The 57671-nt window shown below is 39.9% G+C and carries 54 protein-coding genes, 3 tRNA genes, 2 rRNA genes and 5 pseudogenes (2 of these 64 running past the window's edge); 29 read left to right on the top strand and 35 right to left on the bottom strand.

The features are described 5' to 3' along the window. From WG932_RS21830 to rpmH, 9 genes are all read right to left on the bottom strand, one after another. Positions 1 to 527: ribosomal RNA gene (locus tag WG932_RS21830) — 23S ribosomal RNA — on the bottom strand (it extends 2344 nt beyond the left edge of the window). Positions 528 to 711: 184 nt separating this feature from the next. After that, a tRNA-Ala gene (locus tag WG932_RS21825) sits at positions 712 to 786 on the bottom strand. A 312-nt stretch (positions 787 to 1098) separates the two neighbouring features. Beyond that, a tRNA-Ile gene (locus tag WG932_RS21820) sits at positions 1099 to 1172 on the bottom strand. A 59-nt stretch (positions 1173 to 1231) separates the two neighbouring features. Next, positions 1232 to 2754: ribosomal RNA gene (locus WG932_RS21815) — 16S ribosomal RNA — on the bottom strand. The 16S and 23S rRNA genes sit together here with 2 tRNA genes alongside, the layout of an rRNA operon. A 430-nt stretch (positions 2755 to 3184) precedes the next feature. Continuing rightward, the gene (locus WG932_RS21810) at positions 3185 to 3697 is read right to left on the bottom strand and encodes a DUF2480 family protein (RefSeq protein WP_483085372.1); all 513 of its coding nucleotides are present in this window, start codon (positions 3695 to 3697) and stop codon (positions 3185 to 3187) included. Beyond that, positions 3694 to 4383 carry a tRNA (adenosine(37)-N6)-threonylcarbamoyltransferase complex dimerization subunit type 1 TsaB gene (gene tsaB / locus WG932_RS21805; protein ID WP_041934627.1) on the bottom strand — a complete coding sequence of 230 codons (690 nt, stop codon included), beginning with the start codon at positions 4381 to 4383 and terminating at the stop codon, positions 3694 to 3696. Before tsaB ends, WG932_RS21810 begins: the two co-directional genes overlap by 4 nt. A 210-nt stretch (positions 4384 to 4593) precedes the next feature. Continuing rightward, on the bottom strand, positions 4594 to 6255 hold the full coding sequence (locus tag WG932_RS21800) for a S41 family peptidase (protein WP_483085371.1): 1662 nt from the start codon (positions 6253 to 6255) through the stop codon (positions 4594 to 4596). 93 nt (positions 6256 to 6348) lie between these two features. Further along, entirely contained in the window at positions 6349 to 6522 is a 174-nt protein-coding gene (locus WG932_RS21795) for a ribonuclease P protein component (RefSeq protein ID WP_483088702.1), read from the bottom strand. Between the two features lie 144 nt (positions 6523 to 6666). Beyond that, a complete protein-coding gene (gene rpmH / locus WG932_RS21790) occupies positions 6667 to 6825 on the bottom strand; it encodes a 50S ribosomal protein L34 (protein ID WP_014019965.1) in 159 nt (52 codons plus the stop codon). Between the two features lie 117 nt (positions 6826 to 6942). On the opposite strand from rpmH, the gene WG932_RS21785 reads away from it, so the two are divergent. After that, the gene (locus tag WG932_RS21785; protein WP_483085370.1) at positions 6943 to 8586 is read left to right on the top strand and encodes a M61 family metallopeptidase; all 1644 of its coding nucleotides are present in this window, start codon (positions 6943 to 6945) and stop codon (positions 8584 to 8586) included. A 65-nt stretch (positions 8587 to 8651) separates the two neighbouring features. On the opposite strand, the gene WG932_RS21780 is transcribed toward WG932_RS21785, so the two are convergent. The 5 genes from WG932_RS21780 to WG932_RS21760 all read right to left on the bottom strand — a co-directional run bounded on the left by WG932_RS21780 (position 8652) and on the right by WG932_RS21760 (position 13397). Further along, positions 8652 to 9368 (bottom strand): hypothetical protein, encoded by a 717-nt coding sequence (locus tag WG932_RS21780; protein ID WP_041934626.1) that lies wholly within the window; start codon positions 9366 to 9368, stop codon positions 8652 to 8654. 17 nt (positions 9369 to 9385) lie between these two features. Further along, a complete protein-coding gene (locus WG932_RS21775) occupies positions 9386 to 11434 on the bottom strand; it encodes a M16 family metallopeptidase (protein WP_483085369.1) in 2049 nt (682 codons plus the stop codon). Between the two features lie 19 nt (positions 11435 to 11453). Continuing rightward, positions 11454 to 12788, bottom strand: a complete 1335-nt coding sequence (locus tag WG932_RS21770) for a M16 family metallopeptidase (protein ID WP_014019962.1) — start codon at positions 12786 to 12788, stop codon at positions 11454 to 11456. 163 nt (positions 12789 to 12951) lie between these two features. Beyond that, positions 12952 to 13182 (bottom strand): hypothetical protein, encoded by a 231-nt coding sequence (locus WG932_RS21765; protein WP_483085368.1) that lies wholly within the window; start codon positions 13180 to 13182, stop codon positions 12952 to 12954. After that, entirely contained in the window at positions 13182 to 13397 is a 216-nt protein-coding gene (locus WG932_RS21760; protein WP_483085367.1) for a DUF2383 domain-containing protein, read from the bottom strand. Before WG932_RS21760 ends, WG932_RS21765 begins: the two co-directional genes overlap by 1 nt. Before the next feature lie 155 nt (positions 13398 to 13552). Here WG932_RS21760 and WG932_RS21755 point away from each other — a divergent pair, with 155 nt between their 5' ends. Together WG932_RS21755 and WG932_RS21750 are read left to right on the top strand one after the other, a co-directional pair. Next, complete coding sequence (locus WG932_RS21755) at positions 13553 to 14761, top strand: CehA/McbA family metallohydrolase domain-containing protein (protein WP_014019960.1); 1209 nt, start codon at positions 13553 to 13555, stop codon at positions 14759 to 14761. 959 nt (positions 14762 to 15720) lie between these two features. Beyond that, positions 15721 to 15927: an addiction module protein gene (locus WG932_RS21750; RefSeq protein WP_483085366.1), complete on the top strand. Its 207-nt coding sequence runs from the start codon at positions 15721 to 15723 to the stop codon at positions 15925 to 15927. Between the two features lie 85 nt (positions 15928 to 16012). Here WG932_RS21750 and WG932_RS21745 read toward each other — a convergent pair whose 3' ends face one another. The 3 genes from WG932_RS21745 to WG932_RS21735 all read right to left on the bottom strand — a co-directional run bounded on the left by WG932_RS21745 (position 16013) and on the right by WG932_RS21735 (position 18305). Next, positions 16013 to 16168, bottom strand: coding sequence for a hypothetical protein (locus WG932_RS21745; RefSeq protein ID WP_483085365.1), 156 nt, complete (start codon positions 16166 to 16168; stop codon positions 16013 to 16015). 719 nt (positions 16169 to 16887) lie between these two features. After that, entirely contained in the window at positions 16888 to 17742 is an 855-nt protein-coding gene (locus tag WG932_RS21740; protein ID WP_483085364.1) for a sulfatase-like hydrolase/transferase, read from the bottom strand. Next, complete coding sequence (locus WG932_RS21735; RefSeq protein ID WP_483085363.1) at positions 17739 to 18305, bottom strand: sulfatase-like hydrolase/transferase; 567 nt, start codon at positions 18303 to 18305, stop codon at positions 17739 to 17741. Before WG932_RS21735 ends, WG932_RS21740 begins: the two co-directional genes overlap by 4 nt. A gap of 436 nt (positions 18306 to 18741) precedes the next feature. Between WG932_RS21735 and WG932_RS21730 the strand changes: the two genes are divergently transcribed. Beyond that, positions 18742 to 19878: a DUF4221 family protein gene (locus WG932_RS21730; protein ID WP_483085362.1), complete on the top strand. Its 1137-nt coding sequence runs from the start codon at positions 18742 to 18744 to the stop codon at positions 19876 to 19878. 200 nt (positions 19879 to 20078) lie between these two features. Here WG932_RS21730 and WG932_RS21725 read toward each other — a convergent pair whose 3' ends face one another. The 3 genes from WG932_RS21725 to WG932_RS21715 all read right to left on the bottom strand — a co-directional run bounded on the left by WG932_RS21725 (position 20079) and on the right by WG932_RS21715 (position 20930). After that, positions 20079 to 20204, bottom strand: a complete 126-nt coding sequence (locus tag WG932_RS21725) for a hypothetical protein (protein WP_262485330.1) — start codon at positions 20202 to 20204, stop codon at positions 20079 to 20081. A gap of 205 nt (positions 20205 to 20409) precedes the next feature. Beyond that, positions 20410 to 20712, bottom strand: coding sequence for a type II toxin-antitoxin system RelE/ParE family toxin (locus WG932_RS21720; RefSeq protein WP_014019956.1), 303 nt, complete (start codon positions 20710 to 20712; stop codon positions 20410 to 20412). Beyond that, positions 20709 to 20930, bottom strand: coding sequence for an addiction module protein (locus WG932_RS21715; protein ID WP_014019955.1), 222 nt, complete (start codon positions 20928 to 20930; stop codon positions 20709 to 20711). The genes WG932_RS21720 and WG932_RS21715 overlap by 4 nt, the downstream gene beginning before the upstream one ends. Before the next feature lie 455 nt (positions 20931 to 21385). Between WG932_RS21715 and WG932_RS21710 the strand changes: the two genes are divergently transcribed. Genes WG932_RS21710 through WG932_RS21700 form a run of 3 tightly spaced genes read left to right on the top strand, consistent with a single transcriptional unit; the run spans position 21386 to position 23739 of the window. Beyond that, on the top strand, positions 21386 to 21805 hold the full coding sequence (locus tag WG932_RS21710; RefSeq protein WP_483085361.1) for a DUF4221 family protein: 420 nt from the start codon (positions 21386 to 21388) through the stop codon (positions 21803 to 21805). Further along, positions 21802 to 22536, top strand: coding sequence for a DUF4221 family protein (locus WG932_RS21705; protein ID WP_483085360.1), 735 nt, complete (start codon positions 21802 to 21804; stop codon positions 22534 to 22536). The genes WG932_RS21710 and WG932_RS21705 overlap by 4 nt, the downstream gene beginning before the upstream one ends. Positions 22537 to 22590: 54 nt before the next feature. Continuing rightward, positions 22591 to 23739 (top strand): DUF4221 family protein, encoded by a 1149-nt coding sequence (locus WG932_RS21700; protein WP_483085359.1) that lies wholly within the window; start codon positions 22591 to 22593, stop codon positions 23737 to 23739. A gap of 260 nt (positions 23740 to 23999) precedes the next feature. Here the strand turns inward: WG932_RS21700 and WG932_RS21695 are convergent, their stop codons facing one another. Genes WG932_RS21695 through WG932_RS21680 form a run of 4 tightly spaced genes read right to left on the bottom strand, consistent with a single transcriptional unit; the run spans position 24000 to position 27644 of the window. Continuing rightward, on the bottom strand, positions 24000 to 24452 hold the full coding sequence (locus tag WG932_RS21695; RefSeq protein ID WP_483085358.1) for a RidA family protein: 453 nt from the start codon (positions 24450 to 24452) through the stop codon (positions 24000 to 24002). Beyond that, positions 24446 to 25303 (bottom strand): Rid family hydrolase, encoded by an 858-nt coding sequence (locus tag WG932_RS21690; protein ID WP_483085357.1) that lies wholly within the window; start codon positions 25301 to 25303, stop codon positions 24446 to 24448. Before WG932_RS21690 ends, WG932_RS21695 begins: the two co-directional genes overlap by 7 nt. A gap of 41 nt (positions 25304 to 25344) precedes the next feature. Next, positions 25345 to 26253, bottom strand: coding sequence for an alpha/beta hydrolase family protein (locus WG932_RS21685; RefSeq protein ID WP_483085356.1), 909 nt, complete (start codon positions 26251 to 26253; stop codon positions 25345 to 25347). 20 nt (positions 26254 to 26273) lie between these two features. Beyond that, positions 26274 to 27644: a dienelactone hydrolase family protein gene (locus WG932_RS21680; RefSeq protein WP_483085355.1), complete on the bottom strand. Its 1371-nt coding sequence runs from the start codon at positions 27642 to 27644 to the stop codon at positions 26274 to 26276. A 396-nt stretch (positions 27645 to 28040) separates the two neighbouring features. Between WG932_RS21680 and WG932_RS21675 the strand changes: the two genes are divergently transcribed. Together WG932_RS21675 and WG932_RS21670 are read left to right on the top strand one after the other, a co-directional pair. After that, entirely contained in the window at positions 28041 to 28649 is a 609-nt protein-coding gene (locus WG932_RS21675) for a DUF4140 domain-containing protein (protein WP_483085354.1), read from the top strand. 17 nt (positions 28650 to 28666) lie between these two features. Beyond that, the gene (locus WG932_RS21670; RefSeq protein WP_483085353.1) at positions 28667 to 29908 is read left to right on the top strand and encodes a DUF4139 domain-containing protein; all 1242 of its coding nucleotides are present in this window, start codon (positions 28667 to 28669) and stop codon (positions 29906 to 29908) included. A gap of 109 nt (positions 29909 to 30017) precedes the next feature. Here the strand turns inward: WG932_RS21670 and WG932_RS21665 are convergent, their stop codons facing one another. The 3 genes from WG932_RS21665 to WG932_RS21655 are packed head-to-tail and all read right to left on the bottom strand — an operon-like array spanning position 30018 to position 32295. Then, positions 30018 to 30173 carry a hypothetical protein gene (locus tag WG932_RS21665; RefSeq protein ID WP_483085352.1) on the bottom strand — a complete coding sequence of 52 codons (156 nt, stop codon included), beginning with the start codon at positions 30171 to 30173 and terminating at the stop codon, positions 30018 to 30020. 20 nt (positions 30174 to 30193) lie between these two features. Continuing rightward, a complete protein-coding gene (locus WG932_RS21660; RefSeq protein WP_483085351.1) occupies positions 30194 to 30871 on the bottom strand; it encodes a nuclear transport factor 2-like protein in 678 nt (225 codons plus the stop codon). A 5-nt stretch (positions 30872 to 30876) separates the two neighbouring features. Further along, complete coding sequence (locus WG932_RS21655; RefSeq protein WP_483085350.1) at positions 30877 to 32295, bottom strand: hypothetical protein; 1419 nt, start codon at positions 32293 to 32295, stop codon at positions 30877 to 30879. Between the two features lie 198 nt (positions 32296 to 32493). On the opposite strand from WG932_RS21655, the gene WG932_RS21650 reads away from it, so the two are divergent. Both WG932_RS21650 and WG932_RS21645 read left to right on the top strand, forming a co-directional pair. Next, entirely contained in the window at positions 32494 to 33108 is a 615-nt protein-coding gene (locus WG932_RS21650; protein ID WP_483085349.1) for a cation:proton antiporter, read from the top strand. Positions 33109 to 33263: 155 nt separating this feature from the next. Then, positions 33264 to 33716 carry a hypothetical protein gene (locus WG932_RS21645; RefSeq protein ID WP_483085348.1) on the top strand — a complete coding sequence of 151 codons (453 nt, stop codon included), beginning with the start codon at positions 33264 to 33266 and terminating at the stop codon, positions 33714 to 33716. 176 nt (positions 33717 to 33892) lie between these two features. Here WG932_RS21645 and WG932_RS21640 read toward each other — a convergent pair whose 3' ends face one another. Continuing rightward, entirely contained in the window at positions 33893 to 35113 is a 1221-nt protein-coding gene (locus WG932_RS21640) for an alanine racemase (protein WP_483085347.1), read from the bottom strand. 195 nt (positions 35114 to 35308) lie between these two features. On the opposite strand from WG932_RS21640, the gene WG932_RS21635 reads away from it, so the two are divergent. The 9 genes and pseudogenes from WG932_RS21635 to WG932_RS21595 all read left to right on the top strand — a co-directional run bounded on the left by WG932_RS21635 (position 35309) and on the right by WG932_RS21595 (position 40403). Further along, a complete protein-coding gene (locus tag WG932_RS21635) occupies positions 35309 to 35743 on the top strand; it encodes an alcohol dehydrogenase catalytic domain-containing protein (protein WP_483085346.1) in 435 nt (144 codons plus the stop codon). After that, positions 35683 to 36330: a quinone oxidoreductase family protein gene (locus WG932_RS21630; RefSeq protein ID WP_483085345.1), complete on the top strand. Its 648-nt coding sequence runs from the start codon at positions 35683 to 35685 to the stop codon at positions 36328 to 36330. Before WG932_RS21635 ends, WG932_RS21630 begins: the two co-directional genes overlap by 61 nt. Before the next feature lie 415 nt (positions 36331 to 36745). After that, a complete protein-coding gene (locus tag WG932_RS21625; RefSeq protein ID WP_014019945.1) occupies positions 36746 to 37132 on the top strand; it encodes a VOC family protein in 387 nt (128 codons plus the stop codon). Between the two features lie 11 nt (positions 37133 to 37143). Next, complete coding sequence (locus WG932_RS21620) at positions 37144 to 37350, top strand: hypothetical protein (RefSeq protein ID WP_483088764.1); 207 nt, start codon at positions 37144 to 37146, stop codon at positions 37348 to 37350. After that, entirely contained in the window at positions 37256 to 37618 is a 363-nt protein-coding gene (locus tag WG932_RS21615) for a DUF4199 domain-containing protein (protein ID WP_483085344.1), read from the top strand. The genes WG932_RS21620 and WG932_RS21615 overlap by 95 nt, the downstream gene beginning before the upstream one ends. Positions 37619 to 37826: 208 nt before the next feature. Beyond that, on the top strand, positions 37827 to 38375 hold the full coding sequence (locus tag WG932_RS21610; protein WP_483085343.1) for a DUF2254 domain-containing protein: 549 nt from the start codon (positions 37827 to 37829) through the stop codon (positions 38373 to 38375). A gap of 50 nt (positions 38376 to 38425) precedes the next feature. Continuing rightward, positions 38426 to 39124, top strand: a pseudogene (locus tag WG932_RS21605) (DUF2254 domain-containing protein). A 151-nt stretch (positions 39125 to 39275) separates the two neighbouring features. Next, entirely contained in the window at positions 39276 to 39785 is a 510-nt protein-coding gene (locus WG932_RS21600; RefSeq protein WP_483085342.1) for a hypothetical protein, read from the top strand. 9 nt (positions 39786 to 39794) lie between these two features. After that, on the top strand, positions 39795 to 40403 hold the full coding sequence (locus WG932_RS21595) for a hypothetical protein (RefSeq protein ID WP_483085341.1): 609 nt from the start codon (positions 39795 to 39797) through the stop codon (positions 40401 to 40403). 61 nt (positions 40404 to 40464) lie between these two features. Here WG932_RS21595 and WG932_RS21590 read toward each other — a convergent pair whose 3' ends face one another. Continuing rightward, positions 40465 to 41958 (bottom strand): DUF1501 domain-containing protein, encoded by a 1494-nt coding sequence (locus WG932_RS21590; protein ID WP_483085340.1) that lies wholly within the window; start codon positions 41956 to 41958, stop codon positions 40465 to 40467. Between the two features lie 6 nt (positions 41959 to 41964). Then, positions 41965 to 44975 (bottom strand): annotated as a pseudogene (locus WG932_RS21585) (DUF1553 domain-containing protein). An 810-nt stretch (positions 44976 to 45785) separates the two neighbouring features. On the opposite strand from WG932_RS21585, the gene WG932_RS21580 reads away from it, so the two are divergent. From WG932_RS21580 to WG932_RS21550, 7 genes are all read left to right on the top strand, one after another. Beyond that, complete coding sequence (locus WG932_RS21580) at positions 45786 to 46202, top strand: carboxypeptidase-like regulatory domain-containing protein (RefSeq protein ID WP_483085339.1); 417 nt, start codon at positions 45786 to 45788, stop codon at positions 46200 to 46202. Further along, a complete protein-coding gene (locus WG932_RS21575) occupies positions 46175 to 47080 on the top strand; it encodes a TonB-dependent receptor plug domain-containing protein (RefSeq protein ID WP_483088701.1) in 906 nt (301 codons plus the stop codon). Before WG932_RS21580 ends, WG932_RS21575 begins: the two co-directional genes overlap by 28 nt. Further along, positions 46983 to 48014, top strand: a complete 1032-nt coding sequence (locus WG932_RS21570; RefSeq protein ID WP_483085338.1) for a hypothetical protein — start codon at positions 46983 to 46985, stop codon at positions 48012 to 48014. The genes WG932_RS21575 and WG932_RS21570 overlap by 98 nt, the downstream gene beginning before the upstream one ends. Further along, the gene (locus WG932_RS21565; protein ID WP_483085337.1) at positions 47998 to 48933 is read left to right on the top strand and encodes a hypothetical protein; all 936 of its coding nucleotides are present in this window, start codon (positions 47998 to 48000) and stop codon (positions 48931 to 48933) included. The genes WG932_RS21570 and WG932_RS21565 overlap by 17 nt, the downstream gene beginning before the upstream one ends. 20 nt (positions 48934 to 48953) lie before the next feature. Next, positions 48954 to 50237, top strand: coding sequence for a RagB/SusD family nutrient uptake outer membrane protein (locus WG932_RS21560; RefSeq protein WP_483085336.1), 1284 nt, complete (start codon positions 48954 to 48956; stop codon positions 50235 to 50237). Between the two features lie 80 nt (positions 50238 to 50317). After that, complete coding sequence (locus tag WG932_RS21555; protein WP_483085335.1) at positions 50318 to 50731, top strand: RagB/SusD family nutrient uptake outer membrane protein; 414 nt, start codon at positions 50318 to 50320, stop codon at positions 50729 to 50731. Continuing rightward, complete coding sequence (locus WG932_RS21550; RefSeq protein ID WP_483088700.1) at positions 50706 to 50777, top strand: RagB/SusD family nutrient uptake outer membrane protein; 72 nt, start codon at positions 50706 to 50708, stop codon at positions 50775 to 50777. Before WG932_RS21555 ends, WG932_RS21550 begins: the two co-directional genes overlap by 26 nt. Positions 50778 to 51086: 309 nt before the next feature. On the opposite strand, the gene WG932_RS21545 is transcribed toward WG932_RS21550, so the two are convergent. Beyond that, positions 51087 to 51159 (bottom strand) — tRNA-Lys (locus WG932_RS21545). 111 nt (positions 51160 to 51270) lie between these two features. Between WG932_RS21545 and WG932_RS21540 the strand changes: the two genes are divergently transcribed. Continuing rightward, positions 51271 to 51996 (top strand): hypothetical protein, encoded by a 726-nt coding sequence (locus tag WG932_RS21540; protein WP_483085334.1) that lies wholly within the window; start codon positions 51271 to 51273, stop codon positions 51994 to 51996. 451 nt (positions 51997 to 52447) lie between these two features. On the opposite strand, the gene WG932_RS21535 is transcribed toward WG932_RS21540, so the two are convergent. From WG932_RS21535 to WG932_RS21520, 4 genes and pseudogenes are all read right to left on the bottom strand, one after another. After that, a complete protein-coding gene (locus tag WG932_RS21535) occupies positions 52448 to 53131 on the bottom strand; it encodes a hypothetical protein (protein ID WP_339679589.1) in 684 nt (227 codons plus the stop codon). Between the two features lie 159 nt (positions 53132 to 53290). Further along, positions 53291 to 53850, bottom strand: a pseudogene (locus WG932_RS21530) (gluconate 2-dehydrogenase subunit 3 family protein). Beyond that, positions 53843 to 55554, bottom strand: a pseudogene (locus WG932_RS21525) (GMC family oxidoreductase). The pseudogenes WG932_RS21530 and WG932_RS21525 overlap by 8 nt, the downstream one beginning before the upstream one ends. A 140-nt stretch (positions 55555 to 55694) precedes the next feature. After that, positions 55695 to 56968: pseudogene (locus WG932_RS21520) on the bottom strand (nucleoside permease). A 250-nt stretch (positions 56969 to 57218) separates the two neighbouring features. On the opposite strand from WG932_RS21520, the gene WG932_RS21515 reads away from it, so the two are divergent. Beyond that, positions 57219 to 57671, top strand: partial view of a Gfo/Idh/MocA family protein gene (locus WG932_RS21515; protein WP_014019931.1) — the 5' end (the start) only. 714 nt of this gene lie beyond the right edge of the window; 453 of the gene's 1167 nt are visible here — the first part of the coding sequence; its start codon is at positions 57219 to 57221; its stop codon lies off the right edge, out of view.

Here is a 57671-nt window from a genome sequence, read left to right as displayed (position 1 = left end):
TCACCCCGTTATTCACGGTACTTTTCACCTTTCCCTCACGGTACTCGTTCACTATCGGTCTCTCAGGGAGTATTTAGCCTTACTCGGATGGTGCCGGCAGATTCAACCGGGATTTCTCCTGTCCCGGCCTACTCAGGATACCCGCTCTCTAAATTAAAAATTCACCTTCACAGGACTCTCACCCTCTGCGGTTTGACTTCCCAGCCAATTCGAGTCTCCTAATTCTAAAATTATACAGGTCTCACAACCCCCATATATGCCGTAACATAAATGGTTTAAGACCGTCCGCTCGCCGCTACTGACGGAATCACTATTGTTTTCTCTTCCTGCGGGTACTTAGATGTTTCAGTTCCCCGCGTTTGCCTTCCTTTCGGAATATCCCCCGATAACCGGGATGGGTTCCCCATTCGGACATCTGTGGGATCAATCTGATTCGTGCCGATCCCCACAGCCTTTTCGCAGCTTGGCACGTCCTTCTTCGCCTCCTAGAGCCTAGGCATCCCCCGTACGCCCTTGTTCACTTGAACTCATCTGATGCCCTTTTGCTAGCATCAAATGTTCTTTATTCTAAATATATCAATCGCTTCCTGCTTTCAATACACTTTACATTGCATTTTCCACTCAACATGTCAAAGAACTTGTTAATACATGGCCTAACAGTAAATGTTATTCATTAAAGAATAAATTTTCAAACCCTATATGTCTGAAAGTTGCAGATAACGGATTCGAACCGTTGACCCCCTGCGTGCAAGGCAGGTGCTCTGTAGCCAGCTGAGCTAATCCCGCATTTTCTATTCGTGAATTCGTTCCGCTGACCCTCCCGACACTAGTCGAGATGCTCTAGCCAGCTGAGCTAATCCCCCAAATGGTTTTCTGCGTGGGAACTTCGATCTTGTTGACCCTCCCGACAATAGTCGGAATGTTCTAGCCAACTGAGCTAATCCCCAAGACTTCTTATGGGGTGACAGTGTATTCGCTGAAAACCCCGTTACTCTAGGCTGTTTATTGATTCACCAGATTACATCTTATCCATACCATATCACCTTAGCAATATATTGTAAAGAAAGTATCTAATCTCTATAAGAATTTGAATAAATGTGGGCCTGCGTGGACTCGAACCACGGACCTCTACATTATCAGTGTAGCGCTCTAACCACCCGAGCTACAGGCCCCCAATTGAATATTTAATTGAAGCAGAAGGTAAGATAGTAAAAAAAAAGCCTGAATCCAGAAAGGAGGTGTTCCAGCCGCACCTTCCGGTACGGCTACCTTGTTACGACTTAGCCCCAGTTACCGGTTCTACCCTAAACGGCTCCTTACGGTTACCGTCTTCAGGTCTACCCGACTTCCATGGCTTGACGGGCGGTGTGTACAAGGTCCGGGAACGTATTCACCGCGCCATGGCTGATGCGCGATTACTAGCGATTCCAGCTTCACGGGGCCGGCTGTGACCCCGATCCGAACTGAGACGCACTTTTAGAGGAGGTTGGCTTCACGTTGCCGTGTCGCTACCCGCTGTATGCGCCATTGTAGCACGTGCGGCGCCCCGGGCGTGCAAGGGCCATGATGACTGACGTCGTCCCCTCCTTCCTCCCCGCTTGCGCGGGCAGTCTTGTCAGAGTCCCAACATTACTTGATGGCAACTGACAATCAGGGTTGCGCTCGTTGCGGACTTAACCCAACACCTCACGGCACGAGCTGACGACAGCCATGCAGCACCTTGTTTCAGGTCATTGCTGACTGACACATTCTGTATCATTCCTTCACATTCTAGCCCGGGTAAGGTTCCTCGCGTATCATCGAATTAAACCACATGCTCCACCGCTTGTGCGGACCCCCGTCAATTCCTTTGAGTTTCACCGTTGCCGGCGTACTCCCCAGGTGGATCACTTAACGCTTTCGCTTGGCCTCACCACAATACGTAATGTAAAGCGAGTGATCATCGTTTACGGCGTGGACTACCAGGTGTCTAATCCTGTTCGCTACCCACGCTTTCGTGCCTCAGCGCCAGTTTATGGCCAGTACAATGCCTTCGCTATCGGTGTTCCTTATGGTATCTATGCATTTCACCGCCATACCATAAATTCCATGTACCCCTCCATAACTCAAGCTAACCAGTATCAACGGCAGTCTCTCGGTTGAGCTGAGAACTTTCACCGCTGACTTAATCAGCCGCCTACGCACCCTTTAACCCAATAAATCCGACAAAACGCTTGCACCCTCCGTATTACCGCGGCCAGCTGGCACGGAGTTAGCCGGTGCTTATTCTTCTGGTACCGGCAATTTCCCCGCAAGGGCTTTTTCTTCCCAGATAAAAGCAGTTTACAACGCAGAACGCCGTCTTCCTGCACGCGGCATGGCTGGTTCAGGCTCTCGCCCATTGACCAATATTCCCTACTGCTGCCTCCCAGGAGTCTGGCCCGTATCTCTAGTGCCAGTGTGGGGGACCTTCCTCTCAGAACCCCTAAGGATCGTCGCCTTGGTGAGCCGTTACTCTCGCCAACTAGCTAATCCTACGCATGCCCATCTGTTACCACCCGAAGGTTTTAATATAATCACCATGCAACGATTATATACTATGGAATATTAATCCGAGTTTCCCGGGCTATCTCCCTGTAACAGGTGGTGGTTGCATACGCGTTACGCACCCGTGCGCCACTTTCATTCATCCCGAAAGATGAAATCCCGTACGACTTGCATGTATTAGGCCTGCCGCTAGCGTTCATCCTGAGCCAGGATCAAACTCTCCATTGTAAAGCTTGTTGTGACTATCTAATCCCGGAAAGATTGATATGTTGTATTATTCTATATCCGAATTAAATCGAACCGTCAGGTTTTTAATTTTAACTATCTTACACTACTTCAAAGAACTTTTCTTGGACAACTTTTTGCCCATTTGCTGTGTCTCATTGTCGCTTTTTTAAAGCTTGTTTTCGAAACAGGTTTGCAAATGTAAAACAAAATTTTGATGTTTTAAAACATTTGAGAGAAAATTTTAAATAAAATTTTATTCTCTTTTTTCAAATTTCAACAAAAGTTTGTTTGCCTTTTTGCCTTTTCCCGTGAGCGTCTCTCATTTGGGAATGCAAACATAGGGCTCTTTTATGAATATGCCAAACACTTATCTAAAATTATTGATGAATATCTTTTAACACACTCAAAAACAGTCAGATATTTATTCAATTTATTTTGCCCTCGGTCTTTTATATACCGGAACAGTACTGCAAGGCTCCCCAAACATCACACTTTTTGCAACATCCATCACCTTCTTTACAATCTCACCATAGGCATAGTCAGGTATTGACAACTTTCCGCAACCCTTAATAACTACCGGCCTGTCTTTAAATTTCTTTTCATCAAGCTTGTTGATGGCACTGTTTAAAAGATGCCTCTCTAAATCCTCAATACTACCTATTATTACTTCCTTAGCAAAAGCCTGCAAATTTACGATGGCTAACATATAAGCCCATTTGGGAATTATGGCATCAGTAGAACAAGTAATCGCCACCAATTTATCTTTATATATAGTCCAGTCAAGATTTTTAAAACTTTGGCGAAATTCTTTTTCTTTAACTACCAAACCTTGATATAAAAAAGGTTCCAAATCAAAAACTACACGCTCTCCATCCAAATAGTATGTTTCCAAATCAATGGTTACTATAGGACTATTGGCTACTCTGTTGATAATTTCACTCATGTCAATAAAGGATTCTTCTTTGATTTTAAAACCATAAACTCTTTCAAGTAGTTCGGCTCAAAGTAAGCAATGTCCACAAAATCCTTCTCCACGTATTTTTGGTAAGCCAATTTACCCAAACCTGCAGCAGAGTTTAATTTGTCAATGTACCTACCGTTGGCATGGTTCAGGAAAGCTTCTGTTTTCTTATTGGCATTGCCCAAAAAATATACCAAACCTGAATTCAGTAATTCATCAAACACACCTTCTTCTAAAATTACAGGTTTTAACGGAACAAGCGTTTCTCCATTTGCATCCAGCACTTTGGCATACACCTCCATCCGCCGAGCGTCAATCATCGGCACAATGAATGAACCATTCTCAACTTGGCCAACCAACCGTGCACCAAGTCCATCCAAACTATCCAAGCCAATTAAAGGTAAATCATGGGCAAATGCCAAGCCTTTGGCCGTAGAGACACCTATGCGCAGGCCGGTATAAGAACCGGGGCCCTGAGCCACTGCTATGGCATCCAAACTCTTGGGGCTATAACCGCCTTCAGCCAACAAACTTTTAATCAGTGGTACCAATTTACTCCCATGGACATTGTCCTGATGTAATTCTGCGAGGGCAAGTAGCTCACCATTCTCATGAATCGCAACAGAACAAACAGCAATGGAGGTTTCTATTGAAAGAATTTTGCTCATATAAATATCGTATAATGCCAGCCTCATCGTCGGTAATATCAATGGATACTACCGGCTCCCTGCAATTACTTCGAGGGAAAAACAAAAGACTACTAGTGGAAAGAACAGCTGCTGCTTGCCAACAATAAGTTTGAGCACCTACTGTCTTATACGCAATAACCGTTATCAAAATTTCCGATTAATTGAAGATAGCCCTGATTTCAAGTTGAACTATTTTGAGGGGCTCAAATAGGCCGCATATTTTTCAACATCGGCGAAAACCTCCAAAGCACTTTCAATTTCCGGATCCTGATCCAAAGAGGCTTCTATTACCCCCTTCTGATAATAATACCTTGAAACAATTTCATCCTTTAAGGCCTCTTTGATTTCATCTTTAAAAGTTATCAAGTCTTGCTCCTTACTATGACTCACACTCTTTTTAAGTTTCTCAAGATCTTCTTTGATGTCATCAAAATACTTTTCTTTTTCAGCGTATTTCTCCAAGTCCTCAATGGTTTTTTCAACCCTGGTGATATAATCATATTCTTTATCTTGGAGCCAATCTACAAATGAAGCATACAACTCATCACTGACTTCAAATGCTCTAGGCGAATCTATTCCTTCATTTTCCAAAGCAAACTCACTAACAAAACTAAAAACTAAGCTTCTGGTCACTAAACTATAAGTAATCGGAGCAAAACTTCTAGTCTCTAAGGCTATATCAGGCTCTATTCCTGCACCGTCATACACGGTCCGTCCATTTTTGGTCTGAAATTCTTGCCTTAGTGAATCAGGAACATAACTTCCATTTCCTTCTTCGTCTTTTACACTGTAATCTATTGCTTGAATGCACCTGCCACTTGGAATATAGTATTTGGCTGTAGTAAGCTTAACCTGAGAATTATAGGACAAGGGAATGGTACTTTGAACCAACCCTTTACCAAAGGAAGTCCTGCCCACCAATACGGCCCTGTCATAATCCTGTAATGCCCCAGCTACAATTTCTGAGGCAGAAGCACTCCGCTCATTGATCATTACTACTAGTGGGATCTCTTTATCTATAGGTGAGGACTTGGTTTTATACTCAGACAATACTTTATCCAATTTTCCGATGGTTTTAACCACTTCTTTATTCTTAGGAATAAAAATATTGACCACGTTTACCGCTTCCATTAAAATCCCACCGGGGTTATCTCTTACATCAAGGATTAATTTTTTAGCCCCTTGGGCTTTCAAATCTTGTAAAGCCAAAGCCACATCCTGAGCAGCATTGGTTGTAAAATCACTTAGTTTAATATAGCCGGTCTCTTCCTCCACCATACCATAATAGGGTACATTACTTATCACGATCATCTTTCTAGTGAGCTTTACGGATAAAGTATCGGCTCCTCTTTTGACCACTACGTTCACTTCAGTATTGGCCGGACCTTTAAGTAATTTAGAAATTTCACTTGTATTTTTATCGATCACATCGACGGTATCTACTTTCAAAAGTTCATCCGCGACTTTCAGCCCTGAAACCTGAGCAGGGAAACCTTTGTAAGGCATCATAATCATGTTCTTCCCTAGGCGATTCCCTATCAATGCACCCACTCCTCCATATTCACCGGTGGTCAAAACCCTAAAATCATCCGACTCCTCTTCAGGGATATATTCTGTATAGGGATCAAGTTCAGCTAGCATGGCATTGATCCCAACGGTAACCAATTCAGTCGGATCAATTTCATCTACATAATAAGTATCAAGCTCCCTCACCAACGAAGCAAAAATATCCAAGTTCTTGGCCAGTTCAAAAAGCTTATCGTTTTTAGGGTAAAAGGAAAGCAATAAACCAGCTATTCCTACAACAGCAAGGCTAGTGAAAAGCCATTTATGGGAAAAATAATTTTTCATTCTTGAGATGGTTTTGCTACAGGTAATTTTTAGGGATCTTAATGACTTTTGGTTGTATGTCATGAAACCCCATCAAGTCCTTTGAAACGTAAATTAAGGCGATAAGTTTTTTGACTCCTGTGTGGCAGGTAGAAGATGCTTGTTGAGACGATAAGCTTCTTTAACTCTTCTTTTAATATAGTTTCTGTCCGTAGCATTTTTCAGCTTTCTTTTGGAAACAGATACCAGTAATTGGTTGTTAATTACCCGCGAATCATCAAGATACAATACCTTGAATGGATATAAAAAAAGAGGAACCTTTATCAAAAAGTTCCTTTATTAACTTTTTGGAATGTAATCTTTCTGCTTTTGAAAATTTACAATCCATAAAATAATGCTGAATAAATTATTCCATACAAATGCAATAGGGCATTATTTCTTAAGTGTCTTCTCAGAAGATACTGATAACTTATGTCTACCTTTAGCTCTTCTGGCTTTAAGTACTCTCCTGCCATTGGAAGTGGACATTCTCTCTCTGAAACCGTGCTTGTTTCTTCTTTTCCTGCGGGAAGGTTGAAATGTTCTTTTCATTATTGCTATATTTTAATCGCTTAATTCTCGTTTTTTAAAGGATTGCAAAGATAGAGAGGTTTTTTTTATTTACAAACCAGTGGCTTACTTTTGTTTAAGACCTTTTCAATACAATTCATGAAATATACCATAAGTACCCCCATACCCGCATCACAAATTCTAGAAATTCAGTTAGAATTATCATGTCAAAAGGAAGAATTAATTCAGCTTCAATTGCCTTCCTGGCGCCCCGGAAGATACGAAATAGCCAATTACGCCCAGTTTATTAGAAAATTGGAAGTGTCCGGACCCGATGGAAAAGTAAATGCTGAAAAACAAACAAAAGATGCTTGGACATTTTTTTCTGCAAAAATGGGAAATTATAAAATTTCTTATTCTTTTCATGCTGCACAACTGGATGCAGGCGGCTCTTGGATTGATCCTGAGAAGGTTTATATCAATTTTATCAATATTTGTTTTGCCATTTCCGGTAGGACAGATGAAAAAATTAAAGTGAACCTTGACCTTCCACCAAATTATAAGATTGCCTGTGCTTTGCCTCTAGAAGGTAAAAACACCTTAGTGGCAATCAATTATCAGGAGCTCGAAGATAGTCCGGTTTTAGCTGCAGAAAGTTTGCACCACAAAACTTATCAAGTAAAAACAACCAATTTCCATGTTTGGGTGCATGGAGAAGTCTATTTCGATTGGGACTCGGTTTTAAAGGAATTCAACCATTTTACCGAAAAACAAATCGAAGACTTTGGGGATTTTCCCACAAAAGACTATCACTTTATTATTCACATGCTCCCCTTCGCCCATTACCATGGTGTGGAACACCAATTTTCCACAGTAATCACCCTCGGGCCTGACCGGCTATTTGCCAATAAAGAAGGCTTGGACAGATTGATGGGGATTTCCTCCCATGAACTTTACCATTTTTGGAATGTGTGTAGAATTCGACCAAAATCTATACAGCCATATGATTTCTCAAGGGAAGCCTACTTAAAGGAAGGACTAATTGCTGAAGGGGTCACAACATTTATGGGAGATTTCTATTTATTAAAATCAGGTTATTATACTACAGAAAAGTATTTTGAGGTCTTAGAAAAATTGATGGAGAGAAGCTTCGAAACCCTTGGCTGGCAGAATCAATCCATTGTGGATTCAAGCTGGGATCTTTGGCTGGATGGTTACAAACCCGGCATTCCGGACAAAAAAGTCAGCATTTATACCCATGGAGCACTTCTTGTGTTAGCAATGGATATTTTGCTAATGAAAAACGGGAAACGAATGTACCAAGTCATGCGCAAGATGTGGGAATGTTATGGCAAAACAGCTATAGGTTATGAATTAAAGGATTTCGAACAGACTGTACTTGATTTTACAGCCGATCGTGAAGAAATGACAAGGTTTTTCGAACAGTATGTTTATAATACAGGAAATTTGTTTGATTTGCTGCAGAATCTTCTACCCCGAATTGGCTTAAGCCTAATTAAAAGTGCTAACGAGGCTCCTTTGCAAAGCGACTATGGAATAATAACTGACTCCAATGGTCAACTGCTAAAAATTCACCCCAAGGCTCCGGCCTTCAGTAAGCTTATGATCAAAGATAAAATATTGTCCTATGAATTAAGTAAGGAAGGACTGAAGCTAAAAGTGCGAAGATGGGGAAAAAACCTCAAAATCAATTTACCGGCCGAAAATAACCTATACTATGGCAACTATAAAGTGGATTACATTGATGATTCATCTGCCTTCGACATGTTTATCCACCTGTAAATGAAACATTTTGAGAAACCTCAAGTTGAAACTTAAATAAAAAGAAGGGCTATAACCCCTTCTTTTTACTCAAACAAAGAGTTATCAAGTGGCTCATTTACTTGAATAGAAACTACCCGAGTTTCCATAGGAACAGGGAGCATAGGGTTAGAAATGGTTACTTTCATAGGGAACATGATGCCTTCCACCTCTTCGTAATCATCAAAAATTATATCTCCGGCTACCTCAGCTACCATTTTTAATTTAAGACCGCTGGCAATGCTAAAGTATTCTTTACTTTCAAGACCTGCAGAATTGGTTACCAAAAGTGTGTAAGCTTCTTCCCCATTGATGGTAGTATTTTCTCCTCTGGTTACAGAAAATCCCATGTCCCCATAGTGCATTTCGGGAAAAGCATAAATATTGGTTTTAAGGGTTGCCAATTCGTCCTCGGATAAGGTTTTCACTTGACCCATCATGCTCATATAGCCCTCATTATCCTTAACCACTGTTTTTTGCATTACATTTCCATCTACTACCATTTGCTGCATTAACCGCAAGCCCTCCATGTCTCTATTGGTATCAATTTCAATTTTCATACCTTGGATTTCAGCTTCCATTACCAATATTATGGTCTTTACAGCCGCAATTTTCTGCTTTCCCCCAATTGCATCAATATAATCGTTAATGATTTCCTGTGGGGTTTTCTCCGGCAAAGGTTCTGTTCTAAAAGTAGTATGTGCTTGCGTACCTTGCGACACAGAAAATAGAACAAATAACAAAATAAAAATAGGCTTTCTCATTGATCGCATGGATATAATTAATTAAAGTCCTGGTCTGATACGGACAAATTCAATTCAACATTATTTACTTGAGTCTCTAGAGGTACCGGCAACATAGGGCTTTTGATAGACATTTTCACCGGCACCTGCACCCCCTCAAATTCTTGATATTCCTGATAAGATACGTCACCGGAAAGCTGATTTTCACTTTTCAGCTTCAAGCCGGAATCAATACTGTAAAAATTCACTACTTGCCCTCCGGTAGGATTTGAAACAATCACTTTGTAAGCAGATTCTCCATCCAGGTCCACAGCACCGTCCAAACTTAGGCTATAACCCATTGTTTCATAATACAATTCAGGAACAAGCCATAAAGAGGCCATCTTGACATCCTCATATTGCTCATCCGTAAGCGATTGAGACTTGCCCATTGAGCTCACTGTGGCTTTGCCATCTTTCACCAATGTCTTGGAAGCAACATTCCCCATGACCACTACTTGTTGTACCAAGCGCTGGTTTTCCATGTCGTGAATGGCCATCATTTCCAATTTTGTCCCTTGAACTTCAGCAGTCATTTCAAGTTTTGCCGTTTTGATCGCCTCCACAGCAGCTACGCCACCAATTGCTTCTAGATAATCAGAAATAACATCGGAGGCAGTTTTACTGGCATCAGACAATTGAATTTCTTGAACCTCATCCCCCTTATAATTGTACATAGAAATTTCTCCAAATTGAGCCAAGCCTTCTTTTATTGCAGCACCATTACCTACCACAGTTATGTACATATTTTCAGGCTTGAGGTATTTTGCTGCGACTTGATTTATATCTTCAACGGTTAGCGCATCCAACCTTTGCAGGTAGTTGCTGTAAAAATCTTCAGGCAAATTATACCGGTCAATGTTAATGGCAAAAGTTGCAATGGTATTGGGATTTTCCAGAGACCTTCCAAACCTACCACTAAGATTGGCTTTGGCCATTGTTAATTCCTCTTCTGTAATGCCATTTTCTTTTAGATTTCTAATTTCATAAATCATTTCATAGACCGAAGAGTCAGTAACCTCATTCCTTACAGAGGTTCCGGCAGAAAACTTGGCAATTAACTTATCTGATCCAAAGCTTGATCTGGCTCCATAAGTATAGCCCTTTGTTTCACGTAAATTCCCATTCAACCTGGAATTAAAGCCCTCACCCAAAATAAAATTCATAACTCTTGTAGCCATATAATCAGGATTGGTAAGGTGCATTTCAACAGGAAAGGCAATATTAATTACTGACTGAACAGCAGAGGATCGGTCCAAAAGGGCCACCTTATTCTCTGCCGGAAGCTCAGGTTTTTGGTAATCAAATGTGGGTACTTTTCCTTTTTCCCAAGAGGAAAAGTAATCGTTGACCAAATTTTTGGCTTCCTTGTCTGTAATATCTCCAACAATGGCCAGGTAAGCAATATTAGGTTTAAAGTAGGTCCGGTAATATTCTTTTATATCTTCAAGGTTTACATTTTCAACCGTTTCTTCGGTCATGGTTTCCCCGTAGGGATGTTCTTTACCATACACCAAAGCATTGGAAATCACCCCAGCCAGATAATCCGGATCATCTTTTGAAGAAGCCAAAGATGTGAGGGTTTGTTTTTTTAGCTTCTCAAGCTCTTCTTGAGGAAAGATGGGATTGTATAAAACATCTGTCATCAATTCTAGTACCTTTCCTTGGTGTTTTTTCAATGAAGACGCAGAAAGTGAGGTAGACCCTGCGCCCAATGAAGCACCAATAAAATCAATTTCTTCATCAAGTTCTTCTTTGGTTCTAGAGCTGGTTCCGGCCATCATCATGTCACCTACGAAACCTGTTAGTCCCGCATTGTCGCCTTCAAATAATGGATCTCTATTCAATATTAAATAAAATGCTACCCTAGGTAATTTATTGTTTGGCACAACAAATACTTTTAGGCCATTGTCCAAGGTAAAAGTGGCAGGATCTGTAAATTCAATTTTTGGAGCAGGACCGGGAGGAGGTAAAACACTCCTATCTACTTGTGCTTGTGTTCCGAAGGTAATAAATGCAGCAAAAAGAATTATATATAAAGTCTTCATTTTTCTAGCGTTAGGGTTATTATTCGTTTTGAGCCGTTTCCTGTGGTTTAGGAAGGTAATACAAAACCACTCTTCCATCTAGGGTCAAATACTTATTGGCCACACGTTGTATGTCATCCCTGCTTACTTTTCGGTATACTTCCAATTCTCTATTGATGTAATCAGTATCGCCATAAAATAAGTTTGCCTCTGCAAGGTTTTGGGCAATTCCTTCAATGGAGGAATTCTTACTGACCAGGTCATTCTCTATAATGTTCTGCAATTTCTGAAAATCCTTTTCAGAAATCCCTTCGTCCTGAACCTGTTTGATCAACACGTCGATTTCATTCTCAAGGGCCTCAGGTTCTATTCCCATATTGGCAATTCCATACATGATAAAAATGCCTCCATCTTCAAGATCAAGCGGAATAGCTGCCACTACCAAAGCTTTTTGTTGCTTGTCCACAAGCTCTTTGGTCATCAGGGAAGATTTTCCCCCTGTGAGATATGTCGAAAGCATTTCCATGGCATAAGCATCCGGATGATTTTTTGGAGGTAAATTATAGGCTTGAATAATGGCCGGTATTTGGATATTGTCATAAATAATATCCCTAATCTCCTTGTCTTTTTTCGGCTCTACAATCTCCGGTCTATAAATCGCATTTTTTCCTTTGGGAATTTCAGAGAAATATTTTCTAACCCATTCTTCAGTTTGCTCATAGTCAATGTCTCCGGCAATGGTCAAAATAGCATTGTTAGGCACATAAAAATCTTTATAAAACTGCATAAACTCATCCAAGCTTGCAGCATTCAGATGGTCCAAAGATCCAATCGGTGCCCATTGATACGGATGCTCACTGTAAGCACGAACCAATGTTTCAGGCAAAATGGTCCCATAAGGCTGATTGTCATAACGTTGGCGCTTTTCCTCTTTTACTACCTCTCTTTGTGTCTCAAGGCCTACTTCATCAATTTTTGCATGTAGCATTCGCTCGCTTTCAAGGTAAAGGGAAAGCTCCAGATAATTCGAAGGCATCAATTCATAGTAGTAGGTAATATCATTGCTGGTAAAAGCATTCAATGCACCTCCATTGCCCTCCACCAAGTCTGTATATTGGCCCCTATCAATATTTTCTGACCCTTCAAATAGTAGGTGCTCAAAGAAATGAGCAAAACCTGTACGTTCAGGATCCTCATTTTTGGAACCTACATGATACATTACAGAGGTAACCACAATAGGTGTTTTATTGTCTTTGTGCATGATTACCTCAAGCCCATTGTCTAAGGTGAATTCCCTAAAATCAATCTTTGTCTGGCTATAAACTGCAGTCTGTACCACAAACACACAGACCAGCCAAATTAAATGCTTTTTCATAGGTTTATTTTTAAAGTAAAATTGCTATAATCACTATCAATTGCTTGTATAAATTATTGCCAGTATGAATCATTTCATTTTTTTTGCAAAAAAATCACATATAATTCAAAAGATAATTTAGTCAACGCACATTTAAAAGAAATTTAACCTTTAAGTAAAATTCTCAAGATTTGACCTGTTCTACTAACGCTTTAATGGCGTCAAGGGTTTTTTCGTTATGAGCTTCCAAGGAAGTATAAAAAGTTTCAGAAACAAGTTCAGGATTTCTTAGCAATACCCCAAATTCATCCACACGCTTTTTCTCTTCTTCAAGACAATATTTGGCTATCTCCTTTTTATTGTCGTGATCCAGAGAGGTTTTAAAATTGTTCCAAGACCTTGAAAACAAACTCATTAGACTCCCTCCTCAACTGGAATACCTTCTAACAAGTAAATTTCCTCTTTAATTGCATCTCTCAAAACCAGCTTTTCTTTGGCTCTCTCAATAAAAAACTCTTTGATTGACCCTTCTTCCACATTTCTGGCAGCATCCTTATAACTTTTTATGCCGTCGTAGGTATTTTTTAGTAATAGATTTAGGTATTTAATTAATTTAGTTTGATTGGCCATATAAATTTTAAAATGCTCGTTTGAAAGGTTAAATATATCAAAATGCTTTTATCCCTCCTATAAGACTGTAGATTAGCTTTGGCCCCTATTTGATTTTAGACTTGCTATGAATATATTGCTCTAGCTTAATTTCAAATCCTCTAACCACGAAACCAATGAAATCCTTTTCAATACCGTTATTCCTAATCTGTGTTAGTTTCTTATTTATTTTTTCCTGTACACAAAAAACAAGCCAAGAAGCATCCGAGAAAAACTGGTACAAAGGCAATCTACATACTCACTCCTATTGGAGTGATGGAGATGAATTTCCTGAAGTAATCATGAAATGGTACAAAGACAAAGGCTATCAATTTGTGGCTTTGTCTGATCACAATGTTTTCCAGGAAGGTGAAAAATGGAAATCCATAAAAGCTGACAGTCTCTACCGAAATGCTTTCCAGGCCTACCTTTCGGAATACGGTGAGGAATGGGTGGAATATATGCAGGAAGAAGAAGAACTAAAAGTAAAATTGAAGACATATAAGGAATATGCTCCGCTCTACAATGAAAAAGAAAAGTTCCTCATGATTCCTGCCCAGGAAATCACAGCAGGCTTTGAAGGAAAACCATTACACCTCAACCTTACCAATCTGGAAAGACTTATTGTTCCCATGGAGGGAGGCAGTGTAGTTGAAGTGCTACAGAACAATATCAATGCGGTTTTGGAGCAAAGAAAGGCCTCTGGCAAACCAATGATGGTGCATATCAATCATCCCAATTTCATTTGGGCCATTACGCTTGAAGACATGATTCGGTTAAAAGGAGAGCGTTTTTTTGAGGTGTATAACGGCCATCCTGCAGTTCATAATTTAGGTGATTCCACCAGAATGGGTTATGAAGCCATGTGGGATTTTATCAATATCGCCTACTTGGAAAAAGGCCAACCTTTGATTTTTGGCCTGGCAACTGATGACAGCCACAATTACCACAAACAAGGGGCAAAATTTAGTAATTCCGGTAGAGGTTGGGTAGTTATTCAGGCGGATTCATTGGAAGCCGGCACTTTGGTAGAAGCTTTGGAAAGAGGTGATTTTTATGCATCTACAGGCGTGGAATTGGAAAAGCTTAGCTATGAAAACAATGTTTTGGAGGTTGCGGCCCTTCCCAAAGACGGGGTAAATTACACTTTGGAGTTTATCGGCTGTAAAGAAGGTGAAAAAGACACCCAGGTATTAAAGACCGTTGAAGGCAATGCAGGGTCTTTTGAGCTAAGTCCTGACCTGCTATTTGTACGGTGCAAAATCACTTCTTCTGAACCACAGCACAATCCTGTAGAAAACATGAAAAATCAATTGGCCTGGACCCAGCCGGTAAGGCCTGAGTAGAATTGAAAGTACATTAAACTTGGCCTTTGGAAAATTTATAATGCAGACTTAAAAGGAATGGCTGGTTCCGTTTGATAGAAAGGAGTAGATGCAATCTACTCCTGGTTTTGCCTTTTAGGAAAGTTGGAAACTTTCGTCATTTTGGGTGACCAGCCTAGAGTAGGCTCTCGCCAAGTAGCCAAGACCCTAAGATCTTTAAAATACTCCTTTGCGAATCCGCGACACTGCGTGCAACTTTCAACGTTTACTTTGTTCATGATCCTCGCAAAGACGCTAAGACGCTAAGGTTTTGAAAATACTCTTTTGCGACTCCGCGACGCTGCGTGCAGCTTTCAACTTTTACTTTATTCACAATCCTCGTAAAGGCGCTAAGAAACTAAGATTTTTAAAATACTTCTTTGCGACTCCGCGACGCTGCGTGCAGCTTTCAACTTTACTTTGTGCATGATCCTCGCAAAGGCGTTAAGGCGCTAAGATCTTTAAAACACTTCTTTGCGACTCCGCGACTCTGCGTGAAGCTTTCAACGTTTACTTTGTTCATGATCCTCGAAAAGGCGTTAAGGCGCTAAGATCTTTAAAATACTCCTTTGCAACTCCGCGACGCTGCGTGCAGCTTTCAACTTTTACTTTGTGCATGATCCTCGAAAAGGCGTTAAGGCGCTAAGATCTTTAAAACACTTCTTTGCGACTCCACGACGCTGCGTGAAGCTTTCAACGTTTACTTTATTCATCATCCTCGCAAAGACGCTAAGACGCTAAGGTTTTGAAAATACTCCTTTGCGCGACTCCCACGACGCTGCGTGCAGCTTTCAACTTTTACTTTGTGCATGATCCTCGCAAAGGCGCTAGGATTTTGAAGGCTAAAATAATTCTTCTATATTAGGATTAAAGAATTACTGAGATTTTCTGTAATGGTATTTCCTATTGAATAAAAGGCAATTATTTTAATTAATGAGCTTATGAAAATCACACTTGATATAGAAGACAACAGATTTGATGCTTTCCTGAGCTACATTAAAACCTTAGATTATGTCAAGATCAATAAAGATGAAGTAATTCCCCAATGGCAACAGGATGAAGTCAACAGACGATTGCAAATGATTGATGATGGAGAGATGAAAACCCGAAGTTGGAAAGAGGCTAAAGAAGAAATCTTCAAAAAGTAATATGCCCTACTCCATTTCGATTGCCGAGGTGGCCGAAAATGATATCAGAAAAGCATTCCTCTGGTATGAAGAGCAATAAACAAATTTAGGCAGTTTGTTTGGTCAGCATGTCTCCAAAGCTGTTGAAAGCATTCAAGCCAATCCACTTAAAACCCAAATCAGGTACGCCAACACCCGTATTTTCTTTCTGAAAAAATTCCCATTCGGAATTCACTTCCGTGTCAATGAAACCAAAAACCAAGTCCTAATTGTTGCTGTATTCCACACTTCAAAAGATGCTGAAAGTTGGACTCTCAGAGGATAGGAAACACATTCGACTTAAATTCCATAGGGTTAGTTATAAAAGTTGAAAACTTTAAGCATTTTAGGTCTATGTTACGCTTTGCTAAACTTAGACCAGCCTAGAGTAGGCTCTCGAGAAGGCACTAAGATTTTTAAAATATTTCTGTGCGACTCCGCGACGCTGCGTGCAACTTTCAACTTTTACTTTGTGCATGATCCTCGCAAAGACGCTAAGACGCTAAGGTTTTGAAAATACTTCTTTGCGAATCCGCGACGCTGCGTGAAGCTTTCAACTTTTACTTTATTCATCATTCTCGAAAAGGCGCCAAGACACTAAGATTTTTAAAATACTCCTTTGCAACTCCACGACGGTGCGTGCAGCTTTCAACGTTTACTTTATTCATCATCCTCGCTAAGTTGCTAAGACGCTAAGGTTTTGAAAATACTTCTTTGCGACTCTGCGACTCTGCGTGCAACTTTCAACGTATACTTTATTCATCATCTTCGCAAAGGCGCCAAGACACGAAGGTTTTGAAAATACCTCTTTGCGACTCCACGACGCTGCGTGCAACTTTCAACGTATACTTTATTCATCATCTTCGCAAAGACGCTAAGGTTTGAAACTCCTTTCTGTGGCTTCGCTAAATTTAGACCAGACGGTGCTTGAAAATTACTATTTTATTTGGACCTATAATTGGGATTGTAATTGGGGTTTTCGGTGTGTAGGATAGGATTAAAATCCATCAACCATTCTTTAAAGGATGCTTTCATCTCCTCCACTTTCTGAACATCCACTCCACTCAAATCATTGGTTTCGCCTATGTCTTTAGCAAGATCAAACAACTCTACGGATGGAGGGTCATAGTATTCTACCAATTTATAATCTCCCATGCGTATGGCATACCCGGGCATCTTGGCTTGTGGACTGTAATGCGGATAATACCAACATAGTAGGTCACGACCCCATCCACCTTCACCTGTCAATAATGGAAGCAAAGAAACACCATCTATGTCCTGATTTTCATTGCTTAATCCTGCCATTTCAACAATCGTCGGAAGCATATCATCCGTAATCACAGGTACATCGGATGAACTATTTGGCTTGACTTTTCCCGGCCATTTGATCACTAAAGGTACCCTGATCCCACCTTCATAAATATACCCTTTACCTTCTCTAAGTGGGACATTATTGGTCACCCTACCTTCACCTCCATTGTCACTTCCCAAAATAACAATGGTATTACCTTCAAGGCCAAGTGAATCCAGGGACTTCAATAACCTTCCGACATTCCAGTCCATATTCTCTATCATGGCTGCATAAATCGCATTCTTTTGCTCCATTTGCCCTTCTAACTTCAGTTCATATTTTTTAATCAAGGAATCAGGTGCCTCTAAAGGAGTATGAACCGCATAATGGGACAGGTACAAAAAGAACGGCCCCTCTTTATTCTCATCTATAAAATTGATGGCTTCATCGGTTAGTCTGTTGGTTAAATATTGCCCTTCTTCTCTATTGTCCAGGTTTTTTATCACAGGGTTCCAGCTTTTTCCGATTCAAATGGTCCCCAATAGGTCGGTGGACTACCATGTTCATATCCCGCGATGTTAATAGCAAATCCCTGATGTGTAGGAAAGAACTTTTCTTCTTCCCCAACATGCCATTTACCTATGCTTGCCGAAGTATAACCTGATTGAAGCAAAATTTCAGGAATCATATTTTCTTCAAGGGAAACGTGCATATAATCATCAGGAGGGATAATCCTTCCTTCCTCCGGATACCGGTGCTTACCAATGGCGGTTATATGACCCGTAAAACCAATATTCGCAGGATTTTTCCCCGTCAATATACTTGCCCGGGAAGGAGAACAAACCGGACTTGCCGAATAGGCAGCTGTAAACTTCATCCCTTGGTCCCTTAACTTGTCAATATTTGGTGTTTCATAGAATTCACTCCCATAGCAACCCAGGTCTTTCCAACCCAGATCATCTATCAGAATATATACAATATTTGGGGGCCTCTCCTGTGCAGACAGGTTAGAATGAAAACTTAGCAGCAATAAATAAAATATACTAAGTAAGGTTTTTGGGTTATTCATTGTTAAACGTTTAAATAGAAATACAATTGATTCAGAATTAATAGATACTTGCTAAAATCCCTTCCGGTTGAAGTTTGAGCTTTAGTGGCTAACCACCTATCATGTGGCAAGTTTTCAAATTGATTGAGTTCCGTATTATCCGTATCACATTGCTAATTCTTTAAAAATCGAGATCTTTTTCCTATTCTCAAAACCGATTAGAAAATTCGGATGAATCGTTAACAAGAAAAAACAGCCGAAAACAATTAAATAGTGCCCTAAAATATGTTGTCGAAATGCAACCTTCCTGTTTGTCTTGCATTTGGGACAGGAAAGTTGAAAACTTTCGGTATAAGTAATCCTCGACTAATCTCAGACTTATATTCTGTTTTTTAGCAGAATTAGCTATTAACCCACTTATTTTTCTTTAATTTCCTCTCTCAACCCCTAATACCCTATGAAACAATTCTTTTACGCTTTTATTTTTCTTCTATTGGTGGCTTGTGGGCCGGGCAATTCTACCGATGAAAAAGCGATAGATACGGATTTGAATTTTACCCTTGATACCCTACTAATCGATCCGGTAGATGAATTTCTTTACCTAAATGCCGGTCTACGGGTAGCTGCACTTGATGAGAAAAACCAATACTTGTATAATTTTAACCCAAATGATTATACCCTCGAAAAGATTGACCTGGACAAGGGGATACTGGCAGAAAAACTTCCCTTTGAAAAAGAAGGACCCGATGGAGTAGGAGAAATGGTTTTTGGAATGAATCTTATTTCCTCCAATTCCATTGCTTTTATGGGCTATATCAAAGTTAGGCTATTCGGTTTAGAAGGTGATAAAAGGAGTGAATTTACTTTTAATGATAGAGCATTTGGGGGAGACAAGTTGGAAGAAAGTGAAAACTTTCAATTTTTAAACAATCAGATGGTAGATTTTCACACCATGATAGGCTTGATTCGAGATGGCAGGAAGAAAACCTATGCCCTGGGAATTTTGAAAACAGACACCCAAACCCTCACTAAAATACCTTTACCTTTTAAAGCATTAGAAAATTTTCGATTTAAATTAAGCAGTTCTTCCAGAATCCAAATGTCCTTTCCAACTGTAACGATAAGTAAGCACCAAAAAAGTTACATTATCAGCAATGATATTTCCAACAAGATTTTGCTTTATGACAATGACAGTCTGTTCCAGATCGAGTACCAGAGTAAATTGACTGCTGATAAAAAAACAGGGAAATACAATCAAGAATTTGAACACGAAGAGGCGTTTAAGCAAACATCCTTAGACATGCGTAGGGAGATTAATTTTATGGCTCCCCTTTGGGATGAAGAAAAGCAGCTGGTTTACCGATTTTCACATAAAATAATCAAAATAGGAAAGGATGTAGAAAATTATCAGGATATGGAATCAGCCGTGTACCTCACTGTTTTTGACCCTGATTTTAATGTGCTTGCGGAGTCCCTTGTTGAAGGGCTAAATACACCACCCGGCTACCATTTTGTCAAGGACGGTAAGATTTGGATGTATATCAATACGCAAGACGAAATGGGCTTTGTGCGGTTAACTGTGGATGTTGAATAATTTATTAAATCACTTAATACATTTAACCAATAAAAATAGGTTTAAAATTCAATATCCTATTCTCAATACCCAATGGTATTTCTGTTGGATATTTGAGTGTAGATGCAATCTACACTCAGGCAAAGGTTATGAAAGTTGAGTTTCCTAGTACTCAATAATTCTCGCAAAACCTTTTTGGGCACGATTAGTCCATACGATTTCTAAAGCCATTTCTTATACTTCGCCATTACTTCCTTGTGGGAGGTAACCTCACCTTTATCTGCTTGAGAAAGACCTATTTGAATCTCTTCCCGCTCTTCAGCACTAATCCGATCCCACCAATCCATTTCTTTTTTTCTTCAAAGCAAAAACTCATTGAGTATTTTGGCATCATTTAGTCCCGCGAGCCATTCTATCAACTGTAATTTCTCTGCCTGAATATCCATAAAACTGCCTCTTATCAAATATACTATTTTTTCATATATTTTTCCTTCTGCTCTAATTTACGCGCTGCTAAACTTTGACCAGAGGTAATGCTACATTTAGTCGAAATTATCTTTTTCTTTTCCACACTCTAGGATTTCTGCTAGTATGGGTAATTGCAATAACAATAATGGATTTTTCAGATTCTTTAATCCTAAAATGAATCTGATAAGGAAACTTATCGACCAATATATTTCTAATATCTCTATATGCAACCTGACAGTGAAACGGATAATTACTGATGTAATTTAGCCTTGATTTCAAAGATTTATAAAAGCGTCTACCTAAACCCTGCTTTTCTTCATTGTACCATTCAATGATTTCTTTGATATCCAAACTGGCCTCGCTGAGCAGCTTTACCTTATAGCTCATTGGCTGCTTTCTATCTCCTTCATCACATCGCTCCAATCCACCACTTTGCTAGGATCCTTTTCATAGGAAGCTATCCGATCATCCAGCAATGCTTTATGAGCCTTACTTAACCCTTCACCTTGCCTATATTTATAAGCCTGGATCTGTTCAAGTACTTTTCGATCTTCTAGCTTTGTGATCCAATCGATTAAGTCGACTTTTATTGATTGAATATCCATCCTTATCCGGTTTATTTATTCCACTAAGTTAATAAATACTTGGTAAAGTTTCACTATGGTCTAAGTTTAAGCGATAGTGGCAAATCGACCTATCATGACGAAAGTTTTCAACTTGAGTTCGCCCTTAATTTCTTTACTAATGACCTTTGGTTTAAAATTCGAGATCTTGCTCCAAATTTGAACACCCAATCACATTTAGGTTGGATATTTGAGTGTAGATGCAATCTACACTCGGGCAAAGGTTATGGAAGTTGAAAACTTTCTGCATTTTGGGTCTAAGTTAGGCGCTGCTAAAGTTTGAGCAGACTGGACAGACATGGCATTCATTTATCACAAATCTTAAGCCATATTTTGTTAAAGACCAAGCCATATGAATACTTGAAATTTGGAGCAAGAGTTTGAATTTGTAAAAATTAGTTCTAAATTATCTTTAGTAACCTTCAAATTCTAAAACCATGATAAAACGCCCCCTAACTTGTCTTATACAGCTAATTTTTGGGGTGCTGTTAGTTTCTTGTGGTTCTAGAGAAAATCAATCTGAAGAAAAGTATCCGGGGTTGACTCTTCAGGTAGATACAGTCCGTATTGATCCGAAAGATGAGTTACTGTTTCTAAAACAAAACCTTAGTATCTCAGGCCTTAGTAAAGATCAAAGGTATTTGTATAATTTTGATACAGAACAGCACCAACTCGAAAAAATTGATCTCGATAATCTAATGCTGGATCAAAAAATTTCCTTCGAGAAAGAGGGGCCAAATGGACTGAATAGCATTCATTCCCTTCGAAGCTGGGATAAAGAGCGAATCTTTTTAGCACTTGGAAGGGCCCCAAGCTATTTAAACAAAATGGCCAACTTGATCGCGCTTGGGAGGTGAATTTATCAGATCTTTCAGGAGATGTTCTTAGGGATAAAGAATCCTTAATAGGTATGCAAATAAACCCAAATAACCATGAGGAGATCTATGGCCTAGTTAAAGCATTTGGCAACGAAGTCGTGGAATTTGCTCGTGTGGATCTGGATCATAAACAGCTCTTTCGGTATCCCCTCCCCGCAATGGATAAGTTAAAGCATTACACAGCTTCTTTAAATGATGGTGAAAATTATGCTTATTATGAAGCAGAAACTTACTTGAAAATAGTAGATGGTGGCGTTTTACTTGGGGCCGAAACTGATAATGAATGGTATTTTTACAATTCAGACTACGATTCTATAAGTGCTGTTACTTCCAACAGCCAATGGCTGGACAATGAAAATCAATCAAGAGGAAATGAATTTGCTACAGCTGGCGAATTTTCCCGATTTTTTAAGCAATATCTAGAAGGGCCACATTACTATTTACCTGTTTATGATGAGCAAAATCAGCTATACTTGCGGCTTTATTATGAAAATTATTTCGACAGCGAAGAGGTTGAAGGACTTTTTCCACAACCCTCCGGGGCGAATGTTTACCTGGCCATATACGACAAAGATCTAAAACTGATCCAAGAAACACAGTTACCTTTTTTGACTCAAAAGCCTAGCAGGTATTTTACTAAAGGTGGCATGCTGTGGATCTTTATTAACCTGGAAGACGACATGGGTTTCGTGAGGCTAAAGTTAATTTAAAGTGATTGTTGCATCCAAATTTATTTTCGTTAAACCCCTATAAACTCGTCTAATATGTACAGATTATCTTATCTCCCATTGATTATTATTTTAATTGCATGTGGTCAACATAATAATGAAGGTTTAAAATCCGATTCAATTTCCATTTCTATTGATTCTGTAAGGGTAGATGCTAAAGATCAATTTCTTTATTTAAATTCTTACCTACGTCACTCTGACCTTTCTGAAGATAAAAAATTCCTGTTTAATTTCAACCTGGACAAACACCATATCGAACAAATTGATTTGGATAAATTGGAATTGGTAAATACTTACCCAATGGAAAAAGAAGGTCCAGATGGGATTGGAACAAATATTCATAATATTCGCTACCTACAAAACGATACTTTTTATATTAGTTCTTATGAAAGAAGTGGCATTGTGAATTTGGAAGGTGAAAAAATATTGGATATCTCCTTCGATATTCATGATTTAAAGGGTAGTCAAATTAGCCCAAGCGCTAGTCTACAGGAGATTCAAGTTCATCCTAATAATACAAACCTGATTTATGCTATTTTTAATGATTGGAGAGAAATGGAATATATTTTTGCCAAAATTGATCTTAAGACCAAAATTGTAGAAATCATAGATTTACCCGAATTTAATGATGTTGCAAAACAATATATACGGTTAACCGACCAGAAAGGCAAAACATTAACAATGAATGGCCCTACACCATACCTGGATTTATTTGAGGATCAAATTTATATCTCGAATATAACTGACAGTGCGGTTTATATTCTTGACCTTAAGAATGACACTCTTCAGTTCAAACAGCCAAACCATAAAATCTTCAATTTATCTAGAAAGGGGCCATCTGTACCCAAAACAGAAAGTTTTGAGACTTTTAAAAAAGAAATTTTAGCCGTTCGGGAGGATATTAACTTTTCAAGGGTATTATATGACCCTGATAGAAAGTTGCACTATAGGTTTAGCTTTAATGAAGTGTATGATAACGGAAAAATAGAAGAAGGGCCTATAAGAGCCATTAACTATTTAAGTATATTTGATTCAGAATTTGATTTAATATCAGAACAAAGCATTGAATCCCTGACTAATACACCATTGAAAATTTTTGTAAAGGATAAAAAAATCTGGGTCTACAATAATTTTGAGGATGAAATGGGCTTTTTACGATTGTCAATTCATGATGTAAAAGGTTGAGTAAATAAGAATACCCTACAACCAAATATTGAATCCGTCAAGAACCCGTTAATTGAAAGAGTCTTCCTACTGCTCAACAAGTCGGCATCGAACCCAATCACATATCGGTTGAATATTTGAGTGCAGATGCAATCTACACTCAGGCAAAGGTTATGGAAGTTGAAAACTTTCATTTTGGGTCTAAAGTTACGCTTCGCTAAACTTAGACCAGACCCGAGATCAGAGCTGACCAGACCCTAGGTACAACAAGCTTTACCAAATCAATCCGGCACCACTGCTACCATGTCGACATTTAAGTAAATGCCTTCACGACCAGTCCCTTGAATCCTTATCAAGGAGGCAACAGGAGGCCTTTCAGGATTGTAAAATTCAGTTCTTACTTTCATCAAGCTTTCACGCCCTTTTTCATGGGAAGGATAGTAACTTGCTTTTACCAAGTGGTCATAGCCGGATCCGGCTTTTTCTAGAATTCGCGACAAAGTCCCAAAAAGGTTTCTGGCTTTTTCCTCCTCATCTTTTCCATCTTCCGCATACAAGCCGGAAGTAAACAATAGCCCTCCTTTTTTAATGTCTACTATCCTACTGTATGTGGTAGCCTGAATCATCCATGGTGGAGCGTAATAACTGACAGCTTCTTTGTCATTGTAATGCTCAGGAGCAGAAGCGACCAATTCTATTTCAGCCTTATTTTCATCTACCAACCATTCTACCATGACAATGGGAGGTACTTGCTGCCCTCTGAAAAAGCAGCGATCACTTCTTCTACTGCTATCGCATCCTCAATGGGATTGATAAAAGCTTTAACCTGGACCACATCACTGGCACTGGCCCCTATATATGCCAAGGTAGCAAATAGATTTTGCATGGTTTTGTCACTGGCCTCCAAAAGATCTTTACCAGGTTCAGCCTGACCTGCAATAAATACCTTCCTACCTGCCGGTAAAATAGCAACAGCTGCACGATTGGTTTTTTCGTTAAGCCCTTTGCTAAACGGAAGATTCACACCCCTGGAACTTACTGAAGTCATCGGTGCAACCGCAATTCCATCCATGCTCAATAACACCTGCGCTTGAGCTTGATTGGCCACTATCAGGGTAATGGCCGGAAAAGTTCCTTCTGGTAATAAATCCTTGATTAATTCTCGAACAGGTTTGGAATGTTCTTCTTTCTGAAGGTAAACATTTAGTCTCAGCAACTTACTTAAATCAGTACCTGCTGCTTCCAAGGCTCCTTCCAAATTTTTAATCACCTGAGTAAGCTGTACTTTGAGATCACTTGATCCTACCAAGCTCCCGTTAGCGTCAAAAGGGAAAATTTGATCCGTAAAAGCCAATGGAACATCTCCCACTACCGTTCCCAACGAAGTCCCGGTTTCCTCATTTGGTTCGATATACCTTATGTCTGAGGTTTTGCCTTGGAATTGTCCCTTGCTTTCCAATACCAAGCCTAAAAACACCAACAAAAAAACCAATGGATAATGTAGCATCACCCGCTTCATTTTATTAAAATTGACGCCGGAAGGGCAACCTTCCCCTTCATAATTTGACCTATTTAAAATTATCATAATCGAAATGTATCTTTTTCTCAAACTTAAGTGCTATTCATTTATTTTGCCACTTCCTGCACCAACCATTTAATCATCTCTTGTTGTTGGGCTTCCGTAAAATGGTTAAAAGCATGGGGACTTTGCCATTCCAGTGCATCGCCTACTCCCAATTTTTGGTACAACTGCTTTAAACCTTCCATGGTAGTAATGACATTTTCATGGTCAGCATGCCTGTCTAACTCCGGAGAAATGACCATTACTGGTCTTGGGGCGATATTGGCGAGCATTTCAGGAAAGTCCACAGGAATCCTGTATTCCTCACCATCAAAAAGCCCTAACCTTGGAATTAGCCCATACAAATGGGAGTAAGCTTTTAATCCCTCCACATTTCCAGAGGCATTTCTCAAAGGGGTAAAAGCACTGGACAAAGCAAGCCCTGCTATTCTAGACTCCAGTGCAGCAGTGATCAAGCCTACTGTCCCTCCCAAAGCATAGCCTCCAATAAAAATCTTATCCTTATCGATAAAGTCCAAACTTTCCAATGCGTCCACCGCCGCTCTGGCATCGGTGACCATTTTACCCATCTTGGACCAATGGGGATATCTCTGGTAAAACAAAGTACCTTCTTCTATCCTGGCCCCATAGCCGATCATATCATATGTCAAAACGGCTATCCCTTTGGCCAACAGCCCATCAATCAATGCATTTAACTCCGAATCATAGCCCGTATTGGTGTATTTGTGCAAAAATATAAGCACAGGCATGGCCCCCGTTATTCTTTCTCCAGCTTCATCCGTAGGGAAATATAGGGATCCATACAAATAATCGCCCATGGCATTGTAGGGCGTAATATTAAGTTTTTTACCATCTTTCACCCTTGGTCGAGGCATAAAACTGCTGACATAATCCTCCTTTTGGCTTAGGGTCTCAATGTCACTGGCAGGTAAGCCTGCAGGTTCATCACCCAACAGCCAGGTGAGGTCTTGTTTTATTTTTCTTGGGCCTTTTCCAAATAGGATCCATTGACAGGAATATTTTGGGTTGGTTGAATAGGAAACTTGCTAAGATCAATGGATTCTCCACTTTCTTTCTTCCATTTTTCAAAGCTATAATTGTAACTCAGGTGATTCTCCCATGGGAAATTCTTTCTACCAAACTGTATGTCCAGCCAGTCCATAAAGGCCTCTAAATCCCTTTCTGAAACCGCATGCTCCCCATCTCTCAGCCGTATGCCCAGCTTTTCCGGAGCATCCAAAAAGTCATAAACTTTGGTAAGTGAAGTATAAATCTGCTCAATGGCCCAAGGATCTCCTCCACCTCCTTCTCGGATGGAAGAGCTAAACATTAGAGAATTAGGAGCAATCAGGGCCATTAAGGAATTTTGATCGATGGGCATTTTATGCTCTCTTCCTGAATAAAACCGTATGCGCGGATGCAACCAATGGGTTCTTCTGGATACCAGGTAATCAATGGATTCATTGGAATGCCTTTCATCGGTATATCGGTAAGGGAATTCCCCTCCTGTTCCTCCACTACTTGTAATGGTAGCCGTAATACGCTCATCAAAAGCGGCGGCAAACAAGGATTGTTTTCCATTTCTGGAATGACCGGTTATGGCTATTTTGGATTTATCCACCTCATCCAAGGTATACAAATAATCCACCGCTCTATGAGCTCCCCAAGCTCTGGCCATTAAAGTAGACCAATCGTACTCAGGGTAAAGTTCCAGGTATTCTCGGGTATCGTCTTTCGCGTCTGCTCCGGCATAAATCAGCCCCATATAACCTCTCCTTACCGCTATCTGTGCCCATCCTCTGTGGTTCCACTGGGTCATAAACACCGGAAAAGGCCCTTCTCCTGGCGGGGTAAAAACTTCCAAGGTCAATTTGGCTTTGTGGTTTTCTCCAAACCTGAGTTCAATCATCTGAATCTTAACCCCATTTTCTGTCCTTTCAGACAAAATCTCAGCTTTCAAATTGGTGGGAGGGTCAGGAAAAGTCCCGGAAAGAATGTGTTTCACCTGTTCTTTAAAATACTCCCGCTGAGTCTCCCATTGAGCCATGGTTGTAATCTTCTCATTTTCTTTTCCCTCACCAATGATCAGTGGATCAGGCAGAAAAGGAATGGAGGGAATTATTCCATAATTAGGGGGTAATTCTCCGGTTCTTTTTATCCAATCTTCCCAGGTAAGGTCATGAAAACTAACAAAGCTATCATGGCTGGAAGGTTTCTCCTGCAATAGGATCAACTCCTTCAGGTATTCCTGGCGGTCCGCTTTATCTTCCTGAGCCTTTGCCATAAACGGACAAAGGCATAGCATAATGAAAATAAAGGCGATTGAATATTTTTCCTTACCCATGGTTTACTTATTAGTGGAAATTGAGGCGAATAACCTGTGGTGAACCCATTCCTTTTCTACAATTTCCAGCGATATACTGAATTGATTCATTCAAAATAGTTAAGAAAAGGGAAAAGATGCTAGTGTCTAGACATTTAATTTAGGGTAAAATTTTATATAGCTCTATTAATTTAAAATTAGTCTTTACCATTTAATTCAATCCATTTTGAATTCACTTTCATTACATTTTTCCGCTTTAAGATTTTTGGCCTGATTTGTGACTTTTATTGTTTCTGCCTCGTATAGGAAAAATAAGCAGTCGAAAATCAATTTGTTTTCTTCTGCAAATTATGGCAACTAAGCATTTTTTGAAGTTCACTTATCCTGTTTCTATAAAAACAATTCAATCCAATATTTATGAAAGCTTTGTCCATCCTTTTGTTCTTCCTAGTTTATAATCAATCCTTCGCTCAGGAAATACCTGAAAAAGAAGTCAATTCCAAAGTGGTAGAAGCCACCGTCTTTCTAAAAGGTGCACAGGTGCTACGAAAGGAAACAGTCCAATTGGCTAAAGGGGAATCCATTGTCAAATTTACCAACCTCTCCCCTTTTATAGCTCCCAAAAGCATACAGTTAAAAGCCGGAGGTGAATTGACTGTGCTGGGTATTAATCACCAGCAAAACTTTCTGGATAAATCGGTAAAGTCCGAGGAACTCCTTATGCTGGACAAAGACCTGGAAGAGGTTAATGAAAAGATCGAATTGGAAAATACTTATTTGGCCATCGCCCAAGAGGAGATCACTTTTCTCCAAACTAACCGACTGATAGGAGGAAAAAATGAAACCTTAAATGTGGCTACCCTGAAACAGGCTGCTGAATATTATGGCAATCAACTCACTGCCTTAAAACTGCAAACTATCGAAAGGAACAATACGATTAAGAAATTACTTGAAGAGAAAAACAATCTTCAGGATCAAATCAATTCTCTGGCGGGGAAAAAGAGTTTGCTACAGGGGAGGTACTAGTAAGAGTAGATGCAAAAGTGCCCGGTAGTTTTTCTTTTGAGTTGTCCTACCTTGTTGACAATGCCGGCTGGTTTCCTTCATACGACATCCGTGCCAAGGACATCAATAGCCCGGTTAGCTTGCACTATAAGGCGAATGTCCGACAGGACACCAAGGTAGATTGGGATAATATAAAACTTACTTTTTCATCAGCAGAGCCAAGCGTTTCAGGTGTTGCACCGGAATTACGACCTTATCTTCTTAATTACAATACAGCCCCACCCATTTATAGCCAAAGGACGGGAAGTGTGACGGGAAAAGTAATGGACGCCGAAGGAGTAGGCATACCCGGTGTAACCATCGTAGTTGCAGGAACCACTATTGGCACCACTTCAGATTTTGACGGTAGTTACACCATCACCTTACCGAACCGTGCCAGCCAGTTGACTTATTCCTTTATTGGGTATGTTTCGCAAACCCTGCCAATTACCGCAGAGGTAATGAATGTTTTAATGAAAGAAGATCAGGTTGCATTAGATGAGATAGTGGTAACCGGTTATGGAATTAGTAAACGTTTGAAAGGTAAATCTGAAAGAATTGAGGTCAATTTTGACGTTGATGATGCACAGGAATTGCAAAGTCAACCTTTACCGATGGCTCAGGTGGAAAACCAAACGACCATTAATTTTGAAATCAATACCCCTTATTCTATTCAATCTGACAGTAAAAATTATACTGTGGATATGGTAACCTATGAATTGCCTGCTTTATACCAGTATTTTGCTGTACCCAAGGTCAGTAACACGGCTTACCTAATTGCTGGGATTACTAACTGGGAGCAATACCAACTTTTGGAAGGAGAGGCCAATGTGTTTTTTGAACAAACCTTCGTAGGTAAAAGTCTATTGGATGTGCGCTATGCTACTGACACCTTGGAAATCTCACTGGGTAGAGATAAAATGGTCACAATAGAAAGGGAGAAAGAAAGTGATTTCACAGAAAAATCATTTTTAGGCAATAAAAAGACGGCAAGCAGATTGTGGAAAACCACTATTAAAAACAATAAAAGCCAGCCCATTTCCATGGTAGTTTTGGACCAGGTGCCTGTTTCTACTTTGGAAGAAATAGAGGTAGAAATACAAAGCCTTTCCGGAGGAAAACATGACGCCAAAACCGGTGAAATAAAATGGGAGTTTAAGTTGGAACCTTCATCTACCAAACAACTGGAATTAAAATATGAGGTCAAGTATCCAAGAAATAAAAATCTTGTCATCGAATAGCGAGAAAGCATCAAAATGCATAAAGCTTATATTCTTAGCTCAATAAGAGAGGCATGAAAGAGTTAGGATTTGGAAGAACAGGAACCGTGGATTTTATCCATGGTTCCTATTAATCGAGTTCATTGATCAAAAATTGACAGTTGATTACTTTCTCTAGCAAATCCTGTGGTACATAATAATATTGGTTGGAAGCTTCAAAACCAATCCTAGAATCCTTTCTTGAAACTTCAAGCAAAGCTATTGCCGTTTGTTTTTCTTGCTCCAAAATTTCTCTTACCTGATCCTTTAGAACCTTATCAGTTTTTTGGCTTTCAAGCCACATATCCCTTGCCATAATAAAGCGGCCCTGTTGGCCAACTGATTGAAAATGTAAGTAGGCAGCTTTGGCCAAGTTAAGGTCTTCTTCCAGTAGCTTTTTATGTGATACGTTTTCTGTAGCCTCGATGGCTCCCCCATAAATTTCAACCCTTTTTCCCAGTTATTCGCCATTTTTTCGAATTGTGATATTAAAGTTTCAGGAGGATATGGGCCAGACCAACCCTTAAGGTCATCATAAGGAAAACCTACCATCGTTGCTCGATAACCAGTGGGTTTCAGAAATAATAAGTTGGAAGGGCCATATTGCTGGGGAGCAGCGTAAACCACCCGTATATCATAGGGATACTCTTCAAAGGCCGAACTGAATGTAGTCCAAGCATTCCGTACATAAGGAACGGCAGCTCTTCCATACCTTTCCAATGCCAAGGAATTCAACACTTCTTCTATGCTAGCATCAGGGTCATCAGAGAATTTTTTAGCTATTTCAAGATTTGGCGAAGGGTAAGATCCGAGCGTCCAACTTAGCATAACCCCATCGATGTCCATCTGAGCCAAATTTGCTGCATGCCGGGCTACCAAATCCATCACCGGTAGCCAAGGAACTACGGACAATTCCCAGGTATTGTTAAACTGTACCTTAGCCACTGTTTTTAGCAAATTCTTTTTGCTCCACTCCAATGGGATTTGGCTCTGGGGCCAGGGCCTACTGCAGATATAGAATATTCCCCTACGGTATTGGATACGCCACCCCTTTCAATTGGCTTGGCCCATTCACTAACAGACATCAGCCATACATCTTCGGGCAATTTATCGATCACTTCTCTGGCCATGCCATGGCCATTCCATCCCCAGTCCCAAGCGATAACTTTTGCCTCCGGTTTGGCAGCATGCACTCCATTGGCAATGGTTCGGTTAACTTCTGCAATTATGTCTTCATAGGGTCGCTTACTGCATCGAGGACACTGGTCCTTTCCTCCATGAGAAGCGCAATTGGTTAGGTTTTCTGAAGCCGTGATGGTAAATACTCCTCCCAATTCAGGAACTTCAGTAAAAACATGGGTAAGGGATTCTTCCATCCAATTTCTTACCTGTTCATCACTCGTGCACATGGTAGTAAAACCATCTCTGTTAACTCCTGCCATTTGCGGACGTTGCTCAAAAAACTCCTGTGGTTGCGCCCTAGGTTCGTTCATATAGAGATAGATATCTATACCAAACTTTTTGGCTCGCCGGGCTATTTTCTGTAAATTCATTAGACGAATTTCACTACCTTCTCCAAATTCCGGAAACACCTCTCCCTGAGGTGCAAGCTGACCGAGTACAACGTGCATCCACACTCCATTTACTCCTTTTTGGGCTAGTTTTTGCAATAAACCATTGGGAAAAGGATCATTATCTTCGTCCATTAAAGGGTCCCCAAAAATCCCAAAATAAGAGTATATAAAACGCAGCTGATCCTCTGCCAAAGAGTCTTTTTCGACAAAAGCTATTTTTTCATCAAAGGTTTTGAGGTCGTCTATAAATTCAAAAAGGTCCTCAGCTGCTTCAGTATTATTTTTTTCAAGGATAGGCCGGATAAGTTCTTTGATGGCAACGGCCATTTTAATCTCCTCATCTGTGGGCTTTGTATAGTGAAGTTCGGGGCAGGCGGGTTTGAGATTTCCAAATTTATGGAATAGGAAATCATCCTCTTTTAGCGCAAATTCAAGTCTTTCCCTATCCATGTCCAGTAGGGTTAGCAATTGTTCATAAGGCAATAAATGCCAGTTTCTTCGCAAAAGGCTTATATAAATTTGATCTTGGAATTTGTTCGGAAGTAAGTTTTGATTTTCCAAACCCATGAGCTGGGCAATGTTGAGTATATCTGCAGGCTTGCACTTTATGGTCTCCGCCATTTTCTCAGGACTTACCAGATTCCAGTTTCTCCACACAAAGGCAAAACTTCGATTAGGGAAATGGTCAAAGGTTAACGCTGGTGGGTGAGTACCTACCGGCAAGGATTTTTGGGCAAAAACCGTATATTGAAATAGTACGCAAACAGAGAAGGTTACTGCGATTAAAAGTTTCATAAGTCGGTTGGGAAGGTAATTTATTGTTTTTAAAGAACCACTTGTAATTAATAAAAATTTAACCTTTAATAAAAGCTAAACTTTTAACTTGACAGACTTTATTGTAAATTTATATTTAGCATGCTTTAAATGAATGAGGAATAGAGGGGTTTGGATAAATTAATCAGGTAAAAACCCCTAAACCTAAACCACCTATCTATGACCCTACCCATTATTATTGTGCTTTGTGCTTTAATGCTCTTTGCCTATTTTTTTGACATCACCTCAGCTAGAACAAAAATCCCGCCAGTGATTTTGTTATTCGCTATGGGATGGGCAGCAAATCAAGCTGCAAGCTTTCTGGATTTGGATATTCCGGATCTAACCACTGTATTGCCTTTTCTGGGCACCATCGGTTTGGTACTGATTGTATTGGAAGGTGCCCTTGAACTGGATTTCGATACTTCAAAGTTGTCTTTTGTAGGAAAAACAGTTTTGATTGCTATTATTCCTGTTATTGTAATTAGCCTAAGCCTCGCTTACGCCATTCAGTTTTTCGCTGATGTGGCATTTAAGTCTGCTTTACTCAATGCCATTCCTTTCGCTATTATAAGTAGCGCCATTGCCATACCTTCCGTACAAAACTTAAGAGCAGTAAACCGTGAATTTGTAACGTACGAAAGCAGTGTTTCTGATATTTTTGGCGTTCTACTTTTTAACTTTTTACTTGAAAAGAAAATCATGAATGCTAAAACCTTAGGGCTATTCTTTGGTGAAATTGTCATGATTTTAATTGTTACTTTTTTGCTACAATTATGTTGGCCTTTTTATTAAGCCGCATCAAACATCCTGTAAAATTCGCTCCGATTATTTTAATGATTGTGTTGATCTTTGCGGTTTCTGAACTTTATCATTTACCGGCTTTGATATTCATCCTTCTTTTTGGCTTGTTTATAGGTAACCTAAACCAGCTCAAACAAAGTGTTTTCGTGAAAAAACTACATACGAAAAGCTTAAAAAGAAATAAAAAGTTTAAAGAGCTCACCATGGAGCTTACTTTCTTGATCCGAACCTTATTCTTTCTTGTATTTGGATTCTTGATTGAAACCAATGAACTTATTAATACAGAAACCTTAATATGGTCTGTCTCTATCACGGCGGGTATTTTTCTATTAAGGGCATTAATTTTAAAAATATTTAAAATTAACCTTTTGCCTCTAATGTTTATTTCACCAAGGGGTTTAGTAACTATACTCTTGTATTTGAGTGTTCCCCTGACGATGTCCATTCCTATTATTAACGACTCGCTGATCATTCAGGTGATTATATTTACCTCTCTTGCGATGATGCTTGGTATGTTGACCTCTAAACCTAAAAAAGACAAAGAAGAAAGTAAATCCAATGAAGCAGGACCTCAAAATCAAAGCCTGAGCAATGGTTAATCAATAGCCATTTGGGCCAAAGGGGACTATCATAGCTTGTTGGGTTGTTGGGTATGGCTTGTATTTTAATAAAAAGATAAATACAAGCCATACCAAGGTTAAGCGGACATTTATACCTAAACAAAAAAATGGAAGAGTATTCTGTTCCATGATAAGGCATATCCTATCCATTCAAATTACCGAGATTGTCCCCTTCCTAAAATAGGCAAAATCTCGGCTACTTTTCCATTGCGAATACCGTAGATGCGGTCGTATAAATTCACAACTGGATCACAATGAGGAACAATTACTTCCAGAATATCACCCGTTTTGTAAGTTTTATTGGAGCTTTCAAAAGTTACTGTTCCGTATTCATCTGAACCGGCATTATAGTTAAAACCTGTTTCGCCAATCACCTGGCCACTCGGCTTATTAATCGTTAAAGCTTTCGCACCCGAGTCCGTTATCAGTCGATTAGGATGATTGGTATTGATCACAGTTGCCAAGACTGTAAGTGCCGGATCAAAATCATCATACAAACTTTCATTGGTTTTACTGCCAATGGCCATGTATTGCGTATCCATAAACAAATAACTACCAACCTGAACGTCGGTAAACCCGGGTACATCATCCATCATATTGTATGTACCGGTACCTGCACCACTAAAAATCTCCATATTCAAACCGGATTTTTTCATCATTGCATAGGTCTCAGATACAGGACCAAAGGTTTGGATGGTTCTTTCCTTTCTCTTTTGAAAACCTTTAATATGTTGTGCCCCACCATCATAGGCCAAAATCCCTTTAAAACTCAAATTTGGAAGTTGATCTACCAATTGTGCCAACTCAAGTGCCGGCAAACCGGTAGGAACTCCTGATCGCCTAATTACATCCAAATCAACCACTACATCAGCGACAACCCCCGCCTCCTTGGCAGCATCCTGTAAGTCTTGGGCGTTTTGTTTGTTATCTACGGCCTGGATAAATCCTTTATGGGCTTTACGCAATTGCATGGCCTTCCGGATTTTTCCTTTACCAATGTTCACTCCTGTCATAAGCACCTCTGAAATTCCATTTTCCAGCATCACTTGAGATTCAGCAAGTTTGGCCGTACACACACCTACCGCTCCGGCTTCCATTTGAAGTTTTGCTAGGGCAGGGCATTTGTGGGTTTTGGTATGTGGCCTTACACCAATCCCTGTTCCTTGAAGGTTTATATGAACCTTTTTAAGGTTCTCTTCCATAATGTCCAAATCCAGGCACAAAGAAGGCGTCTCCAATTCCCACTTTGAAAGGCCTATTTCATACTCTTTTTCAGGCCTGTAAGGGTTAGCAAAAGCTTTTCCGGTCAATAAAGCAGCAGATCCTGCGATTCCGGAGTATTGTAAAAATTTTCTACGGTTTAAAATATTTTTCATCTGTTAGTGGTTTTTGTAAAGGTTAAAAATATTCAATTATGTTTATTTAACAACAGTTTTTCACTTTTGTCCAATAGAAAAAATTGCAGGCAATCCTCCTACCTCCTTAAAAGTCAATAACTATTTCTACCACTTACAATACTCTGGAATTCAAGAAAACATTGTATATTGATGTAACAAGTTCTCTAAGTTAAAATGAAACAGGCAACAATAGTTGAATATGGACCTGCTAACAAGGCTTTCAAAATTCAAGAAGCCTCTTCTCTTGTACCTAAGGAAAATGAGGTACAAATTGAGGTGGAAGGTTTTGGATTAAATTATGCTGATGTGATGGCAAGAAATGGACTGTATAAAGAAGCCCCTAAATTGCCTTTTGTTCCCGGATATGAAGTCGTAGGGAAAGTAAAAAAAGCTGGTGCCAAAGTACCGGTTGCTCTGGAAGGAAAGCGAGTGGTGGCTTTTACTCGATTTGGGGGATATGCAACTGAAGCTTTGGCTGATTACAAGGCTTTAGGCGTAATTTCGGATGAAATTTCAGGTGGAGAAGCCTGTGCATTAGCCACCCAATATTGCACAGCATACTATATGAGCCATTATTTTCAACAGGTCAGGAAGGGGAAATTGCCCTGATTCATGCCTGCGCGGGAGGAGTAGGTACAGCACTTACCCAGTTGTGTCAATTAAAAGGTGTGACTGTAGTCGGCCTATGTAGTACCACTGAAAAAATGGATTACTTAAGAGATTTAAAAGTAGATTATCCCATCAATTATAAAGAGACAGACTATAAAGATTGGATCATAAAAAACTTAGGTAAACGATCTATAGATCATGTTTTTAATGCTGTAGCAGGAAATAGTTTCAAAAGAGATTTAAAGCTACTGAATTATGGTGGCAAGCTATTTTGTTTTGGTGGTGCCGCCAGAAGTGGGCAAAAAGACAACCTGGTCAATGACCTTTCTTTTTTATTAAAAACCGGTTTTATTAGTCCACTTTTCATGATGATGAAAGCACAGGCAGTAATCGGGGTGAATATGTTGCGCTTTGCAGACCATAAGGTGGAAGTAATCGGCACTTGCTTGAATGAACTTATCATGCTATATGAAAACAAAAAAATAGCTCCTAAAGTGGGAGGAAATTATTCTATTGAAAATTTAGCTGAGGCCCATGCTTCGCTGGAATCAGGAAAAAGTACAGGCAAAATTTATGTATATTGGTAAGAAGGCTTTGCTTTTTGAGAATTACCAAATGCCAGTAAAATTGCATTCATTACATTGTGAACAAAAAAATTGAAAATGATTTGAATGTAGCTTTAAGTAATTTTAGAATTAAACCCAATATATGCAATAGACAATCAATTACTTGCTGAAATCGCTTCAAAATTAACTACTTCGTTGCTGTTATCAATTTCACCATAGCGGTGCTATGCTAAAATCTCCAGACAGCATGAACTTCTTGCGATTGCAACACTTCCCATAAGCATGGGACAGGCTTCACTCCTGGCTATTGGACGGAGAATCCTATTACAAAGTCCGGGTTAAAGTAAATAGAATTTAAGTATACCTAAAGATCTTTGAACCTAATCAATAATTTTACAAATGTTTATTATACAATTAAACTGCTAAACAACATCTTATGAACTCAAAAGTAAATCCCGTAAATTGGTTTGAAATTTATGTCGAGGACATGGAGCGGGCCAAGAAATTTTATAGCCAAGTATTAGACCAAACCTTAGAGGAAATGAAAGTACCGGAAGGAGCAGGAGACCTAAGAATGGTTTGTTTCCCATATGTCGATGGTGGGATTAATGCATCAGGGGCATTGGTAAAATCAAGCGAAATGAAGCCCGGAACCGGAGGTACACTGATCTATTTTTCTTGTAAAGACTGTGCCGTCGAACAAAGTAGAATAGCAGCAGCAGGAGGTCAAGTGGTTCAGCCTAAATTTCAAATTGGAGAGCATGGCTACTGTGCAATAGGTATGGATACCGAAGGAAATACCTTTGGATTGTATTCGATGTAAAAAATTAAGTAATGAAAAAGTATCTCATTGAAATTAAGTGGGGTTTAATCTTTGCCTTTATGGGCTTAATTTGGATGTTTATCGAACGCTCCGTAGGCTTGCATGACAGGTTCATTGCTCATCATGCTACTTATACTAATTTTATTGCAATTCCTGCCATTCTCATTTATGTATTGGGTTTATTGGAAAAAGAAAGGTCTACTACGGGGGCAAAATGACCTACTTGCAGGAGTCAAAACCGGTTTGCTGATTACACTGGTAGTCACCATTCTTACCCCACTTACCCAGTGGATTACACTCTCCATCATCACGCCTGACTATTTTGAAAACGTCATTTCTTATGCAGTAAACTCCGGTAAAATGACCCAGCAAGAGGCCAATGATTATTTTAATTTCAAAAGTTACCTGATTCAAAGTATTCTAGGGGCACCAATCATGGGCATTGTTACTTCAGGAATGGTGGCTGCTTTTACTGTGAAGCGATAGGCAGGCTTGGGGAAGGTTATCAATTTTTATCAAAAATGGAAAAAAGATATTTGACAACCTATTCTAACAATTTTACACCTGGTAAGGATAACTAAATCCACATAAAATAGGAAATTTAATGCTGAATGTAATCCTCTCAAAATATCGTTTTGGTAGGATATTAAGCGTTATTAGGTAACTTAGATTTAGTCACTGACATGTTTTAATTATGAAGAAATTGCTTTTCTGGTGGTCTAAACTTAAGTCTACATTTTGGTTTGTACCTGTATGGATTATTATTTTAGGCATTGCCCTTCCCTTTTGGCTTGTATATTTAGACAGTATGCAGGCGCTTGATCCTAAGGGCGCGTGGAAGTATTTATTTCCCGGCAGTCCGGATGCGGCCACAAATATTCTCAGCACAATTGCCGGCGCCATGATTGGGGTAGCAGGAACTGTATTTTCGATTACTTTGGTGGCCCTTACATTGGCAAGTAATCAATTTGGTCCTAGGTTGATCAAAAACTTTATGTATGACCGGATTAACCAAACAGTTTTAGGGACATACGTTTCTTTATTTATTTACTGTTTGATTGTTTTAAACACGGTAAAGGATACAGATGAATTTGAGTTTACACCAGTTATTTCAGTCTTTTTTGCCTTGGTTATGACCTTGGCAAATATTGTTTTACTTATTGTTTTTATCCACCATGTGGCCAATAGCATACAAGCCGACAATATCATAGGTAAAATTTCAAAAATCTTTCCCAAAACTTAAAAACGCTATTTCCGGAAGAAATAGGGGAAGCTGCAGACTCAAATTTCGATTTGGAGAAAATTAGATCCAACTACTCCTATAATCTATCCTTAAAAAGTGATAAAGAAGGCTATTTGCAATATGTCGATGGAGACCGGCTGATGGAGGAGGTTTTAGAGAAGGACCTCTACTTAGAACTTTATTTTCGCCCGGGTGATTACGTTTTTCCCGGTAAGGAAATGGGAAAGCTTTATTCCTATAGCAAGCTAAAAGAAGAAGAGTTAAAAACTATTCAAAAAGCTTTTAACGGGAAAAACCCGAACATCGGAACAGGATGCGGAACATGCCATTCATCAAATGGTGGAAATAGCAGCCAGGGCGCTGTCCCCGGGCGTAAATGATCCTTATACCGCCATTGCATGCATTGATAATTTAAGCAACACCATTGCCTACCTTACCACCGTAAAATTTCCTCTCCATATCGACTGGGAAAGGACAATCGGTTGAGGATTTATGCCAACCCCCTGACCTTTGAAGGAATGATGGGAGCTGCCTTCAATGCCATCCGCCAATACGCCAAAGGGAACCCACCTGTGATTATCCATTTGATGGCGGCCATGGCCACTCTTTCTGATTTTACTGAAGACAAACAACAGAAGCAAATAATAAATAAACACGCCAAAATGATCCTGAATTTGGCCAAAACCTCCATCGATGAGGAGTCAGACCTTCAAGATCTACAAAAAGATATGACGCCATCAATGGCTTGAAAAAATAATCTAATCTATTATTACAATAACCTAATTTATAGTAGATTAGACATTTAAGGCTCATATAATAAACTAATAACCAGCTAGTTGTTGCTTAATTTCCTAATTTTGCAACGCTATAAAGAAATTTGTAATTGTTATTTTTCTCAATTTGGTAGTATCTGTCACTTTTGCGCAGCAATATGATATGGCTATTTATGCCGGTGTATTTTCACCAACAAGTTTTGGGAACTACACCAAAGGAACACTTGGACCCTCTTACGGGATAAAGTTTGACTATCATTTCAATGAAAAATTTGCCTTGTCTTCCAACTATATGCTTGGACACTTCAATCATACTTCTGATAGAAATGGTTTAAAAATCCGGGAGAACACAAACCTTTTTTACCTTACTTTTCAAAAAAAGTTTCCGTTAAAAAAAGGATGGTCGCTGGCTGTGGGCACAGGTATTGGGTACTATCTGGAGTACAGCAGTGATGAAATCGATCAGGCTACGCAAATCACTGAATTCTACAGAGATTTTATAATGCCTTTGGAATTAAATTTCAGTAAAAATATCGGAGAAAATCTTTTTGCCGGAGTAAAAACAGGCTTATTTATTACTCCCTTCTACAGCATTGGCGCATTTCATTTAGGTCCGGAAATACGGTACCGTTTTTAATAGTAATTTATGAGAAAGCTTTTAACAATAGCCGGCCTTTTGTTTTGTACTATAGGTGAGCTACTAGCCCAAAATTTAGACCTGCATTTTAACCTCGGCTATTTTACAATTGGCGATCAAAGGGCCATAGAGTTAACAAGTGTCGGCATTAATGCAAACCTAGGGTTTTTCTATCAATTAAATAATCAATGGTCCATGGGTGTTTCCCTTAATCGTTCTTGGAACAATTATTGTCGAGAATCGATGGCCGGAACACCGATAATGGTAATGCCACTTCCACTTGAAGGGACACTTACTTCGGATCATTTTTCATTTATGGTCAATAGAAAAATAGCACTACCATTTTCTATTTTGCTAGAGGGAGGAGTTGGAATAGGCATGTTCGTGGATCGGAATAATTACTATGCACCGGTATATTTCAATGAGGACAAACAAGAATACCGCGGTTTTTTCCTAATAGACGAATATTCACAAGGCATAACTTTTCCTGCTCAATTTAGTTTGCGGAAGGAATTTTACAACAAATGGAGTATAGGAATTCAGGGGGCCGACTATTATGATCAGTTTTTTAAAAGGAGAGGAAAGTACTTTGGCCCTAGGTTAGGGTTTTATCTTTAAGCTAAAAAGGTATCTGTGTTCTTTATTTACTTAAAATAAAATCAACATTATCGTCAATAGCTCAGGTAAAAAGCCCATTGACCACATTCCCTGCCACATCAGTAAGCCGGTACCTTCTTCCTTGATGCTTGAAAATCAATTTTTCATGATCTACACCAAAAAGGTGCATCAAGCTGGCATGAAAATCATGCACATGTACCGGATCTTTGGTGACATTGTATCCAAAATCATCTGTTTCACCATAGGTAAAGCCCGGCTTCACTCCTGCCCCTGCCATCCACATGGTAAAGCACCGGGGGTGGTGATCCCTGCCATAATTATCAGCCGTTAATGTTCCCTGACTGTATACCGTTCTTCCAAACTCTCCTCCCCAAACTACCAATGTATCTTCAAGCAATCCTCTTTGCTTAAGATCCTTAATCAATGCCGCACTTGCCTGATCCGTTTTGGCACATTGATTTTTTATACCATTGGGTAAGTTGCCATGCTGGTCCCATCCCTGATGGTAAAGCTGTACAAACTTCACATCCTTTTCTATTAGCTTCCTGGCCAAAAGACAATTGGCTGCATAGGTCCCGGGATCCCTACTTGACTCACCGTACAAATCAAAAACCCAATCAGGTTCATCAGACATATCCGATACTTCAGGCACTGAGGTTTGCATGCGGAAAGCCATTTCGTATTGGGCAATTCTTGCATTTATCTCAGGATCCCCATAGGTATCATACTGGATGCCATTCAAGTCCTTAAGGTAATCCAACATTTCCTTTCGATCATGTCCGTCATAGTTCTCCGGGTTGCTCAAGAAGAGCACAGGGTCTTTTCCTGACCTGAATTGAACCCCTTGATGCTGGGAAGGCAAAAACCCATTGCCCCAAAGTCTTGCATACAAGGGCTGATCCCTCACTGCATCTTTGGACACAAGGACGACAAAACCCGGCAAGTTTTGATTTTCAGATCCTAGACCATAGGATAGCCAAGCTCCCATCGAAGGCCTTCCCGGCAATTGGTGTCCGGTTTGCATAAATGTAATGGCCGGATCATGATTAATCTGTTCTGTAATCATGGATTTAATAAAACAAAGCTCATCGACCACTTCGGCCATATGTGGCATCAGTTCACTCACCCATGTCCAACTCTTCCCATACTGCTGAAACTTAAAACTGGATTGGGCTACAGGAAAAATGCTTTGATTGGCACTCATACCGGTTAGGCGCTGACCTCCACGGATGGACTCCGGAAGGTCTTGTCCATGCCTATCACTTAGGCCTGGCTTATAATCAAAAAGATCCAACTGTGAAGGTCCTCCACTTTGAAAAAGATAAATAATTCGCTTGGCTTTAGGCGCATGATGTGGAAGTCCCGGCAATCCTGATCCCAGCATGGTCTCCATTCCTTTGGCCATAAGCCCTTCATTAGAAAACATAGAAGCCAATGCGAGTCCACCCATACCCATGGCTGTTTTGGTAAGAAAATGCCTTCGGTCTATCTTTTTCTCCAGCTCATGAAGGTCCGGATAAGCACGAAACCGATGTTTTTTATGGTGATTGCACATAATCAATTATCTTTTGGTGATGGTAGCGTCAGCGTTGAGTATGGCACTAGCTACTACTGTATTGGCCGCCCACTCATACTGGTCAGGGTTTTCTTTAACCAGATAAGCTCCGGTGTTAAGCCAACCGGCCATTTTTTCAGGAGATTTTTTAAATTTTTCTAGTTCCGCTTCCTTTAAACGTAATAAAACAGCCAGTTCTGCATCTTTGGGAAACCTTCCTGTAAGCTTTCGAAAAGCATTTTGAATGGCCTTGCCGGTGTCCTGTTCAGAAGCTATCTGCATGCCCATCACTTTTGCAATTTCCACATAAATTGGATCGTTCATTAGCACCAAAGCTTGAAGGGGGTGTTCGTTTCCTGTCTTTTAATGGTCGCTTCTGATCTTTCCGGCGCATCAAATATATGCAAGGTGGGATTAGGTACAGAACGCTTCCATAAGGTATATAAACTTCTCCTGAACAGATTTTCACCGGTATCTTCTACATATTGTCCACCATTTACAGACCATAATCCTTCGGGTTGGTATGGTTTGACACTAGGCCCTCCTATTGTTTTCCCCAGCATACTGCTTGCAAAAAGCGCATTGTCTCTGATCATTTCCCCTGCCATCCTTCCTGAAGGGCCTCTGGCCAACCAAGTATTGTCTGGATCCTTTTCCTGTAAATCTTTTCCGGCCAGAGAGGACTGTCTATAAGTGGCAGACATCAATATCATTTTCTGCAACTTTTTTACATCCCAACCGGAGGTCCTGAAGGTTACTGCCAACCAATCTAATAATTCCGGATGACTGGGCATTTCTCCCTGATTCCCAAAATCTGAAGAGGTCGCGACCAAGCCTTTGCCAAAGAATTGCTGCCAAAGGCGGTTTACTGCCACTCTTGCAGTCAGTGGATGTTTTGGATCTGCCAACCACTGGGCCAGGCCCCGGTTTTTTGGATAATCTTCCGGCATGGGCAGAATGGACTCAGGTGTGCCGGCATCCACTTTCTCACCATGGGCAGCATATTCTCCTCGCTCCAAAATATAAGTGGGTCTCGGCGGATCCATGTCCTCCATTACCATTACTTCTTGCACTGGCTCTACCTCAGCAGTATGTTCGCTTCTGGCTTTTTCTACTACCTTCAATTGATATTGATACTTTTTTGATACATTGTGCCAATAGAAAGCTTCAAATGCTTTTTTGTCTGCTGCACTTAATTCGGTGGGATTTTTACTGATCAGCTGAGCAAATTCTTCAGGTTGTAACCAATCTAGAATTTCTAAAGGAGTTAATTCCTTATTGAATATTTGAAGCTCATCCACAGCAGCACCTTTTAGCCCTCTTCCTCTCCATACTGCTCCCACTTGAATTCCTGGCTGGTTATTTCCATTAAACAGAATGTCTTTGTACAAGTTGTCCCTGGACATTTCAGCAGGCATCAATTTTCCATTGGCATAGGTCTTTATTCCAGCTGCCTTAGAGGAGCCATCATAGGTCATCAGCAAATGAACCCACTGATCTCTTGGGATCCCTTCAATCGTCAAATTACTTATCACATTGTATGGGGCCGTGTGCGCAAGAATCATTTCCAATTTGTTGTCCTTCAAATACAGGTGATAACCACGTCTATTGAACAATACCGCTCCATTTCCGGTATGGAAAATCACTCCATTTTCTAAGTCCGAGGGGATATTCACCCATATACCAACGCTGAAGGGTTGGTCTTTTGAAAAACTACCCACTCCCCCCATCTTCAACCATGAATCGCCGTTTAAAGAAGCTGCTTTACCTTTAAACCCTTCTACCAATTCGGGCTGTTTGCTTTTTTCTCCGTTGCTTTCCATAATTCCCTGAACCTTGGAGTTCATGTTATCTTGCAAAGGAGTTTTGTCAAAATCAAAATGAGAAAGTAAGGATTGAGATGGATTGAAAAAGCGAGTATTTCTATAGGATTCATTATTGATCCAAGCTTCAAATTTGGCCAGCTCTTCAATTTTTATAGCGGACAAGGCCTTTTCTGCCTGGCTAATATCAGCCTTTAACATCTTTAGCAAGTTGCCTTTTTGTTCATCTGTCCAAAGCATGGTGGGTACAGGCATTGCATTGTCCCAGGAAATCTGTCCTGCTTCATCCACTTGATTGAAAAAACTGCTAAGCTGGAAGTATTCCTTTTGGCTTATGGGGTCAAACTTGTGGTCATGACACCTTGCACATTCCAGACTTAGGGCCATAAAAGCTTTGCCTAGGGTATTTGTTCTGTCTGCGACGTATTCTACCCTGAACTCCTCCTGAACAATCCCGCCCTCCATATTTTGAGGATGAATGCGATTAAAAGCAGTGGCCAACTTTTGATTTTTTGTAGGATTTGGCAATTGATCACCTGCCAACTGCTCAGTGATAAACTGATCATAAGGCATGTTTTGATTGTAAGCATCTATCACCCAATCGCGCCAGGGGGACATGTCTCGAAATCTATCTACGGTATAGCCATGGGTATCGGCAAACCTGGCAAGATCCATCCAGTACAAGGCCATCTGCTCTCCATAATGGGCTGACTTTAACAAACGGTCTACTTGTTTTTCATAGGCATTTTCCGAACTGTCTGCCAGAAAGGCATCTAATTCTTCCAGAGATGGAGGCAACCCGGTTATATCTAAACTTAACCTTCTCAAAAGTAATTCTTTGGAAGCAGGGGGACTGGGTTCAAATCCATGTTCAAAAAGTTGCTGCCCCACGAAGAGGTCAATGGGTTTCATGGACCAATTTTGGATCTTTGGGGCCGGAATTTTCGGTAGTTCCGGCGTAATGAATGCCCAATGGGGGCGATATGCAGCCCCTGATTGGATCCATTTTATAAGGATGGCTTTTTGTCTATTGGTTAAAGTTAAGTGAGACTCAGGGGTAGGCATTTGGAAATTGGGATCTTCTGAGATGATCCGGTGAAAAACTTCACTTTGCTTCAATTTCCCGGGACTAATAGGAATTTTACCACTTTCCTTTGTAGCTGTATAAGCAGCCTTAGGAAGGTCTAGTCTCATTCCTGCTTCCCTTGCTGCCTCATCGGGACCATGGCATGAAAAGCAATTGTCAGATAAAATGGGCTTCACATGGATATTAAAATCCACCTGCTCCGGAAGTTTTTCCATTTCCTGAGCTATAGGCTCCGGCAAACTGGGCTGACAGGAGAAAGCCAATATTATCAAAAATAAATGTATCCATCTAATCGACATTGTACGCTTCGGGTCAATTATTAAGTGTCAAAATAAATTTAACCGAAATTTAATCCAATTCCCATATTTTTTGAAGATATCATAGAATATATCCATTTAAAATTAGGTCATATTCACTAAATGGAACAGCTGTTCTACTGAACTGATTTAATAGCTCCTTTTTACTCTATCAGCTAAATGACAGGTGATGAATCAAAGAAATTACCAGTTAAACGAAGGTCACTCTCCCTAAACATTTCAATCAAATAATACCTGCAATCCACTTTTTTAAGTAGCAAAAATCAAACTAAAAAACGATTAAAATGGACGGTAAATAGAAAACCCTTTTCAATCTCGGAGAGATAAAATCCCATTTGAAATAAAATGTTACTTATATAAAAATATATATAATATTATCAATGTGTATATAATAAAAGTATTCCATTAAAATATGTTATTTTTTCAAAATTAAAATTATATTGGGAACAATTGGTTTGCCAAATAACCAAGGGGCACCTGTTGCCTTCTGCTTACCTATCAATTTAGACAGACAGGAAGATGGTATTTGGAGAGGCTCCTCTCCAATCGGTGGGGTTAAGAATTTTCTAGACCCTTTCTATCACAAACAAGATTTAATAAATGATAAACCCAAAAAACCCAAAGTATGAAAAAGCATTTTTCCGATCCCTTTTTAGGATCATCAATTTTTCCTTTATAGCTATTTTAGGACTACTATTGATGGTTGCCAGTTCGTTTGCAAATGGAGAACCCATAAATGTCTCCGGTACAGTCACCTCATCCAGCGGAGAGCAAATTCCGGGTGTCAGTATATTAGTAAAAGGCACAGTCATAGGCACAGTTACTGACCTAGATGGCACCTATTCACTTAATGTGCCTTCCGAAGATGATATTCTGGTTTTCTCCTCCATTGGATACCTTACACAGGAGGTGCCCTTGAATGGCAGGGCTGTGATTGACATTATTTTGAATGAAGATATCCAAGGCCTCGATGAGGTAGTAGTAGTAGGATATGGAACTCAGAAAAAGTCAATGTAATCGGATCTGTAACAACAATAGGTAATGAAGAGTTAAGTGCCGCTCCAGTCTCCACAATTTCTAATGCCCTTGCCGGGCGTCTACCGGGAGCTATTGTACAGCAAAGCAGCGGTGAACCGGGCAATGACCAAGCATCTATTTTGGTTAGAGGAAGTTCCACTTTGGGCAATAACAATCCTTTAATCGTGATTGACGGGATACCGGGAAGGGACTTGAATTCGGTTCCAGCTAACAATATTGAAAGCATAACCGTACTTAAAGACGCATCAGCTGCTATTTATGGGTCTAGGGCCGCCAATGGAGTTATCCTTGTTACTACCAAAGGCGGGTTAAAGAATACTCCTGCCACTTTCAGTTATGAGTTTTACGAAGGCTTTCTTTCACCAACCATGGTTCCTGAAATGGCCGATGCCCCTACCTATGCACAGATGATCCGAGAAATGCAATCATACAGGGGAGTGGACGAAGCCAACATGTCTTTTTCCTTAGAAGATATTGAAAAATACAAAGAAGGAAATTTACCTTGGACCCATCCCAATACCGACTGGTTTGCTGCAGGACTGGCTGATTACAGCAGAAACCGCAGCCATAATTTCTCAGTTAGTGGAGGAGGTGAATCTGTTAATTATTATGGAGCTTTAGGCACGCAATATGATGGCGGGATTTACTCCAACTCTGCTAGTTCGTTTAACCGGTATAATCTAACGGCAAATGTAGACGTAAAAGTTAATGAATATTTAGATGTAGGTATTAATATCATTGCTTCCCAAGAGAAAAAGGATGTTTCCTACTCGGGGAGCAGGAACAGTATTTGCGCATTTGATCAGGGGTTATCCTACAGAAACAGCAATTTGGCCCAATGGCTTACCGGGTCCTGATGTGGAACGAGGAGACCAACCCCTTGTGATCTCATCCTTTGAACCAGGGTACGATGATGACAGACGGTACCGAAGCAACAATACTCTTTCTGCTAATTTAAAAATCCCAGGAGTGGAAGGTTTGACACTTTCCAGTTATTATGCATATGATGTTTACTTCAAGCAAAGGAAACTGTTCGAGAGACCTTTTCCTCTATATCACTTGGACGTAGGCGGGTATTTGGCAGCAGGGAATACGGGTAGTGAGGATGGGTCAGCATTTCTTACTGGAATCCCCAGTGGTCAGGCACCCGAACCGAGACTTAGAGATTTCTTTGATAATACCATTACCAATACTTTTAACTTCAAGTTGAACTATGACAAAACCTTGAATGACGTTCATAATATTAGCACTTTTATTTCTTATGAAAATTCTGAATATACCGGTCAGGGTATTGAAGCATTCAGACGATATTTTGTTTCAGATGAGTTGCCCTACTTGTTCGCCGGAGGAAATGCTGAAAAAGATAACGGAGGATGGATTGATATAGATGCTCGGGTAAATTACTTTGGAAGGTTTAGTTATAATTTTAAGGAAACTTATTTATTTCAGTTTAGTTTCCGGAGAGATGGCTCCCTTAGGTTTTCAGAAGAAAGCGGCCGTTGGGGAAACTTCCCGGGGGTGCTTGCCGGTTGGAATGCTTCCAACGAAGACTTTTGGAAAGATAATATCGGCTTTATTGATTTTTTCAAAGTGAAAGCATCTTGGGGCAAGATGGGGAACGACCTAGTTAATCCATTTCAATACCTCACAAGTTATGAGTTTGACCAAGGCGCCGTATTCGGGTCTAGCAGGAATTATAACACAGGTCTAAACCTAACCGGAACACCAAATCCTTTTATCACTTGGGAAGTAGCCAATGTTTATAATGCGGGATTTGAATCAAATTTTTAGACGGAAGGTTAAGTTTAGATACAGAATTTTTTATGAAAGAAGAAACAATATTCTTGTTCAAAGAAGCGCTTCAGTCCCTAACTATACCGGCATCTCCTTACCCGATGAAAATTTTGGCATTGTAGACAATAAGGGGTTTGAAGTTATTCTGGGATACAACGACCAGAAGCCAAAGTATTCTTATGGAATAAATGGGAACCTTGCTTTTGCCCGTAATAGTGTAATAGAATTTGACGAACCGGAGCGAAATGTTCCTTGGCAGGTTCAGACAGGTCACCCTCAGGGATCTGCCTTACTTTACCGATCAATAGGTATTTTCCGGGATGAAGAGCATGTGAATTCCTTACCCCATGTGCCTGGTGCACGCCCTGGTGATATTATCATTGAAGACTATGATGGCAATGGCGTCATTAATAATGACGACAGAACCTTGTATGACAGGACAACCAATCCACAAATCACCTATGGTCTTTCTTTTAATTTTAAATATGAAAATTGGGAACTAAGAGGGCTGGTGCAAGGTGCCGGAAGATCGATGAGATTAATGTACACTTCATTGCAAGGAAGTTCAGGTAATTATTTTCAATATGACGCAGAAGGCAGGTGGACTCCCGATAATATTAATGCTGATAAGCCTAGGGCATTTGAAAGAGAAGAGGAATATTGGCGATTAAATTTTAGGACAGACTATTCTTACCACAATACGTCTTATGCTCGATTAAAGAACCTGCAGCTTTCCTACACTATTCCTACCCATCTCTTAGAGGCAATTAAAGTTTCCAAAGCGAGACTGTTCGTTACAGGACAAAACTTATTCCTGATTCATTCGGGAACTGAAATCATGGATCCTGAACTGGGAAATCTAAATAACTATCCAATCATGAAAGTCTTTTCTTTTGGTACAAGTGTTTCTTTCTAATTAGATATAAAAACATCGTCATGAAAAAATATATAAATATTAAAATTTTATCAGTTTTTCTACTTTTGATGTCTTCCTGTGTAGAAGAAATTTTGGATAAAGCCCCTTTAGACAGATATGCTGAGGAGCTGGTTTGGTCAGACATCAATCTTGCCAATAGCTATCTTAATACTGCCTACCGTAATATATCCAGCGGGTTTAACTCAAATTTAAACCTCGCCGGAGTGTCGGATCATACCTTTTTCATCCATATATACGGTACAGATGTTTATGTGCAGGGGAATATAACTCCTTCCAATATGGGGCCATTCAACCATACCCGGTTTAGATTTCTCAATTGGCAGTTATTTGATAATATTCAAATCATCAATACCTTCCTTGAAAACATAGATACGGTAGTTGAAAACACACAAGAAACTGAACGAGAGGCAGTAAAAATAAAAGCTGAAATATTGAAAGGAGAAGCCTTATTCCTAAGAGCTTTTGCCTATGCCCAGATGGTTCGTACCTTTGGCGGCCTTCCTATCTTAACAGCACCTTTCGGAATAGGAGATGATTATTTAGGAACACCAAGGGGATCTTTTGAAGAAACGATCGATTTCATAGTGCAAGATTGTGACAATGCGGCCAACCTTCTTTTGTCAAAGAATGAAATGGAAATGGGTAGGGCAACCAAAGGGGCGGCATTGGCACTTAAGTCACGAGTCTTGTTGTTTGCAGCCAGCGACCTTACCGCTGATGGTACAGCTGAAAATAAATATGTGGGGTACGAAAACCCCGATAGAACGGCACTTTGGACTGCAGCAAAAAATGCGGCAAAGGCGGTTATGGAACTGAACACCTATTCCCTTGCTGATTTTGGTGCCCCAGATAAAGAGGCAGTGGCTAACAATTATTATGATTTTTTCCGACAAAGGGATCTTTCTAACAATGAGATTATTTGGGGTAAAATGTTTGTAGCTGATGTTGGGGAACGGCATAGAAATAACTTATGGCAGGGACCCAACGGATTATCTAACTATGGGAGCAATAACCCTACTCAGGACCTAGTAGATACCTATCAAATGGATGATGGTTCTAGCTTTTCAGATCATTTTACTCTAGATGAGAATGGTTATTATCAGAATATTTCAGATAAGTATCAAAATGAAAACCCATATTATCATCGTGAACCGAGGTTTTATGGTTCCATATTATATGATAGTGCGCATTGGCAACCAAGATTTTCTGATCTGCAAGAAAGAGATCCCTTGGGCATATATGACAGGCGTACCCGGATTACTATACAGGGGGCAATGAGGTAAGCAGCCTAGTAGGCATAGATACCCGCCAGGGACCAGTACATTCATGGAATGCCGGATACACAGGTTATTTAATGAAAAAAATGATGGATCATGAAGTTATCGGCAAAGATCAATACAATGAGAACGTATGGATATGGCTTAGATACGCTGAGATAATTTTAAACTATGCGGAAGCTAGTTTAGAGCTTGGAGACACCCAAGAAGCGGCAACCTACATCAATATGATCAGAAACCGAGCCGGCATGCCTGATTTTACTGGAGATATTGAGGAGGCGCTTCGGTATGAAAGAGAAATTGAATTTACTTTTGAAAATATTCGATGGTTTGATATCAGGAGATGGAAGATTCTTGAAGAAAAACTTGACGATGCCAAGGGAATTGAGATTGTCGAAACCCGTAATTTGGATGAAGGAACGGTAAATACCATCTGGAGACGATTAACGGTCCAAGATCGGACGGTCCATAAAAATGTATTGGATCCCCATTCCAAATGATGAAATGAACAAAGCACCTCATTTGGTACAGAATCCGGGCTATTAATGGTTGTAGAAAAATGAAAGTCCTAAATAGCAAATATCACTAGCGGCACTTAGATAAATTTTGGTGATCTTTTATCGTCTGGGTTTAAATTGTGCTGAGGGATAGTCCCTTCTGTTATGACTGTAGACTTTCTATTCTTTAGAGGACTGCATTGTCAATAGTATTTCGCAATTCAGGATTCTAAGGAATCACTATGCCATAAGGTGAATTGAAAGAGAAAAAGACCTTGCGACAAAGCCTAGCAATCACCTATAAAGCCCTTGAAAACAAAAAAACCTGTTCGATTGAACAGGTTTTTTTGTTTTGATGTGATCCCGCTGGGGTTCGAACCCAGGACCCTAACATTAAAAGTGTTATGCTCTACCAGCTGAGCTACAGAATCATTAATCCAATTATTTGACTCCTTTTTTCAAGGTTTAATATCAAAAGATTCCTTGGTTTTTCGCCTTAGTTTCCCGTAATTGGACTGCAAATTTAAAGGACTATATTGAAAATGCCAAATCTTAGATGGATCTTTCTTGTTTTTTTATCAGCTTTCTCACTGGTTTACCCGCATCAGGCTGATAGTCAGGTCGAGGGAAAAACAAATCTTTCGACAGCCGATAGCTTATTTGCAGAAAAGAAATACAAAGAGGCTTTGAAAGTCTATGAAAACATTCTTTACCAAGAAAATGCCTACTCTCCGGCCATGCTGATAAAGATGGGCTTTATCTCTGAAGGCTTGGGAGATTATGGGAAAGCCTCCCTATACCTATCCAAGTATTATGATTACAACCCTAACCCAGAAGTGATCGATAAAATCAAATCCTTGACAGGTCAGGCTTCTCTAGAGGGTTACCAAATTTCTGACCAAGACAGGTTTCTTCGCCTACTATTGGACTATAAAACCATCATTACTGGAGGAGCTGCATTATTAATGCTGGTATTTTTAATCCTAGTATTTGTCTTCCCTGCCAAAAGGACGGTTTTCTATTACCCGGCAATTTTATTTTTAATCATCACATTTGTTTCTAATAATTTTTTGAACAAACCTGATACAGGCATTATTACGGGTGGACCGGTGCTCATCATGGACAGCCCTTCCTCTGCAGGAAACCTGATCCGAAGAGTGGAAGCAGGACACCGCGTGACCATTTCGTCCAGCAAAGACATGTGGTATGAAATCGAATGGGGAAATAAAACTGCTTATGTACGCAAGACAGACATTTCAAAAATTTAACCAATCCTTCTACCAAGTAACCTGAGGTCGGCTTAAAATGTTGAGAAAATCATCATTCCGAGATTTAACATTTTCGAATAGCAGCAATCCAGAGATGTCCATATTCAATGCGGCACTCCGACGGAATGCAATCTTTATAGCCCGAGTAACCCGACGCAGAGCTGCCAGCCCCAGAGGGTGTATGAGTTGGCCTTTTATGGCATAGCATTCAGGAAGCTCAATAGTGAAACCGGCTTTTCATTAATGCCGGTGGCTCTTTACCCCTAATTTTTATATCTATCATTGGTAGGTAAAAAAAGGTTTTACTCGTTAAAAAATCTTATAACCTCTTCCAACCAATTAAATTGAAGGGCTAATTTATCTCTAGGCTTCAATTATTGGCGGAAGGTCAATTGCTGCTTGAACATAAAAAGGTAGCATCCTCTCGCTGTTCATTTGGTAAAAACCTAGATTACAGGGATTCAATAGATTGATCGTTTTCCTCAATTTCTTCATCCATATCAGGATCAACCATACTCAATATTTCTCCCGGAGAAAGGTAAAGTGCCTCAATTTTTTGTTTATAAGCCAGGGGAATTTGATCATGATTCAAGACGAAATTTTTGGTGGCTATAATTTTCTCACCTAAACCATGTGCTACAGCATAACTATCTGCGGCAATTTCTGCTTTCGTGATAAATGCATCAGAAAGGTAATATTTCATACCAAAGCCTAGAAGGTTTAATGAACTCCTATTCAAATAATCCTGAATATGCCCCAATTCATGCCCAATCCAACCTAGAAAAACATCTTTTGGAAGATCTTCAATGGGTATTGGGTTATCTTCTAAAAAGAGGTACCTCGAAATTTTAATTTTATAGGAACGATTGTCTTTGGCATGTACAAATAATGAACCCACTTTAGGCTGGGCCTGCATGACCGAACCACTGATATTTTTCTTGAATTGAAAATCAATTTTGGTATTGATTAAATCAGGAAAATAAGACAATGCCTCTAAAGTCATGGCCCGTATTTCACTGGGAATGATCTTATTAGTAGCAAATTTTTCAAATTTCCCGTTTGAATCTTGTGAAACCTCATTTACTGTAAGCATCTCTTTTTTGTCATATCTATCACTAGAATTGTAGATGGACATGAGGTTTAAAGAAATTATAATATTCAATATTAAATATATCATGTTTTACACCTTGTTTATCTTTGTATAATACACAATATCATGTAGCATTCCAAAATTTTAAGCATAAAAAAATCCCGCCTTGGTAGGCGGGATTTCCATAATTTCGCTTAAAGGCAATTAAATGGCCCAAGCCCTGTCTCCTTTTTTATAGTCAATACAAGGCTCATACCTGCCGGGTGTCTCCACAAACCTTAGGGCTTGAGTAGCCCCAATTTCAGAGGTAAAATAACCCAATAAGGTCAGGTCTTTAATCATAAGAATATACTTGTCCTCTTTATTATCTTCAGCATCGGGGTTCATGGCTTTTTTATGCACCTGATTCAAAAGTCAGTTCTTTCTTCTACAGAGGCATCCATAAAGTCCTTTTCAGTACTCGTTTTAAAATCGTGCTTCAACTTATTAAGGCCGTTGATAAACGATTTCTGTTGCTCTTCGGTATAAGTAGATTTCACCATCATGGCCATAAATGAACCAATACCTGCGGCTTTGGCACCCGGGGTATCTGTGGTAGGAATAATGGCCTCACCAATTTCGTCCATATAAGCCAATTCTTCATCGGAAAAATCAAGTCCTTCAATTTGTTTATCGGGAGCACAGCCTGTCAATATCACATTGGCTCCAACCATGGTACCACCCATCATCAGTACCACGCTTTTAAGTGCTTCTCTTCTATTCATAAAATTCATAACGCTTCAATTTGGGTTTACAGGTTACCTTTTTCAATTCTTCTACAGCAAAACTAGCAGCTCTTGCGGTCAAGGCCATGTATGTCAGTGAAGGATTTTGCGCAGCTGCAGAAACCATGGCTGCACCATCTGTTACAAAAACATTTTTAGCATCCCACACCTGGTTATTGCCATTTAAAACAGAAGTTTTAGGATCTCTTCCCATCCTTGCTGTACCCATCTCGTGTATACCTTGTCCAAAAGTATAACCGGTATCATAAGTAGTAACATTTTTAACGCCTGCAGCTTCTAGCATTTCTGCAGCATCGTTTTTCATGTCTACCCTCATTTTTTCTCATTTTCATGGATTTCAGCATCCATTTCCAAAACAGGGATGCCCCACTTATCTGTAACCGTCTTGCTAAGCTTAATGCTGTTGTTATGGTAAGGAAGGATTTCGCCAAATGCAGTCATGCCGATGGTCCAATCTCCTGGCTCAGTAAGCTCCGCTTTTAAAGGTGCACCAAAATCCAATTCAGCAACTGTTCTGCTCCATCCTTGTCTGCTTGCGCCACCTTGGTATCCAAAGCCTCTTACATAATCCCTGCTTTCGTTTCCTAAGTTTCTGTACCTGGGAACATAAAATCCTCCCGGCCTTCTACCAAAATAATACTTGTCGTCGAAACCTTCAACCACACCTCTAGCTCCTAATCTGAAATGGTGATCCATTACATTGTGTCCAAGCTCTCCTGAACTACTTCCTAATCCTTCTGGCCATATATCAGTAGCTGAACGCATTAAGATAGCTGAGGAATTGAAAGCTGAAGCACATAAAAATACAATTTTGGAATTGAATTCGTAGGTTTCATTGGTTTCTCCATCAAGAACTTCTACTCCTGTGGCGCGCTTTTTGTCTTTGTCGTACAGCACTTTGGTAACAATGGACCAAGGTCTCAAGGTAAGGTTTCCTGTAGCCACTGCTGCAGGAAGGGTAGAAGATTGGGTACTAAAATAGCCACCATAAGGGCACCCTAGAGAACATTTGTTTCTGTATTGACAGCCCGGTCTTCCCGGAAGCGGCTGACTAATATTGGCTGTTCTTGCATTGGTCATTACCCTGGCTCCCTTAAAATGATCTTTAATCCTGTCTGCCACAGCCTGTTCTACACAGTTCAACGGCATGGCGGGCATAAATTCACCATCAGGAAGAATATCCAAACCATCTTTATTACCGGAAATACCGGCAAATTTCTCTACATAACTGTACCAAGGTTCTAGGTCTTTGTACCTGATGGGCCAGTCTACAGCAATTCCTTGCTTGGCATTCGCCTCAAAATCAATATCGGCCCATCGATAACTTTGTCTACCCCACAGCAAGGAGCGACCTCCCACTTGGTAACCTCTAAACCATGTAAATGGCTTCTTTTCTACATATGGAGAATCATCCTCATGCGCCCACCAGTCAAGGTTTAACTCATTCAGGACATAATCCCTCCTAAGGTTTGGGTGGTTCTCCAACATCTCAATTGTCCGCCTACCTCTGTGAGGCACCTCCCAAGGTGCCTTGGTAGCGTTTTTATAATCTTTTACGTGCACTACGTTCGGACCTCTTTCCAGTAGAAGTACTTTTAATCCCTTCTCTGTTAGTTCCTTTGCCGCCCATCCGCCGCTGATCCCTGATCCAACGACAATAGCGTCATAACTTTGATTAGCCATATGCTTCAATTGTTTATTTTAGGTATTGCAATACTATTGATATTTATAAAGAAATGGTATGATTTTTCCATTTACCTGAATCCAACAGTTACTATTTATAAATGCTCTAAATTAGTTCCTATTTTTTGACCGGTGCCAAGTCACTTTTCTACCACATTGCTGTGCTTCAAGCTATTCCTTTCCGCATTGGCTTTGATGAAATCATTATCCTTAAAAAAGACAACAAAGATTACAGTAACCAACAAAGCTATCCCTGAAGGAATCAGCCAAATATTTTTCCAAACATGATCACCATTCTCTAGCAAATAGAAGTCTGAAACTATTCCTGCTATCCAAAACCCTATTAACATACCTATACCGTAAGTAGCCAATGTAATCAAGCCTTGGGCAGAACTTTTATATTTTGGCCCGGCCTTTGAATCGGTATAAATCTGACCGGAAACAAAGAAGAAATCGTAACAAATCCCATGTAATGCTATACCAATAAGCAACAAATAGGTACCTTCTCCCGCATCTCCAAAAGCAAACATCACATACCTGACTACCCAAGCAAGCATGCCCACAATTAAAGTAGTCTTCAAACCAAATTTCTTAAAAAGAATGGCATCAGCAAAAGAAACAGCACTTCCGAAACCTGCCCTATGGTCATTTTACCGGTAGGGTTTGTTAAACCTACTTCGGATAAGAATGGATTGGCATTCTGGTAGTAAAATGCCAGGGGGATACATATTAAAATGGATGAAAGAAAGAAAACAGAAAAATCTTTGTCTTTCAGCAACTTAAGCGCATCTAAACCCAGTATTTCAGAAATCGATTGTTTTTCATCTTTATTGGAGGCAACCGGAGGAGTCTTGGGAAGGGTAAAGGCAAATAGGCCCAAAACAACAGAAGATATAGCAGACATTAGAAAGGTATTACTCAGCATTCCTTCTCCTATAGAAGCTGCACTATCCCAGGTAAAGAAAAAGCTTATCATTAACCCGGAAGCTATCCAGCCCACTGTTCCCCAAACACGAATTGTGCTGAACTCTTTGGCGGGATCCTTCATTTGATTGAATGAAACCGAATTGACCAAAGCCAAGGTGGGCATATAAATGATCATGTAAATAAGAACATAAGGATAAAAGGTGACAAAGCTCTCGGAAACGTACATCATATACATTAATCCTGCCCCGATAAGGTGGGATATTCCTAGAATCTTTTCAGCGTTAAAAAATCTATCTGCTATTAATCCTATAATAAATGGGGCAACAATAGCTCCTATTGATTGTGTAGAAAATGCTGCAGCCAATTGACCACCATTGGCCTGAAGGTTATTACCTAAAAAAGTACCTAAAGTTACGTACCAGGATCCCCATACGAAAAACTCTAGAAACATCATGAGGGAAAGCTTAAACCTGTTATTTAATGTCATATTTTTTGGTGTGTTAGTGGTAAGTTTGATAGGTTTTCCTCAGGGACAGATATCAAACATTCTATAGAATTATTTAAAATTTAAGCCAATTTAACGTAAATTTATCACTTCAGAAAGCAAGCATACTATTTCTCATTTTCCTAAAAATATTTTAATCAATTTACAATATTTGTAAATTCATGGTATTGCATTATAAAATATATGGATAAAGGGGGAATATTAATCAACAAAAAAACCAAAGACCACAAGAATGAGTAACAGAAAACTTAAAATGGGGATGATTGGCGGTGGACCTGGATCCTTTATAGGTGCAGTCCATAGGATTTCAGCAGCAATGGACGGAATTATTGAATTGGCCGCTGGGGCTTTTAGTAGTAGTCCGGAAAAATCTGCAGAAACCGGCAAAGAACTTTTCCTCCCATCTGAAAGGGTATATGGCTCATACGATGAGATGTTTGAAAAGGAATTGCTACTCCCTGAATCTGAAAGAATTGATTTTGTAGCCATCGTTACGCCAAACCATGTCCATTTTGACCCTACCAAGAAGGCCTTAGAAAACGGTTTTCATGTTGTTTTGGATAAACCCATGACTTTTAGCTACGAAGAAGCAAAAGAGCTAAACAAAATCATAGAACAAACCGGCTTATTGTTTTGCCTTACCCATACCTATACCGGCTACCCTATGGTGAAGGAGGCAAAACAT

This window comes from Cyclobacterium sp. SOCE241 (assembly GCF_056867545.1).
Note: the sequence above shows the minus strand (reverse complement) of the source record. Positions and strands in the feature narration are given on the sequence as shown.

Bases quoted from the DNA above. Each gene is read 5' to 3' on its own strand.
- WG932_RS21635 (WP_483085346.1), top strand. From the start codon at position 35,309: ATGAAACAGGCAACAATAGTTGAATATGGACCTGCTAACAAGGCTTTC.
- WG932_RS21735 (WP_483085363.1), bottom strand. From the start codon at position 18,305: ATGAATAACCCAAAAACCTTACTTAGTATATTTTATTTATTGCTGCTA.
- WG932_RS21690 (WP_483085357.1), bottom strand. From the start codon at position 25,303: ATGATAATTTTAAATAGGTCAAATTATGAAGGGGAAGGTTGCCCTTCC.
- WG932_RS21610 (WP_483085343.1), top strand. From the start codon at position 37,827: ATGAAGAAATTGCTTTTCTGGTGGTCTAAACTTAAGTCTACATTTTGG.
- WG932_RS21695 (WP_483085358.1), bottom strand. From the start codon at position 24,452: ATGGTAGAATGGTTGGTAGATGAAAATAAGGCTGAAATAGAATTGGTC.
- WG932_RS21710 (WP_483085361.1), top strand. From the start codon at position 21,386: ATGATAAAACGCCCCCTAACTTGTCTTATACAGCTAATTTTTGGGGTG.
- WG932_RS21715 (WP_014019955.1), bottom strand. From the start codon at position 20,930: ATGGATATTCAATCAATAAAAGTCGACTTAATCGATTGGATCACAAAG.
- WG932_RS21655 (WP_483085350.1), bottom strand. From the start codon at position 32,295: ATGAAACTTTTAATCGCAGTAACCTTCTCTGTTTGCGTACTATTTCAA.
- WG932_RS21540 (WP_483085334.1), top strand. From the start codon at position 51,271: ATGCCAAATCTTAGATGGATCTTTCTTGTTTTTTTATCAGCTTTCTCA.
- WG932_RS21800 (WP_483085371.1), bottom strand. From the start codon at position 6,255: ATGAAAAATTATTTTTCCCATAAATGGCTTTTCACTAGCCTTGCTGTT.
- WG932_RS21755 (WP_014019960.1), top strand. From the start codon at position 13,553: ATGAAATCCTTTTCAATACCGTTATTCCTAATCTGTGTTAGTTTCTTA.
- WG932_RS21780 (WP_041934626.1), bottom strand. From the start codon at position 9,368: ATGAGAAAGCCTATTTTTATTTTGTTATTTGTTCTATTTTCTGTGTCG.
- WG932_RS21560 (WP_483085336.1), top strand. From the start codon at position 48,954: ATGAAAAAATATATAAATATTAAAATTTTATCAGTTTTTCTACTTTTG.
- WG932_RS21720 (WP_014019956.1), bottom strand. From the start codon at position 20,712: ATGAGCTATAAGGTAAAGCTGCTCAGCGAGGCCAGTTTGGATATCAAA.
- WG932_RS21580 (WP_483085339.1), top strand. From the start codon at position 45,786: ATGATAAACCCAAAAAACCCAAAGTATGAAAAAGCATTTTTCCGATCC.
- WG932_RS21615 (WP_483085344.1), top strand. From the start codon at position 37,256: ATGCTACTTATACTAATTTTATTGCAATTCCTGCCATTCTCATTTATG.
- WG932_RS21620 (WP_483088764.1), top strand. From the start codon at position 37,144: ATGAAAAAGTATCTCATTGAAATTAAGTGGGGTTTAATCTTTGCCTTT.
- WG932_RS21595 (WP_483085341.1), top strand. From the start codon at position 39,795: ATGAGAAAGCTTTTAACAATAGCCGGCCTTTTGTTTTGTACTATAGGT.
- WG932_RS21535 (WP_339679589.1), bottom strand. From the start codon at position 53,131: ATGTCCATCTACAATTCTAGTGATAGATATGACAAAAAAGAGATGCTT.
- rpmH (WP_014019965.1), bottom strand. From the start codon at position 6,825: ATGAAAAGAACATTTCAACCTTCCCGCAGGAAAAGAAGAAACAAGCAC.
- WG932_RS21555 (WP_483085335.1), top strand. From the start codon at position 50,318: ATGATGGATCATGAAGTTATCGGCAAAGATCAATACAATGAGAACGTA.
- WG932_RS21700 (WP_483085359.1), top strand. From the start codon at position 22,591: ATGTACAGATTATCTTATCTCCCATTGATTATTATTTTAATTGCATGT.
- WG932_RS21590 (WP_483085340.1), bottom strand. From the start codon at position 41,958: ATGTGCAATCACCATAAAAAACATCGGTTTCGTGCTTATCCGGACCTT.
- WG932_RS21730 (WP_483085362.1), top strand. From the start codon at position 18,742: ATGAAACAATTCTTTTACGCTTTTATTTTTCTTCTATTGGTGGCTTGT.
- tsaB (WP_041934627.1), bottom strand. From the start codon at position 4,383: ATGAGCAAAATTCTTTCAATAGAAACCTCCATTGCTGTTTGTTCTGTT.
- WG932_RS21640 (WP_483085347.1), bottom strand. From the start codon at position 35,113: ATGAAAAATATTTTAAACCGTAGAAAATTTTTACAATACTCCGGAATC.
- WG932_RS21680 (WP_483085355.1), bottom strand. From the start codon at position 27,644: ATGGGTAAGGAAAAATATTCAATCGCCTTTATTTTCATTATGCTATGC.
- WG932_RS21810 (WP_483085372.1), bottom strand. From the start codon at position 3,697: ATGAGTGAAATTATCAACAGAGTAGCCAATAGTCCTATAGTAACCATT.
- WG932_RS21625 (WP_014019945.1), top strand. From the start codon at position 36,746: ATGAACTCAAAAGTAAATCCCGTAAATTGGTTTGAAATTTATGTCGAG.
- WG932_RS21775 (WP_483085369.1), bottom strand. From the start codon at position 11,434: ATGAAGACTTTATATATAATTCTTTTTGCTGCATTTATTACCTTCGGA.
- WG932_RS21725 (WP_262485330.1), bottom strand. From the start codon at position 20,204: ATGGATTGGTGGGATCGGATTAGTGCTGAAGAGCGGGAAGAGATTCAA.
- WG932_RS21570 (WP_483085338.1), top strand. From the start codon at position 46,983: ATGTTTCCTACTCGGGGAGCAGGAACAGTATTTGCGCATTTGATCAGG.
- WG932_RS21770 (WP_014019962.1), bottom strand. From the start codon at position 12,788: ATGAAAAAGCATTTAATTTGGCTGGTCTGTGTGTTTGTGGTACAGACT.
- WG932_RS21760 (WP_483085367.1), bottom strand. From the start codon at position 13,397: ATGGCCAATCAAACTAAATTAATTAAATACCTAAATCTATTACTAAAA.
- WG932_RS21650 (WP_483085349.1), top strand. From the start codon at position 32,494: ATGACCCTACCCATTATTATTGTGCTTTGTGCTTTAATGCTCTTTGCC.
- WG932_RS21765 (WP_483085368.1), bottom strand. From the start codon at position 13,182: ATGAGTTTGTTTTCAAGGTCTTGGAACAATTTTAAAACCTCTCTGGAT.
- WG932_RS21675 (WP_483085354.1), top strand. From the start codon at position 28,041: ATGAAAGCTTTGTCCATCCTTTTGTTCTTCCTAGTTTATAATCAATCC.
- WG932_RS21750 (WP_483085366.1), top strand. From the start codon at position 15,721: ATGAAAATCACACTTGATATAGAAGACAACAGATTTGATGCTTTCCTG.
- WG932_RS21785 (WP_483085370.1), top strand. From the start codon at position 6,943: ATGAAATATACCATAAGTACCCCCATACCCGCATCACAAATTCTAGAA.